At 61.1% G+C, this 56417-nt stretch carries 55 protein-coding genes (1 of these 55 cut by a window edge); 17 read left to right on the forward strand and 38 right to left on the reverse strand.

Annotated elements, in window-relative coordinates; all coding sequences use genetic code 11:
* Positions 1–178: 178 nt before the first annotated feature.
* Positions 179–388, reverse strand: coding sequence for a cold-shock protein (locus tag QRN41_RS18910; protein WP_002554837.1), 210 nt, complete (start codon positions 386–388; stop codon positions 179–181).
* A gap of 389 nt (positions 389–777) precedes the next feature.
* On the opposite strand from QRN41_RS18910, the gene dcd reads away from it, so the two are divergent.
* Complete coding sequence (gene dcd / locus QRN41_RS18915; protein ID WP_034096266.1) at positions 778–1344, forward strand: dCTP deaminase; 567 nt, start codon at positions 778–780, stop codon at positions 1342–1344.
* A 107-nt stretch (positions 1345–1451) separates the two neighbouring features.
* Entirely contained in the window at positions 1452–1649 is a 198-nt protein-coding gene (locus tag QRN41_RS18920) for a hypothetical protein (protein ID WP_034096267.1), read from the forward strand.
* Between the two features lie 21 nt (positions 1650–1670).
* On the opposite strand, the gene pdeM is transcribed toward QRN41_RS18920, so the two are convergent.
* From pdeM to QRN41_RS18990, 14 genes are all read right to left on the reverse strand, one after another.
* Positions 1671–2321 carry a ligase-associated DNA damage response endonuclease PdeM gene (pdeM, locus tag QRN41_RS18925; protein WP_285421985.1) on the reverse strand — a complete coding sequence of 217 codons (651 nt, stop codon included), beginning with the start codon at positions 2319–2321 and terminating at the stop codon, positions 1671–1673.
* Positions 2321–4801 carry a ligase-associated DNA damage response DEXH box helicase gene (locus QRN41_RS18930; protein WP_285421986.1) on the reverse strand — a complete coding sequence of 827 codons (2481 nt, stop codon included), beginning with the start codon at positions 4799–4801 and terminating at the stop codon, positions 2321–2323. Before QRN41_RS18930 ends, pdeM begins: the two co-directional genes overlap by 1 nt.
* 57 nt (positions 4802–4858) lie before the next feature.
* A complete protein-coding gene (locus QRN41_RS18935) occupies positions 4859–5623 on the reverse strand; it encodes an ABC transporter ATP-binding protein (RefSeq protein WP_012722621.1) in 765 nt (254 codons plus the stop codon).
* 13 nt (positions 5624–5636) lie between these two features.
* Complete coding sequence (locus QRN41_RS18940) at positions 5637–6755, reverse strand: succinylglutamate desuccinylase/aspartoacylase family protein (RefSeq protein WP_285421987.1); 1119 nt, start codon at positions 6753–6755, stop codon at positions 5637–5639.
* 9 nt (positions 6756–6764) lie between these two features.
* Positions 6765–7475, reverse strand: coding sequence for an ABC transporter permease (locus QRN41_RS18945; RefSeq protein ID WP_034096271.1), 711 nt, complete (start codon positions 7473–7475; stop codon positions 6765–6767).
* Entirely contained in the window at positions 7472–8200 is a 729-nt protein-coding gene (locus QRN41_RS18950) for an ABC transporter permease (RefSeq protein WP_167416447.1), read from the reverse strand. Before QRN41_RS18950 ends, QRN41_RS18945 begins: the two co-directional genes overlap by 4 nt.
* A 58-nt stretch (positions 8201–8258) precedes the next feature.
* Positions 8259–9038 carry a transporter substrate-binding domain-containing protein gene (locus tag QRN41_RS18955; protein WP_027604451.1) on the reverse strand — a complete coding sequence of 260 codons (780 nt, stop codon included), beginning with the start codon at positions 9036–9038 and terminating at the stop codon, positions 8259–8261.
* A gap of 202 nt (positions 9039–9240) precedes the next feature.
* The gene (locus tag QRN41_RS18960; RefSeq protein WP_167416448.1) at positions 9241–10875 is read right to left on the reverse strand and encodes an ATP-dependent DNA ligase; all 1635 of its coding nucleotides are present in this window, start codon (positions 10873–10875) and stop codon (positions 9241–9243) included.
* Positions 10872–11876: a ligase-associated DNA damage response exonuclease gene (locus QRN41_RS18965; RefSeq protein WP_034137260.1), complete on the reverse strand. Its 1005-nt coding sequence runs from the start codon at positions 11874–11876 to the stop codon at positions 10872–10874. The genes QRN41_RS18960 and QRN41_RS18965 overlap by 4 nt, the downstream gene beginning before the upstream one ends.
* A gap of 146 nt (positions 11877–12022) precedes the next feature.
* Complete coding sequence (locus tag QRN41_RS18970; protein WP_285421988.1) at positions 12023–14464, reverse strand: penicillin acylase family protein; 2442 nt, start codon at positions 14462–14464, stop codon at positions 12023–12025.
* 162 nt (positions 14465–14626) lie between these two features.
* Complete coding sequence (locus tag QRN41_RS18975) at positions 14627–14833, reverse strand: SEC-C metal-binding domain-containing protein (protein ID WP_034137262.1); 207 nt, start codon at positions 14831–14833, stop codon at positions 14627–14629.
* Positions 14830–15312 (reverse strand): LEA/WHy family protein, encoded by a 483-nt coding sequence (locus QRN41_RS18980; RefSeq protein ID WP_034137263.1) that lies wholly within the window; start codon positions 15310–15312, stop codon positions 14830–14832. The genes QRN41_RS18975 and QRN41_RS18980 overlap by 4 nt, the downstream gene beginning before the upstream one ends.
* Positions 15313–15331: 19 nt before the next feature.
* On the reverse strand, positions 15332–15802 hold the full coding sequence (locus tag QRN41_RS18985) for a YchJ family protein (RefSeq protein WP_034096780.1): 471 nt from the start codon (positions 15800–15802) through the stop codon (positions 15332–15334).
* 5 nt (positions 15803–15807) lie between these two features.
* On the reverse strand, positions 15808–16305 hold the full coding sequence (locus tag QRN41_RS18990) for a DUF6231 family protein (RefSeq protein ID WP_285421989.1): 498 nt from the start codon (positions 16303–16305) through the stop codon (positions 15808–15810).
* A 190-nt stretch (positions 16306–16495) separates the two neighbouring features.
* Between QRN41_RS18990 and QRN41_RS18995 the strand changes: the two genes are divergently transcribed.
* Both QRN41_RS18995 and QRN41_RS19000 read left to right on the forward strand, forming a co-directional pair.
* The gene (locus QRN41_RS18995) at positions 16496–17191 is read left to right on the forward strand and encodes a PA1041 family peptidoglycan-binding anchor lipoprotein (protein WP_285421990.1); all 696 of its coding nucleotides are present in this window, start codon (positions 16496–16498) and stop codon (positions 17189–17191) included.
* A gap of 147 nt (positions 17192–17338) precedes the next feature.
* On the forward strand, positions 17339–18097 hold the full coding sequence (locus QRN41_RS19000; protein ID WP_094064731.1) for a hypothetical protein: 759 nt from the start codon (positions 17339–17341) through the stop codon (positions 18095–18097).
* Positions 18098–18135: 38 nt separating this feature from the next.
* Here the strand turns inward: QRN41_RS19000 and QRN41_RS19005 are convergent, their stop codons facing one another.
* Positions 18136–18600: a CopD family protein gene (locus QRN41_RS19005; RefSeq protein WP_285421991.1), complete on the reverse strand. Its 465-nt coding sequence runs from the start codon at positions 18598–18600 to the stop codon at positions 18136–18138.
* A gap of 99 nt (positions 18601–18699) precedes the next feature.
* Between QRN41_RS19005 and dinG the strand changes: the two genes are divergently transcribed.
* The 5 genes from dinG (at position 18700) to pdxH (ending at position 26441) form a co-directional block, all read left to right on the forward strand.
* Entirely contained in the window at positions 18700–20844 is a 2145-nt protein-coding gene (gene dinG, locus QRN41_RS19010) for an ATP-dependent DNA helicase DinG (protein ID WP_285421992.1), read from the forward strand.
* Positions 20845–20934: 90 nt separating this feature from the next.
* The gene (locus tag QRN41_RS19015) at positions 20935–23232 is read left to right on the forward strand and encodes a beta-galactosidase (protein WP_123480524.1); all 2298 of its coding nucleotides are present in this window, start codon (positions 20935–20937) and stop codon (positions 23230–23232) included.
* A gap of 81 nt (positions 23233–23313) precedes the next feature.
* Positions 23314–24459, forward strand: coding sequence for a serine hydrolase domain-containing protein (locus QRN41_RS19020; RefSeq protein ID WP_285421993.1), 1146 nt, complete (start codon positions 23314–23316; stop codon positions 24457–24459).
* A 142-nt stretch (positions 24460–24601) separates the two neighbouring features.
* A complete protein-coding gene (locus QRN41_RS19025) occupies positions 24602–25765 on the forward strand; it encodes an OmpA family protein (protein WP_285421994.1) in 1164 nt (387 codons plus the stop codon).
* A 28-nt stretch (positions 25766–25793) separates the two neighbouring features.
* Positions 25794–26441 (forward strand): pyridoxamine 5'-phosphate oxidase, encoded by a 648-nt coding sequence (gene pdxH, locus QRN41_RS19030; protein ID WP_285421995.1) that lies wholly within the window; start codon positions 25794–25796, stop codon positions 26439–26441.
* A 36-nt stretch (positions 26442–26477) separates the two neighbouring features.
* Here the strand turns inward: pdxH and QRN41_RS19035 are convergent, their stop codons facing one another.
* Positions 26478–26738 (reverse strand): hypothetical protein, encoded by a 261-nt coding sequence (locus QRN41_RS19035; RefSeq protein WP_034137270.1) that lies wholly within the window; start codon positions 26736–26738, stop codon positions 26478–26480.
* A gap of 157 nt (positions 26739–26895) precedes the next feature.
* On the opposite strand from QRN41_RS19035, the gene QRN41_RS19040 reads away from it, so the two are divergent.
* The gene (locus QRN41_RS19040) at positions 26896–27360 is read left to right on the forward strand and encodes an outer membrane lipoprotein (RefSeq protein WP_003189251.1); all 465 of its coding nucleotides are present in this window, start codon (positions 26896–26898) and stop codon (positions 27358–27360) included.
* Positions 27361–27436: 76 nt separating this feature from the next.
* On the opposite strand, the gene nhaA is transcribed toward QRN41_RS19040, so the two are convergent.
* Positions 27437–28612, reverse strand: coding sequence for a Na+/H+ antiporter NhaA (gene nhaA, locus QRN41_RS19045; protein ID WP_034096286.1), 1176 nt, complete (start codon positions 28610–28612; stop codon positions 27437–27439).
* A 218-nt stretch (positions 28613–28830) separates the two neighbouring features.
* On the opposite strand from nhaA, the gene QRN41_RS19050 reads away from it, so the two are divergent.
* Entirely contained in the window at positions 28831–29925 is a 1095-nt protein-coding gene (locus QRN41_RS19050) for a PLP-dependent cysteine synthase family protein (protein WP_285421996.1), read from the forward strand.
* Positions 29926–30054: 129 nt separating this feature from the next.
* Here the strand turns inward: QRN41_RS19050 and QRN41_RS19055 are convergent, their stop codons facing one another.
* The 3 genes from QRN41_RS19055 to QRN41_RS19065 form a co-directional block, all read right to left on the reverse strand.
* Complete coding sequence (locus QRN41_RS19055) at positions 30055–31671, reverse strand: NAD(P)/FAD-dependent oxidoreductase (RefSeq protein WP_094064725.1); 1617 nt, start codon at positions 31669–31671, stop codon at positions 30055–30057.
* 106 nt (positions 31672–31777) lie between these two features.
* A complete protein-coding gene (locus QRN41_RS19060; RefSeq protein ID WP_040267521.1) occupies positions 31778–32449 on the reverse strand; it encodes a COG3650 family protein in 672 nt (223 codons plus the stop codon).
* Positions 32450–32544: 95 nt separating this feature from the next.
* Positions 32545–33144, reverse strand: a complete 600-nt coding sequence (locus QRN41_RS19065; protein ID WP_034112210.1) for a short chain dehydrogenase — start codon at positions 33142–33144, stop codon at positions 32545–32547.
* A gap of 104 nt (positions 33145–33248) precedes the next feature.
* On the opposite strand from QRN41_RS19065, the gene QRN41_RS19070 reads away from it, so the two are divergent.
* Entirely contained in the window at positions 33249–34157 is a 909-nt protein-coding gene (locus QRN41_RS19070; protein ID WP_285421997.1) for a LysR family transcriptional regulator, read from the forward strand.
* On the opposite strand, the gene QRN41_RS19075 is transcribed toward QRN41_RS19070, so the two are convergent.
* The 9 genes from QRN41_RS19075 to QRN41_RS19115 all read right to left on the reverse strand — a co-directional run bounded on the left by QRN41_RS19075 (position 34154) and on the right by QRN41_RS19115 (position 41779).
* Entirely contained in the window at positions 34154–34639 is a 486-nt protein-coding gene (locus QRN41_RS19075; protein WP_285421998.1) for a DoxX family protein, read from the reverse strand. The genes QRN41_RS19070 and QRN41_RS19075 overlap by 4 nt on opposite strands.
* The gene (locus QRN41_RS19080) at positions 34636–35412 is read right to left on the reverse strand and encodes an HvfC/BufC N-terminal domain-containing protein (RefSeq protein WP_285421999.1); all 777 of its coding nucleotides are present in this window, start codon (positions 35410–35412) and stop codon (positions 34636–34638) included. The genes QRN41_RS19075 and QRN41_RS19080 overlap by 4 nt, the downstream gene beginning before the upstream one ends.
* Positions 35409–36284: an MNIO family bufferin maturase gene (gene bufB / locus QRN41_RS19085; RefSeq protein ID WP_285422000.1), complete on the reverse strand. Its 876-nt coding sequence runs from the start codon at positions 36282–36284 to the stop codon at positions 35409–35411. The genes QRN41_RS19080 and bufB overlap by 4 nt, the downstream gene beginning before the upstream one ends.
* A gap of 26 nt (positions 36285–36310) precedes the next feature.
* Positions 36311–36604 carry a BufA1 family periplasmic bufferin-type metallophore gene (gene bufA1, locus QRN41_RS19090; RefSeq protein ID WP_167416457.1) on the reverse strand — a complete coding sequence of 98 codons (294 nt, stop codon included), beginning with the start codon at positions 36602–36604 and terminating at the stop codon, positions 36311–36313.
* A 177-nt stretch (positions 36605–36781) separates the two neighbouring features.
* Positions 36782–37483 carry an ABC transporter ATP-binding protein gene (locus QRN41_RS19095; protein ID WP_034137278.1) on the reverse strand — a complete coding sequence of 234 codons (702 nt, stop codon included), beginning with the start codon at positions 37481–37483 and terminating at the stop codon, positions 36782–36784.
* A gap of 1 nt (position 37484) precedes the next feature.
* Complete coding sequence (livG, locus tag QRN41_RS19100) at positions 37485–38252, reverse strand: high-affinity branched-chain amino acid ABC transporter ATP-binding protein LivG (RefSeq protein ID WP_034096297.1); 768 nt, start codon at positions 38250–38252, stop codon at positions 37485–37487.
* Complete coding sequence (locus QRN41_RS19105) at positions 38249–39502, reverse strand: high-affinity branched-chain amino acid ABC transporter permease LivM (RefSeq protein ID WP_094064719.1); 1254 nt, start codon at positions 39500–39502, stop codon at positions 38249–38251. The genes livG and QRN41_RS19105 overlap by 4 nt, the downstream gene beginning before the upstream one ends.
* Positions 39499–40422, reverse strand: coding sequence for a high-affinity branched-chain amino acid ABC transporter permease LivH (livH, locus tag QRN41_RS19110; RefSeq protein ID WP_034096299.1), 924 nt, complete (start codon positions 40420–40422; stop codon positions 39499–39501). The genes QRN41_RS19105 and livH overlap by 4 nt, the downstream gene beginning before the upstream one ends.
* 229 nt (positions 40423–40651) lie before the next feature.
* A complete protein-coding gene (locus tag QRN41_RS19115; RefSeq protein ID WP_167416460.1) occupies positions 40652–41779 on the reverse strand; it encodes a branched-chain amino acid ABC transporter substrate-binding protein in 1128 nt (375 codons plus the stop codon).
* Positions 41780–42119: 340 nt separating this feature from the next.
* Here QRN41_RS19115 and QRN41_RS19120 point away from each other — a divergent pair, with 340 nt between their 5' ends.
* Positions 42120–42422, forward strand: a complete 303-nt coding sequence (locus tag QRN41_RS19120; RefSeq protein ID WP_167416461.1) for a DUF2288 domain-containing protein — start codon at positions 42120–42122, stop codon at positions 42420–42422.
* Positions 42423–42663: 241 nt separating this feature from the next.
* Here the strand turns inward: QRN41_RS19120 and QRN41_RS19125 are convergent, their stop codons facing one another.
* The 3 genes from QRN41_RS19125 to QRN41_RS19135 form a co-directional block, all read right to left on the reverse strand.
* Positions 42664–44841, reverse strand: coding sequence for a hypothetical protein (locus QRN41_RS19125; RefSeq protein WP_034137281.1), 2178 nt, complete (start codon positions 44839–44841; stop codon positions 42664–42666).
* A 205-nt stretch (positions 44842–45046) separates the two neighbouring features.
* Positions 45047–47311, reverse strand: a complete 2265-nt coding sequence (locus QRN41_RS19130) for a putative bifunctional diguanylate cyclase/phosphodiesterase (RefSeq protein WP_285422001.1) — start codon at positions 47309–47311, stop codon at positions 45047–45049.
* 138 nt (positions 47312–47449) lie between these two features.
* Positions 47450–47815, reverse strand: a complete 366-nt coding sequence (locus QRN41_RS19135; protein WP_034137283.1) for a YkgJ family cysteine cluster protein — start codon at positions 47813–47815, stop codon at positions 47450–47452.
* A gap of 254 nt (positions 47816–48069) precedes the next feature.
* Between QRN41_RS19135 and QRN41_RS19140 the strand changes: the two genes are divergently transcribed.
* Positions 48070–49416: a spinster family MFS transporter gene (locus tag QRN41_RS19140; protein ID WP_034137284.1), complete on the forward strand. Its 1347-nt coding sequence runs from the start codon at positions 48070–48072 to the stop codon at positions 49414–49416.
* Between the two features lie 120 nt (positions 49417–49536).
* Here QRN41_RS19140 and rapA read toward each other — a convergent pair whose 3' ends face one another.
* The gene (gene rapA / locus QRN41_RS19145; RefSeq protein WP_034096306.1) at positions 49537–52383 is read right to left on the reverse strand and encodes an RNA polymerase-associated protein RapA; all 2847 of its coding nucleotides are present in this window, start codon (positions 52381–52383) and stop codon (positions 49537–49539) included.
* Positions 52384–52601: 218 nt separating this feature from the next.
* Here rapA and QRN41_RS19150 point away from each other — a divergent pair, with 218 nt between their 5' ends.
* Positions 52602–52943 carry a hypothetical protein gene (locus QRN41_RS19150; RefSeq protein ID WP_034137285.1) on the forward strand — a complete coding sequence of 114 codons (342 nt, stop codon included), beginning with the start codon at positions 52602–52604 and terminating at the stop codon, positions 52941–52943.
* On the opposite strand, the gene QRN41_RS19155 is transcribed toward QRN41_RS19150, so the two are convergent.
* The 3 genes from QRN41_RS19155 to QRN41_RS19165 all read right to left on the reverse strand — a co-directional run bounded on the left by QRN41_RS19155 (position 52940) and on the right by QRN41_RS19165 (position 55552).
* Positions 52940–54121, reverse strand: coding sequence for an aminotransferase class V-fold PLP-dependent enzyme (locus QRN41_RS19155; protein WP_167416464.1), 1182 nt, complete (start codon positions 54119–54121; stop codon positions 52940–52942). The genes QRN41_RS19150 and QRN41_RS19155 overlap by 4 nt on opposite strands.
* Positions 54118–54588 (reverse strand): RidA family protein, encoded by a 471-nt coding sequence (locus tag QRN41_RS19160; protein ID WP_094064715.1) that lies wholly within the window; start codon positions 54586–54588, stop codon positions 54118–54120. The genes QRN41_RS19155 and QRN41_RS19160 overlap by 4 nt, the downstream gene beginning before the upstream one ends.
* Before the next feature lie 91 nt (positions 54589–54679).
* A complete protein-coding gene (locus QRN41_RS19165; RefSeq protein WP_123480512.1) occupies positions 54680–55552 on the reverse strand; it encodes a LysR substrate-binding domain-containing protein in 873 nt (290 codons plus the stop codon).
* 133 nt (positions 55553–55685) lie between these two features.
* Between QRN41_RS19165 and QRN41_RS19170 the strand changes: the two genes are divergently transcribed.
* Both QRN41_RS19170 and ccoM read left to right on the forward strand, forming a co-directional pair.
* Entirely contained in the window at positions 55686–55847 is a 162-nt protein-coding gene (locus QRN41_RS19170; RefSeq protein WP_094064713.1) for a hypothetical protein, read from the forward strand.
* Between the two features lie 143 nt (positions 55848–55990).
* On the forward strand, positions 55991–56107 hold the full coding sequence (ccoM, locus tag QRN41_RS19175; RefSeq protein ID WP_034137290.1) for a cytochrome c oxidase subunit CcoM: 117 nt from the start codon (positions 55991–55993) through the stop codon (positions 56105–56107).
* Positions 56108–56262: 155 nt separating this feature from the next.
* Here ccoM and QRN41_RS19180 read toward each other — a convergent pair whose 3' ends face one another.
* Positions 56263–56417 carry the end of an inorganic phosphate transporter gene (locus tag QRN41_RS19180; RefSeq protein ID WP_034096310.1) on the reverse strand. It continues 1321 nt past the right edge of the window, so 155 of the gene's 1476 nt are visible here — the last part of the coding sequence; the start codon falls outside the window, past its right edge; its stop codon occupies positions 56263–56265.

Genomic DNA, 56417 nt, shown 5'->3' on the forward strand with positions numbered 1-56417 from the left:
GGGGGCTTGCCCCCGATAGCGGTGTATCAGTCAAAGCAAGTGCCGACTGCTAAGCCGTCATCGGGGGCAAGCCCCCTCCCACATTTTTATCAGGCACCAGTGGGTGCGAATACCAAATCCCGGGCATAAAAAAACCCCGCTTTTAAGGGCGGGGTCTTTTCGACTAAGTCAGTACAAGTTAGATAACTTGAACTTCTTCAGCTTGCATGCCTTTCTGACCGCGGGTAGCGATGAAAGAAACCTGTTGGCCTTCTTTCAGGCTTTTGAAGCCGTCGGATTGGATAGCTTTGAAGTGAACGAACAGGTCGTCACCGGATTGTGGAGTGATGAAGCCGAAGCCTTTTTCATCGTTGAACCACTTAACGGTACCAGTTTGGCGATTAGACATGGTGTATCTCCTTGGACAAAGTTAACTGCGACTCAGGAAAAGCCCTGGCCGAGACTGAGTGCAAAGAGCAGGAAAAATTCTTGGAGATGGTTGGATCGAAATTCAACATATCGTGTAGAGATTCTCAGTGACACAAGCAGCACAGTGGCGCCACCTTAACCCTTTTTCCGGGACGTGCCAATGATATTTCCGAAGGTTTCTCCAATTTCGTGACTGGCGGTGGTATTTCCAGTCACCCGCCCCAGTATCGTGGGGCCCAGCCCCGCTGGCTGGAGTGTATGAAGAGGCCCGCTTTCGTCAAGAAAACCCCCACGCCCTTTGAACCCCAACGCCGGCACCGGTAAGATGCCCCACAGAATTTTTCCACCTCGCTATTCAGGACACCCGCCATGAGCATCAAATCGGACAAGTGGATTCGCCGCATGGCGCAAGAGCACGGCATGATCGAACCCTTCGTCGAGCGCCAGATGCGTGGCGAAGGCGCCGAACGCCTGATCTCCTATGGTGTTTCCAGCTATGGCTACGACGTGCGTTGCGCCGATGAATTCAAGGTGTTCACCAACATCAATTCGGCAACCGTCGATCCGAAAAACTTCGATGAAAAGAGCTTCGTCGATATCAAGAGCGACGTATGCATCATCCCGCCGAACTCTTTCGCCCTGGCGCGCACCGTGGAGTTTTTCCGTATCCCGCGTGACGTGCTGACCATCTGCCTTGGTAAAAGTACCTACGCGCGCTGCGGCATCATCGTCAACGTGACCCCGCTTGAGCCTGAGTGGGAAGGCCACGTGACCCTGGAGTTCTCCAACACCACCACATTGCCGGCAAAAATCTATGCCAACGAAGGCGTGGCACAGATGCTGTTCCTGCAATCCGACGAGGCCTGTGAAGTGTCCTACAAGGACCGTGGCGGTAAGTATCAGGGTCAGCTTGGCGTCACCTTGCCGCGCGCTTGATCGAAAGCTCCTACACGTAAAGGGAATTAGTCTGAAGAAAGTGACTCTATTGGGTGTACTGCCTCGGCACGTGTAAAACGTGTCGGGCCACGCTTGAGGAGTACCTTATGAAGATCGACCCCCGAATCAGCGCAGAACTCGCACGGCTGGAACCCAATCAAATTGGCGTTCTGGCCTGGTCCCTGATGGCAGATCCTGCCTATGCGGGCGGCATCCCCGGCCAACCTGAACCGGATTACCAACAGCCCACCGAGCCCGGTGAGCCTACACTTCCGGACGAGCCACCACCCGCGCCCGTTGCCTGAAGCCTTAAGGGTTGGCCTGCATCATCTGACAGACCATACCTCCTGATCGCCAATCACCAGAATCCGGTGGTTGGCGTCCGGTTCCACCCTATAGCCCCCTGTAAACGCCCCGAACGCCGGTAGCAGGCTGACCCGCGGCCCGAGCTGAAAGCAGGGCAAGCGCAGACTCTGGCGCCCCTTGCCGCGCAAGCGATATACCGGATGCACATGACCTGCCAGTACATGGTGGCTAGGATGAGCGTCCGGTTCGTGTTGCAAGGCAAACGGCCCCATCAGCAACGGTTCTGCTACCACCTCGATGCCGAGGTCGGCTGGCGGATCACCCGCACGCTTATCGTGATTGCCGCGAATCAACGTCATGGGCAGCTCGCGATGCTGGGCGCGCCACGCTCGCAGGGCGCTCAGCGTGCCGCTGGCATGGGAGCCGGGACCGTGCAGGAAGTCGCCGAGGAAGATCACCTGCACGCAGTCGAATGCTTGTAGCAGTCGGTCCAGTCGCGCCAGGTTGTCGGTGGTGGTGCCTTGGGGAACCGGTTGCCCCAGGCTGCGATAGGCCGACGCTTTGCCAAAATGCGCGTCGGCGATCAGCAGGCAGTGGCGCGCTGGCCAGTAGATAGCTTTCTCCGCCAGCAGCCATAACGTTTCGCCTTCAAGCTGCACTTCGCAATACATCAAGTTTTCCCGTTATCCGCGACTTTTTCCAAATCCTTGACCATCCGCGCGATGCGCTCCGAGAGTTTTTCCGAACTCATGCTTTCGCGCATCCGCTCCACCAGTAGCGGAAAAGCCAGGGGTGTGGGCCGTTCGATTACGTGCAGGTCCAGTGTCAGGGTGGAAAGATGTCTCAACGCCGCTTCCAGGCGGCGGATGTCCAACTCGTCTCGCAATACTTCCTCGCCGGCCTGGGCCAGCAATAGATTGTGCGGGTCATACTGCTTGAACACTTCAAAGAACAAGCCGCTGGAAGCCTGCACCTGCCGGGTGCTTTTCGGCGCGCCGGGGTAACCGGCGAACACCAGCCCGGCGATACGGGCGATCTCGCGGAAGCGGCGCAGGGCCAGTTCACCGGCGTTCAAGCTGGCCGCCACATCCTCCAGCAGGTTATCCGGGCTCAGCAGCTCAGAATTCAACAGTGCCGGCCAATCCACGGGTGTAGCGCTGAGCAGTTCCAAGCCATAGTCGTTGACCGCAATGGAAAAGGTGACGGGTTGCCCCTGGCTGACGCGCCAGGCCAGCAAACTGGCCAGGCCCAGATGCACTTGGCGCCCCGCGAACGGGTAGAGGAACAGGTGCCAACCCTCCCGTGACTTCAGCGCTTCGGCCAACAAATGCTCGCGTGTCGGCAGGCCCGACCAGCGCAACTGGGTCTGTAGCAACGGCTGCACGGCGCGCATTTCCGGGCCGTCGAAGTGGCCATGGGCGGCAGCATCGAATCGTTCCACCACGGCCTGGGCCAGTTCGTTGGAAAGCGGCATGCGCCCGCCATTCCAGCGCGGTACGGCGGCCTTTTTGGCGTTGCTGCGGCGTACATAGGCAGTCATGTTTTCCACCCGCACCAGCTCTAGCAATCGCCCGGCAAACAAGAAGCCATCCCCAGGTTTGAGCCGGGCGATAAAGCCTTCCTCGACGCTGCCCAGGTTCTTGCCGCCGCCGCCCTTGCTCCAGAATTTCAACTGAATGCTTGCATCGCTGACGATGGTGCCCACGCTCATGCGATGGCGCCTGGCCAAGCGTGCATCCGGTACACGCCAGATGCCGTGTTCGTCAGGCTCCACGCGGCGGTAGTCCGGATAGGCCGTCAGCGATAAGCCGCCGTGGCGCACAAAGCCCAGGGCCCAGGCCCAGTCGGCGTCAGTAAGGTCGCGATAGGCCCAGGCGCCGCGCACTTCCTCCAGCAACGACGCGGGCATAAAGCCACCGCCCAAGGCCATGCTTACCAGATGCTGTACGAGTACATCCAAGGGTTTGTAGGGCGATTCGCGGGCCTCGATGCGGCGCTCGGCGATCGCGTCCTGGGCCGCCGCCGCTTCAATCAGTTCCAGGCTGTGAGTCGGCACCAGCGTCACTCGGGACGGCCGCCCCGGGGCATGGCCGGACCGCCCGGCACGCTGCATCAGGCGCGCCACGCCTTTAGCCGAGCCGATCTGCAACACCCGCTCGACCGGCAGAAAATCCACCCCCAGGTCCAGGCTGGAGGTGCACACCACCGCTTTGAGCTGCCCGTCTTTGAGCGCCCGTTCGACCCAGTCGCGGGTCTCGCGGGACAGCGAACCGTGGTGCAAAGCAATCAGCCCGGCCCAATCCGGCCGCGCATCGAGCAGGGCCTGGTACCAGATTTCCGACTGTGCGCGGGTGTTGGTGAACACCAGGCAACTGCTGCTGGCATCCACCTCGGCCACCACCTGCGGCAGCATTTTCAATCCGATATGCCCAGCCCAGGGAAAGCGTTCGGACACTGGCGGCAGCAACGTGTCGACGTGCAGCGCCTTGGCCGTTTGCCCCTGCACATTGATCCCGCCGCCTTGTGGCACCAGTACTTCTAAGGCGTGGGATTGATTACCCAGCGTCGCGGAAATCCCCCACACCATTAAGTCAGGATGCCAACGGCGCAAGCGTGCCAAGGCCAGTTGCAACTGCACCCCGCGTTTGTTGCCGATCAGTTCGTGCCATTCATCCACTACCACCATGCGCACATGGGCCATGCTGGCTTCGCTGTCGGCGCGGGCCAGCATCAGGGTCAGGCTTTCCGGGGTGGTGACCAGTGTGGTCGGCTGGCGACGGGTTTGTCGGGCGCGCTCAGCGCTACTGGTGTCGCCGGTGCGCAGGCCGACAGTCCACGGGATTTGCAACGCCGCCAGCGGCGCTTCCAAGGCGCGCGCGGTGTCGGCGGCGAGGGCTCGCATCGGCGTAATCCACAACACCGTCAGCGGCTCGGCCGGTGGCTTGCGTTTGCCGGTGGCCAGCGGTCGCGTAATGGCGAAGCGATTGAGCGCGGCAAACCACAGTGCGTAAGTCTTGCCGGCGCCGGTGCTGGCATGCAGCAAGCCGGAATTTCCCTCCTTGACCGCCGTCCACACGGCTTTTTGGAAGGCGAAAGGTTTCCAGCCTTTGGCGGCGAACCATTGCCTGGCGAAGTCGTGGGGTTTTGCCATGCGGTGGCTGACGCTCTGGAGGGCTTACTCCACAGACCCTCCAGGCGTCACAAAGGTTTACTTCAAATTACCGCTCAAGAACTGTTGCAGACGCTCGCTCTTGGGGTTGCCCAGCACGTCTTCCGGCGCGCCTTGCTCCTCCACCAAGCCTTTGTGCAGAAACAGCACCTGGCTGGACACTTTGCGCGCGAAGCTCATTTCATGGGTGACCATGATCATGGTGCGGCCTTCCTCGGCCAGGCCCTGGATCACCTTCAGCACTTCGCCCACCAGTTCCGGGTCAAGGGCCGAGGTGGGTTCGTCAAACAGCATCACCTCCGGTTCCATCGCCAATGCGCGGGCGATGGCGACACGTTGTTGTTGACCGCCGGAAAGAAACGCCGGGTATTGATCGGCCACGCGGGCCGGCAGGCCGACTTTGTCCAGGTAGCGGCGGGCACGGTCTTCGGCGTCTTTTTTGCTGCAACCCAGCACCCGGCGCGGGGCCATGGTGATGTTCTCCAGCACGCTCATGTGGCTCCACAGGTTGAAGTGCTGGAACACCATCGCCAGCCGGGTGCGCAAGCGTTGCAGTTCGGCGTCGTCGGCCACGCGCATGCCGTGGCGGTCGCTGACCATGCGGATCGGCTGGCCGTCGAGGGTCATGGCGCCGTCGTTGGGGGTCTCCAGAAAGTTGATGCAGCGCAGGAAGGTGCTCTTGCCCGAGCCGCTGGCGCCGATCAGGCTGATCACGTCACCGGTCTTGGCCTTGAGCGAGACACCTTTGAGCACCTCATTGTCGCCATAGCTTTTATGCAGGCCTTCAACGGTCAATTTGTACATGGGGCGTGCATCCTCAAGGCGAAAGTAGATAGCCGCTGCGGTAGGCCTCGGTGCCTGCGACATGGCCGATGACCATCCCGGCAGTGGCCATGCGGCGCAGCGAACGGGCGTAAAGCAGGCCAGCCTTGCGGCAGTGCACGGGCGTTACGCGGTCGGTAATGGGGTCGATGATTTCGGCCAGCAATTGCCCGGCTTCCAGATATTCGCCGGGCAGGGCGGCGAACACCAGCAAGCCGCCCACTGGCGTGGCCACCGGTTCTACGCCTGCCAGTGGCGTGGCCGGGTAAGGCAGGTCGGGCAACGGCGAGGCCTGGCCGTTGATGGCACCGAAGCGGATCAGGTAATCGATGATCGCCTGGGCATCGAGGCTGGCCAGGCCGTGGTTGACGTCGCCCTGGCCGCGCAGTTCGACGGTCACCGCGATGCTGCCCATGGGGATCGGAAACCGCGCGCCGAAGCGCTGCTGCAACTGCCACCACACCAGGGTGAAGCATTCGTCGAACGACTGGCCGCCCGAATCCGTAGCCAGCAGGTTGGCTTCCGAGCCGAGGTAACGTGCCAACGCCTCCACCTGCGGCCAGGCTTGCGGCGTGGTGTACAGGTGCGCCACGGCTTCGAAGTCGCAGTGCAGGTCCAGCACCAGGTCGGCATCGCACGCCAGGCGTTGCAACACCAGGCGCTGGGATTGCAACTGGGTCGCGGCGCCTTGGCCGGCCAGGGCGGAGAGCAGCGCGGCACGGATCACTTGCACGTTGTGCTGCGGATCGTCGCCAAGCAAGGCTTCGACCTGATTGCCCACCTCATCACCGAGGTCGACAAACAGCCGATTGAAGTTCTGCCCGCTCTCCAGCTCGTAGCGGCCCAGCGGGGTGTCCATCAACACCTGTTCCAGGCCCGCTGGGTTGGCGACCGGCACCAACACGATTTCGCTGCGCAGGCGCCCGGCGGCGGCCAGCTCGGCCAGGCGCGCCTTTAAATGCCAGGCCACCAGCATGCCCGGCAACTCGTCGGCATGCAGCGACGCTTGGACGTAGACCTTGCCTTCGGTGTGTTCCGGGCCGAAGTGAAAACTGTGAATCTGCCGCGCCGTGCCGGGCAGCGGCGCGATCAGTTCGTGAATCCGATGACGCATGAAGGCTCCTTAGTGGCTGGGGCCGAGAAAGGCCAGCCAGCGCCGCTCCGCCAGGCGAAACAGACCGACCAGGGCAAAGGTCACGGTCAGGTAGATCAGCGCGGCGATGCCGAATGATTGAAACGTCATAAAGGTCGCCGAGTTGGCGTCCCGGGCCACTTTGAGGATGTCGGGAATCGTCGCAGTGAAAGCCACGGTGGTCGAGTGCAGCATCAGGATCACTTCGTTGCTGTAGTACGGCAGCGAACGACGTAGCGCCGACGGCATGATCACGTACGCGTAGAGCTTCCAACCGCTGAGCCCATAGGCCTTGGCCGCTTCGACCTCGCCGTGGGCCATGCTGCGGATCGCCCCAGCGAAAATTTCCGTGGTGTAGGCGCAAGTGTTGAGGGCGAAGGCCAGGATGGTGCAGTTCATCGCATCGCGGAAAAACGCATCCAGCACTGGCTGCGCGCGCACGGCGGCAATGCTGTAGATGCCGGTGTAGCAGATCAGCAACTGGATATAGAGCGGCGTACCGCGAAACAGGTAGGTGTAGAACTGCACCGGCCAACGTACCAGCGGGTTGCGCGAGACGCGGGCGATGGACAGCGGGATCGACACCAGAAACCCAATCACCAGTGAAGCGCTGAGCAGCCACATGGTCATCGCCAGGCCGGTGATGTGCTGGCCGTCGCTGTAGAGAAACGGGCGCCAGTATTCCTGCAAGAGTTCGATCATCGCACGGCCTCCCGGGCGCCAGCGGAGTAGCGGCGTTCAAGACGGCGCAGGACAAAGTTGGAGGTACTGGTGATCAGCAGGTAGATCAACGCGGCCAGTACCAGGAAGTAGAACAGTTGATAGGTGCTCTTGCCGGCATCCTGCGCGGCCTTGACCAGGTCCGCCAGGCCGATGATCGACACCAGCGCGGTGGCCTTGAGCATCACCATCCAGTTATTGCCGATGCCCGGCAGGGCAAAGCGCATCATCTGCGGGAAGGTCACGTAGCGAAACCGCTGGCCGCGCTTGAGCCCGTAAGCAGTGGCGGCTTCCAGTTGGCCGCGGGGCACGGCGAGGATCGCGCCGCGGAAAGTCTCGGTGAAGTAAGCACCGTAGATAAAGCCCAGGGTGATCACCCCGGCGCTGAATGGGTCGATCTCGATGTATTCCCATTCCATAAAGTCGGTCAGGCCGGTGAGCCAGGTTTGCAGGCTATAGAAAATCAGCAGCATCAGCACCAGGTCGGGGACGCCACGAATCAGGGTGGTATAGAGCTGCGCGGGGATGCGCAAAAAGGGCAGGCTGGACAGTTTGGCGCTGGCGCCGAGCAAACCCAGCAACACGCTGACGGCCAGGGACAGTACCGATAACTTGATGGTCATCCAGGTGCCTTGCAGCAATAGCGGGCCGAAACCCTTCAGGCTGAGTGCGCTCAGCCCGAGGGTTTGCAACAGTTCTTCGAACATAAATCGGGACCTATGGCGATAAAAAAGCGCCCCTGCAAACACAGGGGCGCCCCAGGCATTATTTGCCGCTGTACAGGTTCAGATCGCCAAAGTGTTTCTTCTGGATGGTGGCGTAGGTGCCATCATCGTGTAACGCTTTGATACCTTTATCCAAAAGGGCCTTCAGCTCAGTGTTACCTTTTTTGATACCGATGGCGGTTTTGGACGGCAGCAGAGGGTCGTCGATGGCCGCGCTGACTTCATAGCCGGCGCCGGCTGGCGACTTCAAAAAGCCCAGTTCGGCTTGCAGCATGTCTTGCACCGAAGCGTCGAGACGGCCGGAAGTCAGGTCGGCATACACTTGGTCCTGGTTAGCGTAGGCCTTGGTGGTCACACCGGCTTTATCCAGTACCGCCTTGGCGTAGGCTTCCTGAATGGTGCCTTGTTCATAGCCTACCGATTTGCCCTTGAGGGATTCCGGCGTCGAGTAGCCCGCGCCTTTCTTGAATACCAGTGAGGTTGGGCCGGAGAACAGTTCGCTGGAGAAGTCGATGGCTTTCTCACGCACCGGGGTCACGGTCATGGACGAAATCACGCCGTCGAACTTATTGGCTTTCAGGCCCGGAATCATGCCGTCGAAATCACTTTCGACCCATTTGCACTTGACCTTCAGCTCGGCACAGATGGCATTGCCCAGGTCGATATCGAAGCCCACCAGGCTGCCGTCGGCTGCCTTGGATTCGAACGGTGCGTAGGACGGGTCGACACCAAAACGCAATTCCTTGTATTCCTTGGCCAACGCGGTACCGGCGGCCATGCACAGAGCCAGTGCAGAAAGGGTCAGCAATGCTTTTTTCATTATGTAATCCCTTGAAACCAAGATAAGCGCTTGTGGCGCGATTAGGACTGTTACTGAACGGTGTCAGACGGATCCCAAGTAGCAATTTCTGCACCATAGTTCCGAATGAGCGTTTTAAAAGGCAAGAAGGTGGCGTTGTGAGTGTAGGAGATGCCCAAAAATGGGCATCGATTTTTCAATGCACCATTTTGGGTGGCGGGGCTCAGGTCAGCAGGTCTTGCAAGGTGCCGAGGTTGTCGGCGTCTTCCACGTGTTTATCCTGGCGCCAACGCAGCATCCGCGGAAACCGCACCGCAATTCCGCTTTTGTGGCGTTTGGACAGCGCGATGCCCTCGAAGCCCAGCTCGAACACCATGCTCGGCGTGACGCTGCTGACCGGGCCGAATTTTTCCACGGTGGTCTTGCGCACAATGGCGTCGACTTTGCGCATTTCTTCATCGGTCAGCCCGGAATAGGCTTTGGCAAACGGCACCAGGGTGCGCTCGCTGCCCGGCGGCCCATCCCACACCGCAAAGGTGTAGTCGCTGTAGAGGCTGGCGCGTCGGCCGTGGCCGCGCTGGGCGTAGATCAATACCGCGTCGACGCTGAACGGATCGACCTTCCACTTCCACCACACGCCCATGTCTTTGGTGCGGCCCACGCCGTAGAGGCCGTCGCGCGCCTTGAGCATCATGCCTTCCACCCCCAGTTTGCGGGAGTCTTCACGTTGCCGGGCCAAGTCCTGCCAAGTACTGCCCGTCAACAGCGGCGAGGGCAGTAGCACCGGTTGGTTGCACTGTGCGATTACCTGCTCCAACTGTGCGCGGCGTTCGGCTTGGGAATGGTTGCGCCAATCGTCGCCCTGGTGCTCCAGCAGGTCATAGGCGAGCACTGCCACTGGCGCGTCCTCCAGGACTTTTTTGCTCAAGGTCTTGCGACCGATCCGCTGTTGCAGCAGGGAGAAGGGTTGTACCGCGTCCTTCCACACCACGATCTCACCGTCGATCACCGTGCCATCTGGCAGACCACTGACCAGCGCATGCAGCTCCGGAAAACGCTCGGTCACCAGTTCCTCACCGCGGGACCAGACCCACAGGCGCCCCTCGCGCTTGACCACTTGCGCGCGAATGCCGTCCCACTTCCATTCCACCTGCCAGTCGGCGGGGGAGCCCAGCAAGGCGTCGAACTGCTCCACCGGTTGCGCTAGGCCATGGGCCAGAAAAAACGGATACGGTTGCCCGCCACGCTGCGCATGTTCGTCGGACGATTCGGCGGCGATCAGCTTCAAATAACCCTCGGCTGTAGGACGGTTGGACAAGTCGGTGTAACCCACCAACCGCTGCGCCACCCGTTTGCTGTCCAACTCGGCCATCGCGGCCAGGGCGCGGGTGACCAGCAGTTTCGAAACGCCCACGCGGAAACTGCCGGTGATCAGCTTGATACATACCATCAAACTCGGTTGATCCAGTTGCGCCCACAGCGCCGGCAAGCGTTCGGCCAGTTCCGTCGGGGGCAGGCCGCGCAAGGGCAGCAGTTTTTCTTCCAGCCACACCGCCAGGCCGTCCTCGGAGGTGTAGGTCGATTCTGGCAACAGCAGGGAAATTGTCTCGGCCAGGTCGCCTACCGACTGGTAACTTTCTTCAAACAGCCAGGGTTCGATGCCCGAAGCCTCAGTGGCCATGTCGCGTAGCAGCCGCGTCGGCACCAACTGCCGTGGGCGCCCACCGGAAAGGAAATACACCGCCCACGCGGCGTCGGCTGGCGGCGCCTGGCGGAAATAGCCCTGCAAGGCGGCGAGCTTGGCGTTGCTGGAGGTGGTGGCGTCGAGGTTGGCGTACAACTCGGCGAAGGCCTTCATGCCGTGACCTCTTCTTCGTCGTCCCCGTATTCGGTGGTGAACCCTTGGGCATCCAGGCCTTTTTCGCGCAGGTGACGCACCAACACGCCGACCGAACCGTGGGTGACCATCACCCGTTCGGCCCCGGTTTGCTCGATGGCCCACAACAAGCCGGGCCAGTCGGCATGGTCCGACAGCACAAAACCGCGGTCCACCCCACGCCGCCGACGGGTGCCGCGCAGGCGCATCCAACCGCTGGCAAAGGCATCGCTGTAGTCGCCGAAGCGGCGTATCCAGGTGCTACCGCCGGCGGAGGGCGGCGCGATGATCAGCGCCTGGCGCAGCAACGGGTCGTTTTTCTTGAAATCGCCGGCGTATAGCGTCTCCGGGATATAGATGCCGGCGTCGCGATACACCCGGTTCAATGGCTCGACCGCGCCGTGGCTGAGGATCGGGCCGATGCTGGCGTCGATACCATGCAGGATGCGCTGGGCTTTGCCGAAGGAGTAACAAAACAGCACGCTGGCCTTGCCGTTGGCGATATTCCCACGCCACCACTCATTGATTCCCGCAAAGATCTGCGCCTGGGGCTGCCAGCGGTAGATCGGCAGGCCGAAGGTGGATTCGGTGATAAAGGTATGGCATCGCACCGGTTCGAACGGCGCGCAGGTGCCGTCGGGTTCGACTTTGTAGTCACCAGAGGCTACCCACACTTCACCCTGGTATTCGAGGCGTACCTGGGCGGAACCGAGCACATGTCCGGCGGGATGGAAACTCAGGGTCACGCCGTGGTGCACCAGGCGTTCGCCGTAGGGCAGGGTCTGCAGGTTGATGTCCTGGCCCAGGCGCGAACGCAGGATGCCTTCGCCGGGCGCTGCCGCAAGGTAATGGGTGTTGCCGGTGCGGGCGTGATCGCCGTGGGCGTGGGTGATAACCGACCGTTCCACCGGGCGCCAGGGGTCAATGTAGAAATCTCCGGCGGGGCAATAAAGGCCTTCCGGGCGGGCGATGACAAGGTCCATGGGGTGACCGGGGAGGTGGGCTTGTTACTTATGAGGCAGGGGCGAACGCAGAAGTTCTATCTGAGTGCATGGGACGTTCGACACTGAGCAGGCTTGCTGGGGTGAGCAGCCTCACCACAACAAGCCCCTTTTGCATTTTGCAGCGTTTACTTGCCTGGGGTGAGGGTCAGGCGAGTCTTGCCATACACCTTGTCGAAGTTCTGTGGTTGCATCGGGAAACTCAGGTATTGCGCTTTGAGCGCCGCGTCAATGCCATTGGCGTAGTGTGGGCTGACCGGGTTGCCGGATTGGCCGATGCCGCCTTGGCCCATCATCGGTTCCGCCTGGCCGAAGTCGACGATCATGCGCAGCGCCGGTACCTGGGTGGTGTTGAAATCCTGGCCCCAGCTGTAGGGCGCCGGGTTCAAGGTGTTGTGATCGCCGCCACTGGCCAGCGGCCCACGGATCACTTGGCCCTGGGCGTTTTTCCAGGTGGTGCTGTGCAATTTGCCCCACTGCCAGGCCTTGTGGTCCGCACCCAGTTGGCTGTCGCCGGCGGTGATGGCGGCCGCCAGGCTGCGCGCGAGGATCGCCGGTTTGTCTTCTTTCTGCGCGGTGCGCACATCGTCCCAGAATGGGCTGTCTTCACGGCCCAGCAGGTGGTCGGCCTGGGCGGAGTAGGACAAACGCGCGTTGCTCACAAAGGCTTTCCAGCTGGCGCTGGTTTCCGGGCCGAGTTCGTCGAGGAAGATCTGCCGCGTACTTTCCTGTAGGAACAGTTCATAGAGCGCAGCATCGGCGGAGGTCGATACCAGGCGACCATCGAAGGCCATCAGGCGGGTCAGGGCTTCGCGGGCCTTGGCCTGCTCGGCAGCGGGTAACGCCTCGATCGCCTGCTTGAGCGGCTGAGCCATGCCTGGCGCCTGGAACATGCTCTTGAGTTTGGCGGCGAAGGGGGTGGTTTGGTCGTACTGCATGGCGATCAGGCTGCGACTGTCATGCTTGCCGGCATTGGCCAATTGCGCCAGGCGTTCGCTGCGCTCAGGGGCATCCCAGGTGTTGGACAATTGCATGCCATAGCCGCGCGGTGCAGTGCGCTGGTTGGCGGTGCCGATCCAGCCTTGGGCCGGGTCCTGGTCATAGGGGTGCAGCATGGCATCGGCGTAGCCGTCCCAGTCGAAGCGCCCATCCCAGCCCGGCGACGGCAGTAGCCCTTCACCTTCGCGGCGATTGGGGAAGCGACCGGTGACCTGCCAGCCGATATTGCTGGCGTCGGCGAAGATCATGTTCAAGGCGATTGCGCGGATTTCCCGGGTGGCGTCCGAGGCTTTGCCGGCATTCTGCGCGCGCGACAGGTCGAAGAAGGCGTCCAGGCTCTTGTCGTCTTTGAAGTCGGCGCTTTGCAAGGCCAAGCCCAAACCGCTGGTCAAGGCCTGGCTGCTATTGAGCAGGGCACCGTGGCGGGTTTCGTAGACGACTTCGCGGATCGAGCGTTGGCCCTTGATGAAGAAGGTTTCGTTACGCACGCCGGCAGGTAGCCATTTCCCGTTGTTTTCGTAGTAAAGCGCGCTGCCCTGGCGTTTAACCTTTTCCAGGAACAGGTCCTGGGTGTCGCCCTTGACCGCACTCATGCTCCACGCCACCTTGCCGTTGAACCCGGACAGCAACGTAGGCAGGCCGGCAATCGAGACGCCCACTGCCTGGTACTTAGGTGCGCGAATCTGCACGTAGCTCCATGGCGACGGTGCCTGTGGCTGCGCCGCCAAGTCGTTGGCCAGCAGGCTTTTGCCGGCGCGGCTGCGTTGCGGACCGATGGCCCAGTTGCTTGAAGTGGTGACCGCCAGTGCATTGAGGCTGCTCAACTGCTGACTGACCGCATCCAGCCCCGCCAGACCGGTGATCTGGCCCAGGTTGATGCCCTTGAGTTTGTCGGCTTCGGCCAGCGGGATCGGCTCGTCGGGCGCGCTTGGCGTGAGCCAGGCAAGTTTATCGACGCCGACTTTTTGCCCCAGCACCAAGGAGCCCAGTTCTTCCTGCAGGTTGGCCGATTCACTGAAGTTGAGCAGGCAGAACAGCAGCGCGGAATCTTCCGGTTTCCAGTACTCGGGCTTGTAGCCGGTGTGGGCCAGGTCCGGCGGCAGCTTGTCGCGATAACGGAACAGATAGGCGTTGACGCCGCGGGCGTACACCTCGAAGAAGCGCTTGAGGCGCGGCGATGAGGCGTTATACAACTCGCCGGCGCTTTTTTTCAGGTTGACCGCCCGCATAAAGCGGTCCACGTCCAGCACCTCAGGCCCCGACATTTCCGCCAGACGGCCCTGGGCCAGCAGGCGCAGGGTGACCATCTGCTGGATGCGGTCGCTGGCGTGCACGTAACCGAGGCTGAACAGCGCATCGTGGAAGGTGTTGCTTTCGATCAGCGGCATGCCTTGGGCATTGCGGCGCACCGACACATTCTGCGCCAGGCCCTTGATGGGCTGCACGCCGGCCACCGGCGGCAAGGTGTCTTGGGTGCTTTGGAGCTGGCAACCGGCCAGGCTCAATGCACTGGCAACTGCCGCGGCAACGCCGAACCGGGGAAGAAAATGTGAGAGGGCTGGCGAGGCCATGGCAAAGCTCCTGCGGGGGGTAGCGTCAGTAAAGGCGCTACGTTAGTGAGCGCGGTGAAACGACGCAAGCAGGAGTTGTGTAATTGCGTAAGCCTGGGGCAAAACAGTGTGGGAGGCGCTGGGCGTCCTCCCACGGGGTCAAGCGAATGTCATGCGTCGCGATCAGGCGCCGTGGCACTTCTTGAATTTTTTCTCGCTGCCGCACGGGCAAGGATCGTTGCGACCAACGTCCTTCAGGGCATTGCGCACCGGCTCTTGGTGAGCGTGGCCGCAGTTCGGGCCGTGGACATGGCCGTGGTCGTGATCATGATGATCGTGATCGTGATCGTGGTTGCAGTCAGGACCATGGACATGGGGTTGCTGAGTCATTGATGTCGCTCCGGAATAAAATCGCCGGGGATTATCTCGCCATTGTGGTTCACCTGCACGTCATAACCGATGAATAATCCGGTTTTCAGTTCGCCTTCGAGGCGGTAGGGCACCGGTCTGTCCGGGTTTTTCAGCATCTGCACCACATCGCGGATCTGCGGCCAGAGGTTGGTGCGCACCGTGACTTTGAACACCGCATGGCTGCGCGGCGGGACCGTCAACCATTCATTGGATTCGCCCTCGGTCAACACAAAATCACCCAAGGTCACCTTGTAGATCAGGCCGCGCACGGTCAGGTCATCGTCATCGCGGTTGTCCACGCGAAAGAACAGTTTGAATTTCTGCTCAAGCAGTTTGGCGCGCACCACCTCCACCTTCACCAGGGAAACATGAGGCGCTGGCGAATCGTCTTCGAACCACGATGCGCAACCGCTCAGGCCGAGGGTCAACGCCAGCATCAAGCTGTATATCCGGAGCATGGCGTCAGTCCTGTAAGGGTTAGAGGTAGCTGGAACAACACTTCTTGAATTTCTGCCCGCTGCCGCACAGGCAGGCATCGTTGCGACTGGCTTTGATTTGCACCGTAGGATCGATGAAGTACCAGCGCCCGTCATTCTGTACGAAAGAAGACTGCTCGCGGTGGCTATGTTCGCCGGTGCTGTCGTGCCAGCGTGCGGTAAAGGTCACGAACGCGTGTTCCGGCTGCCCGCCGAACACTTCGGAGCTTTCCACTTCGAGACCCAACCAGGTGCTTTGGGCGCTCCACGCGGCGATGGCTTCGCGGTCCAGGCCGGCCTGTTGCGCAGGCAGAGTGGTGGCCACCAGATAGTCCACCAGGCCCAGGACGTAGGCGCTGTAGCGCGAACGCATCAACGCGCTGGCGCAAGGTGCCGGGTGGCCGGCGTGATAATGGCCGCAGCAGGCATCCAGCAGGTTGCCGCTACCGCAGGGGCAAATGGATGTACTCATCGGGATCACCACCAATACTTTCCGAAATTTTCCGGGTTGGCCCAGAACCGGGCATTGAGCCAGTCGGGCACCTGTTTATAGTCAAGCAGATCGTAGGTGAACAGGGTTAACACCTGCTCGTCGCGCTGGAAACGCTCGCCGGCCTGTAGTGCCAGGGAGAAGAAGTCAGTGTCCTTCCAGTCGCAGGCGGCCAGGTCCACCAGCACGGCGATGCGGCTGGCATTGAGGTTGCGGATGCCGCCGAGCAGGGTCAGCCCTTGCGGTTTTGACAGGTGCTCCAGGCAATCGACCACCAGCGCCAGGTCAAAACGCTGGGCGGCCAGGTCTGCGGGCAGCGCGCCGGGTGCGGCGAAGGACACCTGGCTCTGCGGATGCGCCTTTTCAAAAGCGTCCAGTGCCGGGAACCGGCTGGCGCCCAGCACCAGCAGGCGTGGGGGCGAGTGCAGGTCGAGCAAGGCAGCCAGGGCTTGCTGGGGTGTACGGGCAGAATTACCAGCGGTCATCACAGATCCTCACATCAGAACCCTAGAGACTAGCGCGGCTGAACGTGCGGGCCTAGAGCGGGTGGTGTAGAAAAGTCCCGGCTGAGCCCTCATCCTTAATAAATACGGGGGTGTGACGCAGTGGCGCAGTTGAAAAGAGCGGTCTTAACTGCATCCATCGGCCTTCGCCGATCCCCTCAGGAGAAATCAGATGAGCATCATGCGGACAGCTCTACCCTTGGTTCTGCTAACCGGAGTATTGACAGGTTGCGCAGGCTTGCAAAAAACCGACTGGCCCACCTGTGCCGCCGTAGGCGGTGTGACAGGCGCGGCGTTGGGCGCCACCGAAAGTTCGTCATGGGCCGGCGGCGGTGCGTTGCTGGTCGGTGGTCTGGCCGGCGCCTATTGCTGGGTGCATGGCGATGGCGACGAGGATGGCGACGGCGTGCCGGACAGCCGCGACAAGTGCCCCGGCACCCCTAAAGGCGTGCCGGTCGATGCCAATGGCTGCCCGCCCGCGCCGCAAGCAGCACTGGTCGAGGAAGTGGTGGTGGTCAAGGAAGAAACCATCGTGATTCGCGACGTACACTTCCAATTCGATTCGGCCAAGTTGACGGCAGCGGATAAAACCAAGCTCGACACCATTGCCACGCGCCTTAAACAGGAAGCACCGAACGCCCAGTTGCGTGTCAGCGGGCACACCGACAGTGTCGGTAAAGATGCCTACAACCAGAAACTCTCGGAAAAACGCGCCCATTCGGTCACCGAATACCTGATCAGTGCCGGCGTGCCGCGCAGCAGTTTTGTCTCGGTCACCGGGGCAGGCGAGAGCCATCCAGTCGCCGACAATAAAACGGCCGAAGGTCGTGCGCTGAATCGCCGTACGGAAATCCAAATCAACCGCTGACAGCCCTTGCCCCTGTGGGACCCACAGGGGCATTGCCTATCTGCATCGCTGCGTTCTCAAGTTTTTTGATCCTTCACTGGCAAAGCGCCGGTAGAAGTCGTTACTGTGCGTCCAAAGAAAAATTTGAAAACACTCAGGAGCCCCATGATGCGTAAGGTTTTTCTGTTGGCCCTGTTGGTCAGCCCCATTGCCGTGGCCCAGAGCGTCAGTGTGGAAACCAACTCACTGATGCGCCTGCCCAGCAGCACCAGTGTCTTGCAGTTGGAGCGCCTGGACGTGGCGGACTATGGCACCTTGCTGGTTCCGGCCACCATCAGCCAGGTCAGCGTGGACGAGCTGCACCTGGGCCGCGACGCGCGCATCGCCATTGTGCCCGGCAACACCGCGCTGCAATTGCAGGTGCGCCATGCGCAATTGGATCACGGCAGTCAGATCACCTCGCGCGGCGCTCCCGGCACTCACGAAAAACCTGCTAAGCCCGGACGTGACCTGAATTTGCGCATCAATGCCCTGACAGCTGAAGAACTCTCGGTGGATGCCCGTGGCGGTGCCGGAGCCCAAGGCTACGCCGGTCTGGATGGCGCCAACGGCGAAGACCCCGGCTGCACCTGGGGCGCGGCTGGGCGCGGCGCCAATGGCGATAACGGCGGCGATGGCTTGCCAGGCGCGTCGGGTGCGCAGGTGCGAGTGCAGTTGCCGAAAGACTTTCCGGCCCAGCAGATCAAGGTGTGGGTCGATGGCGGCCCGGGCGGCCTGGCGGGCACGGCAGGCAAACCGGGTAAGGGCGGGCAATCCAAGGGTTGTTTGGTGTACCGCGCCGATGGCGGCGAAAAAGGCCGCCCAGGCTTGGAAGGGCAGCCAGGGCCGGCCGGGCCGGCGGGTGCCGTCACTATTGAACGGCTCTGACGTGCCCCCACCTCAATCGGCAAGCCCAGGCTTGCCGTTTAGAACATCGGTCGCGCCGAAGCAATCGCCACCACCAGCAGCCCCACGATCAAGTTGATCCCCACCAATGTGCGAATCTGCTCCAGGGCCGCGGCGCCCGCCGGCCAGTCCTCGGCCGTCACCGCCGTGCGCAGCGCCGGGAATTTCAACGCCTGGATGCGGATAAACAATGCGGTCATCACCAGATACAGGCCCATCATCACCTGCACATAACGTGGCGCGGTTTCAAACCCATTGAAGCGCAGATGCAACAGGCCGACACCGCTGATCGGCAAAATCAGCACCGCCGCCCAGACCCACACGAAAAAACGTTGAAACACATTCGCCCACAACTTGAGCCGGGCAGGGCCTTCAAGTGCCGCCACAGCGGCGGGGCGCAGGATCATCCAGGCGAAAAACATACCGCCGACCCACACCAGGGCGGCCAAGACATGCAGGGTGTAAGCGAGGCTAAAGACGGTCATTGCGGTACTCCGTTCTGCGCGGGATTAATTAGCGGGGTATGATAGCCGCCGATCCGAACCACTGAAAATTTATCCAGCGTTTTTTGCGCCCGACTATTCATGATCAGCACTGAACTCAAAACCACGATCCAGGGCGCCTATACGCGTTTTCTCGAAGCCAAGAGCTTGAAACCGCGCTACGGCCAACGCCTGATGATCGCCGAAGTGGCAAAAGTCCTCGGGGATATCGACACCGACGACGAAGGCCGCCGCGAAGGCGAGCCAGCGGTCGTGGCCGTCGAGGCCGGCACCGGCACCGGCAAGACCGTGGCCTACAGCTTGGCCGCGATCCCAACTGCCAAGGCCGCCGGTAAACGCCTGGTAATCGCCACCGCCACGGTCGCCCTGCAAGAGCAAATCGTCTACAAGGACTTGCCCGACCTGATGCGCAACAGCGGCCTGAACTTCACGTTCGCCCTGGCCAAAGGGCGTGGCCGCTATATGTGCCTGTCCAAGCTCGACGTGCTGTTGCAGGAAGGTCACGCGCAAACGGCCACCGCGCAGCTGTTCGAAGAAGAAGGCTTCAAGATCGAAGTCGATGAGGCCAGCCAGAAGCTTTTTACCAGCATGATCGAAAAACTGGCCGGCAATAAGTGGGACGGCGACCGCGACAGTTGGCCCACTGCCCTGGAGGATGCCGACTGGGCACGCCTGACCACCGATCATAGCCAGTGCACCAACCGTCATTGCCCGAACTTCGGTCAATGCGCCTTCTATAAGGCTCGCGAAGGCATGGGCAAGGTCGACGTGATCGTCACCAACCACGACATGGTGCTGGCCGACCTGGCATTGGGCGGCGGTGCGGTGTTGCCCGATCCGCGCGACACACTGTACGTCTTCGACGAAGGCCACCACCTGCCCGACAAAGCCATCGGCCACTTCGCCCATTACACGCGGCTGCGTTCCACTGCCGATTGGCTGGAATCCACCGCCAAGAACCTCACCAAGCTGCTGGCCCAACACCCGCTGCCCGGCGACCTGGGCAAGCTGATCGAACAGGTGCCGGAGCTGGCGCGGGAGATCAAGACCCAGCAGCAGTTCATGTTCAGCGCCTGCGAGCAGGTGGCCGACTTCAAGCCCGGCGAAGACGTGGAAGGCCGCGAGCGGCCACGTCACCGCTTCGTCGGCGGTCTGATTCCCGAGCACATGCGCGAAATGGGCATCGAGTTGAAGAAGGGCTTTTCACGCCTGACCGATCTGTTCACCCGCCTCACCGACCTGCTCAAGGAGGGCATGGATGGCGAGGTCAATATCGGCATCGCCAGCAACCAGGCCGAGGAGTGGTACCCGTTGTTCGGCAGCCTGCTGTCCCGTGCCCAGGGCAACTGGGAGTTGTGGACCGCCTTCACCGTAGAAGACCCGGAAGACAACCCGCCCATGGCGCGTTGGCTGACCCTGGCCGAAAGCGGCGCCCTGTTCGATATCGAGGTCAACGCCAGCCCGATCCTGGCCGCCGAGATGCTGCGGCGCAACCTGTGGAATGTGGCCTACGGTGCCTTGGTGACATCGGCCACCCTGACCGCGTTGGGCACGTTCGATCGTTTCCGCATGCGCGCCGGGTTGCCGAAAAAGGCCGTTACTGCCGTGGTGCCGAGCCCGTTCCACCATGCCGATGCCGGCGTGCTGCGGGTGCCGGACCTCAGGGCCGACCCACGGGACGCGGCGGCCCACACCGCGGCGATCATCCGCGACCTGCCGGAGCTGGTCGAAGGCTCCCGGGGCACCCTGGTGCTGTTTTCATCACGCAAGCAGATGCAGGACGTGTTCGACGGCCTGGACCGCGACTGGCGCAAGCAGGTGTTTATCCAGGGCAACCTGTCCAAGCAGGAAACCCTCATCAAACACAAGGCGCGGGTGGACGGTGGTGATTCCAGCGTGTTGTTCGGCCTGGCGAGTTTCGCCGAGGGTGTGGATTTGCCGGGGGCCTATTGCGAGCACGTCGTGATCGCCAAGATCCCGTTCTCGGTGCCGGATGATCCGGTCGAAGCGGCGCTGGCCGAGTGGATCGAAGCGCGGGGCGGCAACCCGTTCATGGAGATCTCGGTGCCGGATGCCTCGCTGAAGCTGGTGCAGGCCTGCGGTCGTCTACTGCGAACCGAACAGGACCGGGGCACCATCACCTTGCTTGACCGGCGTCTGGTCACCCAACGCTATGGCAAGGCTATCCTTAATGCGTTGCCGCCGTTCCGGCGCGAAATTTCTTAAGCCACCGTGGGCGAATTCGCCCACTTTGTGGTCTATCTCGTCACCGTCATCACAGGCCATCCATCGGCCGTCAGGGAGAACCTTGCTCGTATGATTCGCACGCTGCCCGCTCTTTTTGCCTTGCTGTTCGCGGCGCCTTTAATGGCCGCGCCAGATGGGCAACAAACACTGTTCAACTTCGTCCGACCTGCCGATGTGGTCAAGGTGGCGACCCAGGACGCCAGCCTGCCCCAATACAATGCCGAGCAAACGCCCGAAGGCGAGGTGCTGCGCCGCGTCACCTTCAACCCGGCGGCCGAACCGAGCCTGGTGCTCAGCCCGCAAAGCGGAGCGTGGGACTGGTCGCAGTCCGCAGCCGTGAGCCTGCGTATCCAGAGCGCCATGGACTGGGCGTTGACCCTGTACGTCAAGGTGCAAAGCAATGATGGCCGCACGTTGACCAGCCGCATCGACCTGCCGGCCGGCCCTGCCCAGACCTTGCTGATCCCGCTGCAAGCCAATTCCCCACTGAGCCAGGGCATGAAGGCCGGCCCACCGATGCCGATCAGTGTGAACGGCCAACGTGTGCTGCTGGCCAGCAGCGCCGGCGAGATCGACCGCAGCCAGGTGGTCTCGGTGACCGTGTCGATGCACAAGCCCAACGTGGCCCAGAGCATCCTGGTGGAGCGCTTCGGCGTGCAGGATGTGGAGCCGGTGATCAAAGCGGCCTACAGCGAACTGGTGGATGCCTATGGTCAATCCACCCGTGCGCGCTGGCCGGAAAAGGTCAGCAGCGACGAACAGCTCAAGGCTGCCGCCGTCAAGGAGCAGCAACAATTGCAGGGTTGGCTGGCCACCCGGGACAAATCCGCACTGGACCCTTACGGCGGCTGGAACAAAGGCCCGGCTTTCACCGCCAGCGGCTTTTTCCGCACCGAAAAACGCGACGGCCGCTGGTACCTGGTGACGCCCCAGGGGCATCCGTTCTATTCCCTCGGTGTGAACACCGTAGCCCCGGATAACAGCCAGACTTACGTGGCCGGCCGCGAATGGATGTTCGCCGCCTTGCCCAAGGCCGGCGAGCCTTTCGACAAGTATTACGGCAGCGCGGACCACCGCACCGGCAACGGCTCGGGCGAGGGTCGCAGTTTCGGCGCTGGGCGTTGGTACGATTTTTATGGCGCCAACCTGGAACGCGCCTACGGCACGGCAGGGTTCGACCAGAAACGCTGGGTCAGCCATACCCTCGATCGCCTGCAGGCCTGGGGCTTTAACACCGTAGGCAATTGGAGCGACCCGGACCTGGCCACCGCCGACCGTGTGCCGTACACCTTGCCGCTGTCCATCGTCGGCGACTACACCAGTATCAGTACTGGCACCGACTGGTGGGGTGGCATGCCCGATCCGTTTGACCCGCGCTTTGCCATGGCCACCGAACGTGCCGTGGCCATCGCAGCCCGCGACCATCGCGACGACCCCTGGCTGATTGGCTTCTTCGCCGATAACGAACTGGCCTGGGCCGGCCCCGGTGACGATCCGAAGGCCCGCTATGCCCTGGCCTACGGCACCTTGCGCATGACCACCGATGTGCCGGCCAAGCGGGCGTTCCTCAAGCAATTGCGCGACAAATACCGCAACGAGCAAGGCCTATCGAAAGCCTGGGGGATCGAACTGGCCGGTTGGGAGCTGATGGAAGACCCTGGCTTTGAGCCGCCGATGCCCAACCCAGCGCATCCCGAAATCGAGGCCGACTTTAAATATTTCCAGAAAACCTTCGCCGATGCGTACTTCAAGACCATCTCCGACTCGCTGAAATGGCACGCCCCCAATCAACTGCTGCTGGGCGGGCGTTTTGCGGTCAGTACGCCAGAGGCCGTGGCGTCCTGCGCCCAGTATTGCGATGTGTTGAGTTTCAATATGTACACCCTCAAACCCCAGGACGGTTACGACTTCGCCGCCTTGCGTGCGCTGGATAAACCGGTGCTGATCACCGAATTCAACTTCGGCTCGTCCGATCGCGGGCCGTTCTGGGGCGGTGTGACGCAACTTACCAGGGAAGAGGATCGTGGCGCGGCGTATGCCAACTTCCTCAAGCAAGCCATGGCCGAGCCGTCGATTGTCGGCGTGCATTGGTTTCAGTACCTGGACCAACCCGTGACCGGGCGTTTGCTGGACGGTGAAAACGGTCATTTCGGTCTGGTGGGCATCACCGATATGCCGTTCCAGGGCTTTGTCGAGAGCGTGCGCAAGAGCAACCTGGCGGCGGTCGAGCAACTGGGCAAGGAAGCGGAAAAGGCCTCTGCCGCCGCAAACCCTCAGGAGAAGGGGGGCGGGCGCCCAGGGCATGAAGGCAAAGGCCCGGGGCAGGGCGCCGGGCATGCCGGCGGTCATGCTGGAAACGGTCATTGATTCAAGGCTGACGGGTTCACAAACCCCACAAGGGCTGGAACAATGTCGGCCACTTTTTATGGCGCTTACGAGGGGACTTAGGTGCAGATTCAGGGTCATTACGAGCTCCAGTTCGAAGCGGTACGTGAAGCCTTTGCCGCACTGTTCGATGACCCGCAAGAGCGTGGCGCGGCGCTGTGCATTCAGATCGGCGGTGAGAGCGTGGTCGACCTGTGGGCCGGTACCGCCGACAAGGATGGGGCTGAGGCCTGGCACAGCGACACGCTCGTCAACCTGTTCTCTTGCACCAAAACCTTTACCGCCGTCACGGCCCTGCAATTGGTGGCCGAGGGCAAGTTGCAATTGGACGTACCGGTCGCCCGGTACTGGCCGGAGTTCGCGGCGGCCGGCAAAGAAAGCATCACCCTGCGCCAACTGCTCTGCCATCAGGCCGGGCTGCCGGCGATCCGCGACATGCTGCCGGCCGAAGCGCTGTATGACTGGAACCTGATGGTTGACACCCTGACCGCCGAGGCCCCTTGGTGGACACCGGGCCAGGGCCATGGCTATGCGGCAATTACCTACGGCTGGCTGGTGGGCGAACTGCTGCGCCGTGCCGATGGCCGTGGGCCGGGCGAGTCCATTGTGGCGCGGGTCGCGCAGCCGCTGGGGCTGGACTTTCATGTGGGGCTGGCCGATGACCAGTTTCACCGTGTTGCTCATATAGCGCGTAGCAAAGGCAATATGGGCGATGAAGCCGCGCAACGTTTACTGCAAGTAATGATGCGTGAACCTACCTCCATGACCGCGCGGGCATTTGCCAACCCACCGTCTATTCTGACCAGCACTAATAAACCCGAATGGCGGCGAATGCAGCAACCAGCGGCAAATGGTCACGGTAATGCACGTAGCCTGGCTGGTTTTTATAGTGGTTTGTTGGACGGTAGTTTGTTGGAAGCTGACATGCTCGAACAATTGACTCGCGAACACAGTATCGGACCGGATAAAACTTTATTGACCCAAACCCGCTTCGGCCTGGGCTGCATGTTGGATCAACCCCAACTGCCCAATGCTACATTCGGCCTTGGCGCTCATGCTTTTGGCCATCCTGGGGCTGGTGGCTCGGTGGGTTTTGCCGATCCGGAACATGATGTAGCGTTTGGTTTCGTGACTAATACACTCGGCCCTTATGTACTTATGGACCCGCGTGCCCAGAAGTTGGTCAGAATATTGGCCGGTTGTCTGTAAAACCCTTGCCGTTTCACAATTTTTTGTTACAAAGGCAACTATAAAAGGCGCTGAACGAAATCATGTAACTTTAATGTTCTGTAAGCGTCTGTTTAACGGGTCACCCAGACCCCCGTTTCTTTTCTCATTTTGTGGATATCTCATGTTATCGAACAAGTCCTTGGCTCTGGCGCTCTGCCTCACTATTACCGGATGTGCACAAACTCCACAAAATGATGCCGAAGGCGGGCATTGGTGGTCATTTGGATCGGATAAGACGGCTGCCAAGGACGCAGTAAGCCAGACCGATGCCAAACCGGACGCTAAACCCGCCGCCGGCGCCAAGCCTGCCGCTCCAGCTACCGCGGCTGCCCCTGCGCCGGCACCTGCCACTGCGGCACCGGTTGCCAAAGCCGACACCAGTTCCAGCTGGTGGCCATTTTCGTCCAAGAACACTGATGCCAAGGCCGCCGATGCCAAGGCCGACTTGAAAGCCGATCTCAAAGCCGCAGATCCGGCCCCGGCCCCGGCCGTCGCCAAGGCCGACACTGAAACTCACTGGTGGTGGCCGTTTGAAAGTAAACCCAAGCCACTGGCCAAGGTCGATGTGACCAACGTGCAGATGCCCGATCCGAAAATCACCCAGGCTTGGTTGGACGACTATGAGCCGCGCCTGCGTGCCGCCATCAAGGACAGCAACCTGCAACTGGAACGCCGCGACAACGTGCTGGTGGTCATTGCCCCTGTGGATGGTTCCTACAATCCTAAGCGCCCGGCGATGTTGTTGCCGGTGACCCTGGGTCCTTTTACCCGTGTGGCCAAAGCGGTTGAATCCGATCCCAAAACCGCCGTGCTGGTGCTGGGTCACGTTGATGCCACCGGCAGTGCCCCGGCCAGCCAGGCATTGACCAAGGAGCGTGCGCAGTCCATCGCCTCGATCTTCAGCCTCAGCGGCCTCAAGCAGGACCGCCTGATGCTGCGTGGCATGGGCGACCTGATGCCGCGCGCCGCCAACGACAGCACCCAGGGCCGCGCCCTGAACCGTCGCATGGAAATCATGTTTACCCAGCGCACCACCATGCTGGCACTGTTGAGCAAGTACAACTCGGGCAAAACCCCGCCTGTGGCTGAAATGGTCGCAGTGCAGAACGCGCCAGCCCCGGCTGCTCCTGCTGCCAAGGCTCCGGCCAAGAAAGCACCAGCTGCCAAGAAAGCCGCCGCCAAGCCTGCAGCCAAAAAGGCTCCCGCCAAGCCTGCCGCGAAGAAGCCTGCGCCAGCCAAAGCCAAGGCCGCTGCCCCGGCTACCAACGACCAGGCGAAAAACTGATCCGCTGAACCAGAAGGATGAAAGCCGCATGACCCAGGCACTGGCCGATATGCGTCGTGACTACACACGGGACGGTTTGAGCGAGGCCCAGGCCCCGATTGAGCCGTTTGCGCTGTTTCACCAGTGGTTTGCCGATGCGGTGAAGACCGAGCAGCCGCCGGTAGAGGCCAATGCCATGACCCTGGCCACGGTCGATCAGGACGGGCGGCCGCACTGCCGTATCCTGTTGCTCAAGGGCTTGGATACCCAGGGCTTTACCTTCTTTACCAACTACGAAAGCGCCAAGGGTCAGCAGCTCGCGGCGCGGCCGTTTGCGGCCATGACGTTCTTCTGGCCGAGCCTGGAGCGCCAAGTGCGTATCGAAGGGCGGGTGGTCAAGGTCACGCCACAAGAGTCGGACGCGTACTTCCAGGTCCGCCCTCTGGGCAGCCGCTTGGGTGCCTGGGCCTCGCCCCAGAGCCGGGTGATCCGTGACCGTGAAGAACTGCAAGAACTGCTCAAGGTCACCGAGCAGCGCTTCAGCGATACCCAGCCCGATTGCCCCGAGCATTGGGGCGGCTATCGCCTGCTGCCCGAGCGCATCGAGTTCTGGCAGGGCCGCGCCAGCCGCCTGCATGACCGTCTGAACTACCGCCTGCAAGATACTCAGTGGATCCGCGAGCGCCTGGCGCCCTGAGCTTCACCTTTCGTCACTTACGCTGAATGATGCCCTTCACCCCGCAGTCTCTGTTAAAGAGGCTTCGGGCGTGTAGCGCTGGGCGGCGTTCTTCAACCAGTCAGCCAAATCGCGGCGTTTGATCTTCAGCTGGCGGGCGCTTTCCAGCTGCTGCAGCATAAAACTGCGTTTGTGCGGATCGTCACCGGCCATCGACAGTGCCAGGTCGCGGTCAGTCCAGCGCCTGATTCGCACGTAGAGCCAGGCGTGGAAATACAGACCGGCAAGGGTTGTGACTAGAATGATGAAATAGTCCATGGATGTCCTGAGACGGAGGGCAGTGCTACCGTTCGTCGAGTTGTCTGGTGCGGGCTGTCTGTACTCAGGCTGAATGAAAGCAGTTTTTTGCCGGGCTTGCCGTGACAGGCGTCAAGCGGCAGCGTTTAATGAATACCTGTCCTTTGGAGTTGATGCTATGCGTAAGTCTGTTTTACTGGTTGCCTGCTTTACCACCTTGTCTCTGCTGTTGGGTGGCTGCGCCTCGAGTCTGACCGGCGACTCGTACTCCCGTGATGAAGCGCGTCGTGTACAGACCGTTCGCATGGGTACCATCGAATCCCTGCGTCCGGTGAAAATCGAAGGCACCAAAACCCCTATCGGCGGCGCTGCTGGCGCGGTCATCGGCGGCGTGGGTGGCAGCGCCATCGGCGGCGGTCGCGGCAGTATCGTCACGGCGGTGATCGGTGCTGTGGCCGGCGGCCTGTTGGGTTCGGCCACCGAAGAAGGTCTGACCCGTACCCAAGGTGTCGAAATCACCGTGCGCGAAGACGATGGCAGCATGCGCGCCTACGTCCAGGCCGTGCAGGAAAATGAAATCTTCCGCATCGGCGACCGTGTGCGCATCATGACTGTTGACGGTACCAGCCGCGTTACCCGCTAAGGGTTAATCAGGCGGTAAAGAAAAACCCCAACCGGGTCACCGGTTGGGGTTTTTTGTGCGCCGTGTACTTGGGTAATCAGGCTTTCTTGCGGCTCGCCATCGCGGTCACGGCATAGCCGATACAGGCCGCCAGGATCGACCCGGTCAGAATGCCCATGCGGTCTTCACCGGCAAACTCGCTGGCCCCTGGTACGAACGCCAAGGAGCCGACGAACAGGCTCATGGTGAAGCCGATACCGCACAGGATCGCCACACCGAATACCTGGCCCCAGTTGGCCCCTTCCGGCAGCGCGGCCAGGCCGGTTTTGATGGCCAGCCAGGTCAAGCCGAACACGCCGACGGTCTTACCGATCAACAGCCCGGTGGCGATGCCCATCGGCACATGGTGGGTAAAGCTTTCCAGGCTGACACCTGTGAGGGAGACGCCGGCGTTGGCAAAGGCGAACAGCGGCAGAATGCCGTAGGCCACCCACGGGTGCAGGGCGTGTTCCAGGGTCAGCAACGGCGAAGGCTCGGCGTTCTTGGTGCGCATCGGAATGCAGAATGCCAGGGTCACACCGGCCAGCGTGGCGTGCACGCCGCTCTTGAGTACGCATACCCATAGGATCAGCCCGACGATCAGGTAAGGCGCGAGCTTGATCACCCCCAGACGGTTCATCGCAATCAACGCCAACAGGCATGCGCCCGCACCGGCCAGGGCGGCACCGGACAGGTCGGTGGAATAGAACACGGCGATCACAATGATCGCACCCAGGTCATCAATGATGGCCAAGGTCATCAAAAACAGTTTCAACGACACCGGTACACGCTTGCCGAGCAGGGCCAGTACGCCGAGGGCGAAGGCAATGTCGGTGGCCATCGGGATCGCCCAGCCAGAAAGTGCCGCGGGGTAGTCCTTGTTAATGGCCCAGTAAATCAGCGCCGGCACCACCATGCCACCAATCGCCGCGGCGCCCGGCAGCACCACTTGGGAGGGCTTGGACAGGTGGCCGTCGAGCAGCTCGCGCTTGACCTCAAGGCCGATCAGCAGGAAGAACAGGGCCATCAGGCCGTCGTTGATCCACAGCAGGGCCGGCTTGGCGATTTGCAAGGCGCCGACCTGCGCCACCACGGGCACGTCGAGAAACGCGGCGTAAAGGTGCGACAACGGCGAGTTGTTGACGATCAGCGCCAACGCCGCAGCGGCGATCAGCAGCAGGCCACTGGCGGCTTCAAGCTGAAAGAAACGGGTAAACGTGCTACGCAGAGCCAAGGGATGCTCTCCAATCCAAGTTCAATAGGTGGCTACCCTAACCCGTACCGATAGTTGTTAAAACAAAAGTTATATTCTTATTTGTTATAAGCAGCGGTCGACAAAGGTATTGCGCCAAACACTAGCAATTGTGTGTCTGATTGAGTCCCCACTGTATCTGTGTGGAGTGTAGGAAACATCCTAAGATTGCGTTCAAAATCCTTGAGAGATCACCCCCGATGAGTGACCACCGCCCCTGGGCCCGCGAAGCCATTCGCATCATTGAAGCGGATTTCCAGCGCAGCGCCGACACCCACCTGATTCCCCTGCCGTTACCGGGCCTGCCGGGGATCGAGTTGTACTTCAAGGATGAGTCCAGCCACCCCACCGGCAGCCTGAAACATCGTTTGGCGCGCTCGTTGTTTCTGTATGCGTTGTGTAACGGCTGGCTCAAACCGGGCGCGCCGGTGATCGAAGCGTCCAGCGGCTCCACGGCGATTTCGGAGGCGTACTTTGCGCGGCTGCTCGGCTTGCCGTTCATTGCGGTCATGCCCGCCACCACCTCCCAGGAAAAAATCGCGCAGATCGCGTTCTACGGTGGCAAGAGCCATTTGGTGCAGGATCCGACCCAGATTTACGCCGAGTCCGAACGCCTGGCGCAGGAAAGCGGCGGTCACTTCATGGACCAGTTCACCTATGCCGAACGTGCCACAGACTGGCGCGCGAACAACAATATTGCCGAGTCGATCTTCCAGCAGATGCGCTTCGAGCAGCACCCCGAGCCGAGCTGGCTGATTTCCAGCCCCGGCACCGGCGGCACCACCGCCACCCTGGGGCGTTATGTGCGCTATCGCCAGCATTGCACCCGCGTGTTATGCGCCGATGCCGAACGCTCGGTGTTCTTCGACTTCTATCAGAGCGGCGACGCCAGCCTGCGCCTGGATTGCGGTTCGCGCATCGAAGGCATCGGCCGGCCACGAGTGGAGGCGTCGTTTCTACCGAAAGTCATCGACGCGATGGTCAAGGTGCCGGATGCGCTGTCCTTGGCCGCCATGCATTACCTGGCCGAGCGCCTGGGACGACGCGTCGGCGGGTCCAGCGGGACCAATCTGATCGGCGCGCTGATGGCCGCGCAGCAGATGAAAGCGGCGGGGGAGTCGGGCTCGATCGTAGCGATCCTATGTGACGGTGGCGAGCGCTATGCCACCACCTATTACGATCAGGCGTGGCTCGCGGCGCAGGGGTATGAACTGGGTGCTTTGATATCGGCCGTTGCCGCCAGTGTGGAGCGCGGCGAACCGCTGCCCGCCAGCGTACTGCGGGCGAATATTTAAGAGAGCAGCGGCAAGTCAGAGCAGACGCACTTGCCGCTTGCCGCTTGCCGCTTGCCGCTTGCCGCTTGCCGCTTGTTGCTTGCCGCTTGCCGCTTGCCGCTTACCGCTTGTTGCTTGCCGCTTGCCGCTTCAGCCCCATCTGGCCAACATATCCCGCGCCAATGCCTCGGCAATCCGGATCCCGTCCACGCCCGCCGACAGAATCCCACCGGCATAACCCGCGCCTTCGCCGGCCGGAAACAGACCTTTTACGTTCAAGCTCTGCATCGATTCGTTACGAGTAATCCGCAGCGGCGATGAGGTGCGGGTCTCGATACCGGTCAACACGGCATCGTGCAGCGAGTACCCCTTGATCTGCTTCTCGAACGCCGGCAACGCTTCCCGAATCGCTTCGATGGCGAAGTCCGGCAGTGCCAAGGCCAGATCGCCCAGGGACACCCCCGGTTTGTAGGACGGTTCCACGCTGCCCAGGGCGGTGGACGGCTTGCCCGCAATGAAGTCGCCGACCAGTTGCGCCGGTGCCTCGTAGTTGCTGCCACCGAGAACATAAGCGTGGGATTCCAGGCGCTCCTGCAGCTCGATACCGGCCAGCGGGCCGCCGGGGTAATCCACTTCCGGCGTGATGCCGACCACGATGCCGGAGTTGGCATTGCGTTCGTTACGCGAGTACTGGCTCATGCCGTTGGTCACCACGCGGTGCGGCTCGGACGTAGCGGCGACCACCGTACCGCCCGGGCACATGCAGAAGCTGTAGACCGAACGGCCGTTCTTGGCGTGGTGCACCAATTTGTAGTCGGCGGCGCCGAGTTTCGGGTGACCGGCGTACTTACCCAGGCGTGCGGCGTCGATCAACGACTGCGGGTGTTCGATACGAAAGCCCACCGAAAACGGCTTGGCTTCCATGTACACACCACGGCTGTGCAGCATGCGGAACGTATCGCGGGCGCTGTGGCCGAGGGCGAGGATCACATGCTTGGACAAAATCTGCTCGCCGCCATCGAGCACCACGCCGTTCAGTTGGCCGTCTTCGATCAGCACGTCGGTCACCCGTTGCTCGAAGCGCACTTCACCGCCGAGGGCGATGATCTGCTGACGCATATTTTCCACCACGCCGGTCAGGCGGAAGGTGCCGATATGGGGCTTGCTGACGTAGAGGATCTCTTCCGGCGCACCGGCCTTGACGAACTCGTGCAGCACTTTGCGGCCGTGGAACTGCGGGTCTTTGATCTGGCTGTACAGCTTGCCGTCGGAAAACGTCCCGGCACCGCCTTCACCGAACTGCACGTTGGACTCGGGGTTGAGCACGCTTTTGCGCCATAGGCCCCAGGTGTCCTTGGTGCGTTGGCGCACTTCCTTGCCGCGTTCGAGGATGATCGGCTTGAAGCCCATCTGCGCCAGCAATAGCCCGGCAAAGATGCCGCATGGGCCGAACCCGACCACCACTGGCCGCTCCACCAGATCGGCTGGGGCATGGCCGACCACTTTGTAGCTGACGTCCGGCGCCGGGTTGACGTTGCGGTCATCGGCAAACTTGCGCAGTAGCGCGGTTTCGTCACCTTTGACGGTCAGGTCGATGGTGTAAATAAAGCACAGTTCCGACGATTTCTTGCGCGCATCGTAGCTGCGTTTGAAGAGGGTGAAATCGAGCAGGTCATCACTGGCGATGCCCAGGCGCTGCACGATGGCAGGCCGCAGGTCTTCTTCGGGATGGTCGATGGGCAGCTTGAGTTCGGTGATTCGTAACATGACGGGATCCGGTGTGCGGCGTCTGGTAAGGCCGGCGGTTTTGCAAACCGGCGATTATAAGCCCCAACCTGGGTATCCCGTCATGCTAAAACAGCGCGGGCGCCGATCAATCGTCCCGCGAACCGCCGAAAGCCGCGCAGCCACGCTGGACTTTACCGTTGATCCGCAATTCGGCGCTCATGTGCTGCAGGCTGCCGCTGACGCTGTCCACGCAGCGTTGCGGGGCCACCCACAGTTCGATGTGTTCGTTATTGGCTTCGGTCATCAGGTTGAAACGGCCGTCGCCCAACTGTTCTTCCACATAGGGCACCGCCAGCGGTGGTTGGCCTTCGCGTTCGAGCACCATGCCCTTGGCCGCCACGTTCAGGGCCCAGGCCGGCTTGTGGCCGTTGGCGCGCAGGATCATGCGTTTAAAGTCCGGGTCGTTGCAGGCGTCGGTGGAACGTTCCACGCGGTACAGCTGCTGCAGCTCCACTTCGCCCTGGGCGCCGGCCGCCACGCCGGAAAACTTGCCACGCAAGTCGGCAAACAACGCCCCTTGCTGCCCGGCCAGCGCTGCCGCTTCCTGCAGGATACTGGTACCGCCGGTGTCCTTGACCACGTAGTTGCGCTTGTCGTTGCACGGCTGGAACAGCAGTTTGCCGCCATCGGCCGTGAGTTCGCCCTGCATGCGGGTCAACCCGGCGAGGGAGGGTTTGGCTGGCTCGCTTTCAAACATCTGGCAAGCGGCGAACAAAGGAAGCAAGGCGAACAGGGCAAAGGTACGGGCGGCACGCATAAAGGGTCTCCAGGCAAGTGCCGCCACGTTACGCAGGCTGGCGTTGCATCACAAGCCCACTCGCCAGCTTCAGGCAGTTCTGACAGACACTACAGTCAACCCACGATAAAGGTCTGGCCGGTCTGCAAGCCTTCGACACTTTTTGCGTAGGCCAATGCCACGTCGGCACCGGTGACCGGCTTGTAGCCACGGAAGTACGGCGCATAGCTGCCCATGGCTTCCACCAGCACCGTCGGGCTCACGGAGTTGACGCGCAGACCGCGCGGCAATTCGATCGCGGCGGCTTTGACAAACCCATCGATTGCGCCGTTGACCAAGGCCGCCGAAGCGCCGGTACGAATCGGGTCGCGGTTGAGAATGCCGCTAGTGAACGTAAAGGAGGCGCCATCGTTGGCGTACTCGCGACCGATCAGCAGCAGATTGACCTGGCCCATGAGCTTGTCACGCAGGCCCAGTTCGAAGTCGCTGTCCTGCATCTCGCCCAGCGCCACGAAGTTCACGCTGCCGGCGGCGCAGATCAGGGCGTCGAAGTTGCCGGTCTGTTCGAACAACTTGCGGATGGAAGCGCTGTCGCTGATGTCCACCTGGAAATCGCCGCTGTTGCGGCCGATGCTGATCACCTCGTGACGCTGAGCCAGCTCCGCCTTGACGGCTGAACCGACGGTGCCGTTGGCGCCAATCAATAGGATTTTCATGTTGCTATTCCTTCAAGGGCTGATTGAAGGGCCAGTCTAGGCTGGCTTTTGCATGGGATAAACGCGCTAATAGGCAACCTTTGGTTTTCAAATGGAAACAATCCATGAGCGAAATGGATGACCTGGCGGCCTTCGCCGTGTTGATCGAAGCGGGCAGTTTTACGTTGGCTGCCGAACAACTGGGTTGCAGTAAGGGGCAACTGTCCAAGCGCATCAGCCAGCTGGAAGGGCAGTTCAGCGTGGTGTTGCTGCACCGCACCACCCGCCGGCTCAGCCTGACTGCCGCCGGCGCGGCGTTGCTACCCCAGGCCCAAGCCTTGGTGGTGCAGGTGGAGCGGGCGCGTCAGGCCCTGGCGCGACTCAAGGACGACCTGGCGGGGCCGGTGCGCATGACGGTGCCGGTTTCCCTGGGGGAAACCTTTTTCGATGGCGTGCTGCTGGAGTTCACTGAGCGCTATCCGCAGGTCCAGATTGAGCTGGAGCTGAACAACCGCTACCGGGACCTGGCCCGGGACGGTTTCGATCTGGGGGTGCGCTCGGGGGCGATTGAAGATGAGCGCCTTGTCGCCAAACCGTTGCTGGCCTGGCACGAAGTGACCTGCGCCAGCCCGGCCTACCTGGAACGGCACGGCGAACCGCGAACTCCGGCGGACTTGGCCACGCACCGTTGCCTGCTCAACAGCCACTACAGCGGCCGCGAAGAGTGGCTGTACCACCAGCAACACGAATTGCTGCGAGTGCGGGTCAGTGGCACCTTCGCCTCCAATCACTACAACCTGCTGAAAAAAGCCGCGCTGGTGGGGGCGGGGATCGCCCGTCTGCCGTCCTACGTGCTGCCGGCAGAGCTGGCTGACGGACGTTTACGCTGGCTGTTGCGCGATTATCAAACGCGAAGCCAGCCGATGTACCTGGTCCACCCTTACCAGGGCGGCCTGCCGCGCCGCACCCAGGTGTTGGCCGATTACCTGGTGGAGTGGTTCAAGCGCAGCGGCGAGGCTCTGGACCGGCTTTAACGGTAGCGCCGTGCGATCAGGTGATCGATGGACAGACGCCCCGGCCCCTTGGCAACCAGCAGCAAAAGTACGGTGAGCCAGGTGCCGTGGGTTGGATAAGCGTCCGGGTAGACGAATAGTTGAATCACCAGGGTCATACCGATCAGAGCCAGTGCGGAGAATCGCGTGGCCAATCCCAGCAGGATCAGCAGTGGGAAAAAATGCTCGGCGAAGGCGGCCAGGTGCGCGGCCACTTCCGGCGACAGCAATGGCACCTTGTATTCGCTGCGAAACAGCGGCAGCGTCGAAGCCGCCAGGCGCGGCTCTCCCAGCTCGAAGGTGCCGTTGATCAGGTCAATGGCAAAACCCTGGACCTTGGTCTGCCCGGATTTCCAGAACACGGCGGCGATGGAAAAACGCGCGAGGAAGGCGATCAGGCTGTAAGGGATTTGTTCAAAAAGCTGGATGGCCCGTTTGATCAGGCACTGTGTGCGAGTGTTCATGGCGATACCTTTGAGTCCAGGTGTAAATGAGTGATGGCGTGATGGCTGATCAACAGCGTCAGGCATTGGTGCAGGTCGAAGTCATTGCTGGCCTCCAGGGCCCGTTCTACGGCGGTCTGCAAGGCTTCGCCCTGGGCAAGGTGCTGGATAAAGGCCACTGAACCTGCGTCGATGGCGAACACTTTGACTTCCAGGCCCTGGCGCAGGACCAGTGCGCTTTGGGCATGCCCGGGATCAAGGGCGGCCAGGCCGCCTTCGGTCTGATGCGCCGCCCACACCGCGACCACGGCATACGCCGAAGCCAGGGTGGCGACGCTGGGGTGCAGCCGCAGGCGCACCGTGCCGAGGTCGGCGCGGGCCTGCAGGGCAGCAAGTACGGTGTGCGGCTCCAGCGGGCGGTCATCGGCGGCGTGGTACGCGCGGACCCGCAGGCGTTCCAAGCGTGCGATATCCGCCAGGTAAGGCACGCTCGCCGCCGGTTCGAAGCCCTGGATAAAGTCGGCGAATGTGCTGCCGTATTCGCTGATCAGCGGGCTGGTGGGCGGGTACGCCTGCACGTAGAGACCGGCCATGGCTCGAAAGAACGCTTCGCCCACCAGTAGCTGCGTCACCGGGTACGCCACTGCCAGCGCGTTGATCAACCCGTTGTGCACTGTGTTGCGATGCACCGCGAAACGGCTGGCCGGGTCGGCGCCGTTGCCACTGAACAGGCCGTCTGGGCAGGTTTGGTCGGGCGCGAGCAAGGCCTTGGCGAAGGTGTCTTGATGGCTCATGGGCGCACCTGCGTTAACAGCCAATCGGCATGCCGGGCTTCAGCCAGCAGCACCGACAATGCGGGCACCTGATTGTCGCGTTCGATCAGTGTCGGTATCGGGCCGATGCGCGCCAGCACCTGTTCATACAACTGCCACACGGCGTTATCGACGGGCGCGCCGTGATCGTCGATCAGCAGGCGATCGCCGAGGCTGTCGGTGTCTTCGGCAAACCCGGCCAGATGAATCTCGCCCACGGCCTGTAATGGCAGTGCATCGATGTAGGCAGACGGATCACGTTGGTGGTTGATGCATGAGACGTAGACATTGTTGACGTCCAACAGCAGCCCACAACCGGTGCGACGGATGACCTCGGTGATGAAGTCGGTTTCTTCCAGGGTGGAACGCTCGAATTGTAGATAAGTCGACGGGTTCTCCAGCAGCATGGGCCGCTTGAGTGTGCTTTGTAGCTGGTCGATATGTTCACAGACGCGGTGCAGGGTGGCGCTGTCGTAAGCCAGTGGCAGCAGGTCATTGAGAAACACCGGGCCATGGCTGGACCAAGCCAGGTGTTCGGAAAAGGCTTGAGGTTGATAGCGCTCGATCAGCGCGGCCAAGCGCGCCAGGTGCGCGCGATTGAGCGAACCTTCGCCGCCGATGGACAGGCCCACGCCGTGCAAGGACAGCGGGTACCGGTCACGGATCAGCCCTAAATAGTGATGAAACGGGCCGCCGGCCATCATGTAGTTCTCGGCGTGTACTTCAAAAAAACCGAGGTCGGGGGAGGTTTCGAGCACTTCGATGAAGTGCTCGTGTTTCAGCCCCAGCCCGGCTCGGTCAGGCAGGCCGGGCGCCTGAGCCGGTGAGGACGTGTGCGCGAATATAGGTGTCATCGTCAGTACTCAGGCGCGGCCGGGTTTCAGGACTTGGCGGCGAACGCGGCTTCCTGGCCGAAACCGGTCGGCGAGGTGGTGCTAGGGGTTTGGGTACAGGTGCCGGCAGGTACCAGTTTCCAGGCATTTGCCTGATCCTTGGTTTTCGAAGTGCCGGCGCAGGAAGTGCCGGGGCCTGCGGCGCAATCGTTCTTGCCGGCTTCCGCGATGCCATAGCATTTCACGTCGTCGGCGGCGTGGGCGGTGGTGGTCAGGGCGGACAGGCTCAGGGACGAGCCCAGGGCGAGGATCAGCGCGGTGGCGGACAGTTTGGTGGTCATTGAATTATCTCCAGCAGTGGGTTGAGGAGCGGGCTTGAATGCCTGCTTGCACCACTAGAGGCGGGAGGACGCAGTTCGTTACAGGGGCGGGAGAATTAACTTCAAATAATGCAAAAAAAATGTGGGAGGGGTTGCCCCCTCCCACATTGATAGCTCGGTTCATGTAGCAACCGGGTGTTAACCGCCCAGGTACGCCTCGCGTACTTTCGGATCGGTCAACAACTGCTCGCCCGAGCCCTCCATCACCACCCGGCCGTTTTCCAGCACATAGGCACGGTCGGCGATTTTCAGTGCCTGGTTGGCGTTCTGTTCCACCAGGAACACGGTCACACCGTCCTTGCGCAGTTGTTCGATGATGTCGAAGATCTGCTGGATGATAATCGGTGCCAGGCCCAGGGACGGTTCGTCCAACAGCAGCAACTTGGGCTTGCTCATCAGCGCCCGACCGATGGCGAGCATTTGTTGCTCGCCGCCGGACATGGTGCCGCCGCGCTGGCTGAAGCGCTCCTTGAGCCGGGGGAACAGGTGCAGCACCTTGTCCATCTGCTCTTGGTAGTCGCCCTTGTCGGTGAAGAACCCGCCCATGGCCAGGTTTTCTTCCACGGTCAGGCGCGAAAACACCCGGCGGCCTTCCGGCACCACGGCAATGCTCTTGCGCATTATCTGCGACGACGGCTGGCCCACCAGTTCCTCACCCATGTAGCGGATGCTGCCGCTGTAGGCCTGTGGCGAACCGCACAAGGTCATCAACAGGGTAGATTTGCCGGCACCGTTGGCGCCGATCAGGGTGACGATCTCGCCCTGGCGTACTTCCACATTGACGCCGTGCAGGGCCTGGATCTTGCCGTAGAAAGTGGAAACGTTTTCGAATTGCAGCATTTTACGCTTCCCCCAAATAGGCTTTGATCACTTCGGGATTGTCGCGGATCTGCTCCGGGGTCCCGTCGGCCAGCGGCGTACCCTGGTTGATCACCACGATATGGTCGGAAATGCTCATGACCAGTTTCATGTCGTGCTCGATCAGCAGCACCGTCACGTTGTTTTCCTCGCGCAGCACGCTGATCAGCGCCTTGAGGTCTTCGGTCTCCTTGGGGTTCAGGCCGGCGGCTGGTTCATCGAGCATGAGAATCCGCGGGCGGGTCATCATGCAGCGGGCGATTTCCAGGCGACGTTGCTGACCGTAGGCCAGGGTGCCGGCGGGACGGTTGGCAAACTCGGTGAGGTTGACCTTGTCCAGCCAGTACGCGGCGTATTCCATGGCCTCGCGTTCGCTTTTGCGGAACCCCGGGGTCTTGAACAGGCCGGCAAAGAAGTTGGTGTTCAGGTGACGGTGCTGGGCAATCAACAGGTTCTCGACGGCGGTCATGTCCTTGAACAGCCGCACGTTCTGGAACGTGCGCACCACGCCTTTGCGGGCGATCTCGTGGCCGGCCAGGCCCTGGATCGGTTGGCCGTCCAGCAGGATGCTGCCGCCGCTCGGTTTGTAGAAACCGGTAAGGCAGTTGAACACCGTGGTCTTGCCGGCGCCGTTGGGGCCGATCAATGCCACGACCTGTTTCTCTTTTACGGTCAGGGCTACGCCGTTGACCGCCAGCAAGCCGCCGAAGCGCATGCTCAAGTTTTCGACTTTCAGGATCTCGCGGCTCATTTGCGCAGCTCCATGTGTGGACGTTGCATGGGCAGCAGGCCTTGAGGTCGCCAGATCATCATCAGCACCATCAGGGCGCCGAACATCAACATGCGGTATTCGCTGAACTCACGCATCATTTCCGGCAGCAGGATCATCACGATCGCCGCCAGTATCACGCCCAACTGCGAGCCCATGCCACCCAGTACCACAATGGCGAGAATGATCGCCGACTCGATAAAGGTGAACGACTCCGGCGTCACCAAGCCTTGGCGCGCGGCGAAGAAGCTGCCGGCGAAACCGGCGAACGCAGCACCCAGAGTAAACGCGGAGAGCTTGATGATGGTCGGGTTCAGGCCGAGGGCACGGCAGGCGATTTCATCTTCGCGCAGCGCTTCCCAGGCACGACCGATCGGCATGCGCAACAGGCGGTTGATCACGAACAGCGCGGCCAGAGCCAGCAGCAGGGCGACCAGGTAGAGGAACACCACTTTGCTCACCGGGTTGTAGTCGATCCCGAAGTATTCGTGGAACGTCTGCAGGCCTTCGGCGGCGTTACGGTCGAACGACAGCCCGAAGAACGTCGGCTTGGGGATGCTGCTGATGCCGTTGGGGCCGCCGGTGATGTCGGTGAGGTTACGCAGGAACAAGCGGATGATTTCACCGAAGCCCAGGGTCACGATGGCCAGGTAGTCACCGCGCAGGCGCAGCACCGGGAAGCCCAGCAGGAAGCCGAACGTCGCCGCCGCCATGCCCGCCAACGGCAGGCAGATCCAGAAGCTCCAGCCCAGATAGTGCGACAGCAGCGCATAGGTGTAGGCACCCACCGCGTAGAAGCCCACATAACCCAGGTCGAGCAGGCCAGCCAGGCCCACCACGATGTTCAGGCCCAGGCCCAGCAACACGTAGATCAGGATCAGGGTGGCGATGTCCACCGCGCCGCGCGAGCCGAAGAATGGCCAGATCAATGCGGCCACGATCAGGCCGACGATGATGTAGCGCTGGGTACGCGGCAAGGTCAGGAATTGGCTGACCTTGGGCGATACCAGTGGGCCACGGTTGCCTTTGAACAAGGCGCCGACCTGCTGGGTGAACAGCACGCGCAGGAACATCAGCACCGAGCACAGGGCAATGATGGTCAAGGTCACGGGACCGGTGCCATGCACTTCCAGGTTGATGCCGACAATGCTCAGCTTGAGGCCGAGGACCGGGAATGCCACGGCCCATACCAACAGGGCGCTGAAAAACGCCGATTTAAGATATCTGCTCATACTTTCTCAACCTCCGGACGGCCCAGGATGCCGGTCGGACGGAACAACAACACCAGGACCAACAGGCCGAACGCCACGACGTCCTTGTACTGGTCGCCGAAGATATCGGCGCCAAACGCTTCGGCCACACCCAGCACCAACCCGCCGAGCATCGCGCCCGGGATACTGCCGATGCCGCCCAATACCGCCGCAGTGAAGGCCTTGAGGCCCACCAGGAATCCGGCGTTGGGGTTGATCACGCCGTACTGCATGCTCAGCAGCACCGCCGCGACGGCAGCCAGCGCGGCACCGATCACGAAGGTCAGGGCGATGATGTTGTTGGTATTGATGCCCAACAGGTTGGCCATCTTGATGTCTTCGGCGCAGGCCCGGCAGGCGCGCCCCAGACGGGAGCGAGAGATAAACACGGTCAAGCCCAGCATGGCCACCAGCGTGACCACGAAGACCAGAATCTGCATGTAGGAAATCAGGACTTCTTCCGCGCCGCCCGGGCCGAAGGAGATGCTCCCCGGGATCAGGTTGGGGATGGATTTATCCTTGGAGTCCTGGGACAGCAATACAGTGTTCTGCAGGAAAATCGACATGCCGATGGCGGAAATCAGCGGGATCAAACGGTTGCTGCCGCGCAAGGGGCGGTACGCGACGCGTTCGATACTGTAGCCATAGGCACTGGTTACGACGATCGATGCAATAAAGGCAGCGGTCATCAACAGCGGCAGGGAGTGGATACCCATCATGGCCAGCCCGGCAAGGGCGATGAAGGCCACGTAGGAACCAATCATGTAAACCTCGCCATGGGCGAAGTTGATCATTCCAATGATGCCGTAAACCATTGTGTAGCCAATGGCTATCAAGGCATAGGTGCTGCCAATGGTCAGGCCATTAACCAGCTGTTGGAAAAAATGATAGATCTCAGGCATTACAGCGCTCCTAAAAACCCGATACGCATTTCACTGGTGGAGTCATGTTCCGGCCCCGTGCTGTGTTCTGTGAGCACATTTGCACGTAGCGTTTGCCAGCGAACCGCTGGTGACGGTTTTAAGATTTTCAGGTGAGCCAGCGCCCGGATCGCGGGTGACATGGCCCATAAACCTCGTAAAACAAAGCCCACTGCTTTCACAGTGGGCTTGTTGACCAGTAACGCCTGGCTTACTGAGGGGAAACTTCGGTTTTAGGCTTGCCGAAGTGCCACTGGTAGACCACGAACTTGAAGTCTTTCAGGTCGCCCTTTTCGTCAAAGCTCAGGTCGCCGGTAGGCGTCTTGAAAGTGCCCGCGTGGATGGCTGCAGCCACTTTGGCGGTGTCTTCGCTCTTGGCGGCTTTGATGCCACCCGCGATGACTTCGATGGCCGAGTAGGCTGGGAACACGAACGGACCGGTTGGATCCTGCTTGTTCTTGGTGAACTCTTCCACGATGGCTTTGTTGGCAGGGTCGGTGTCGAAGGACTTCGGCAGGGTCACCAGCAGGCCTTCGGAAGCGTCCTGGGCGATTTGCGAAATGGAGTCGTTGCCGACGCCTTCCGGACCCATGAACTTGGCGTTCAGGCCTTTTTCTTTGGACTGGCGCAGGATCAGGCCCAGCTCTGGGTGGTAGCCGCCGTAGTAGACGAAGTCGACGTTGGCTTGCTTGAGCTTCTGGATGATCGAGGAGAAGTCTTTATCGCCAGCGTTCAGGCCTTCGAAGACGGCTACTTTTACGCCTTTCTTCTCGAGGGTCTGCTTGACGGCGGTGGCGATGCCTTCACCGTATTGCTGTTTGTCGTGCAGTACCGCAACGACTTTCGGTTTCACGTGGTCGGCGATGTAGTTACCGGCCGCAGGGCCCTGGGCGCTGTCCAGACCGATGGTACGGAAGATCATCTTGTAGCCACGGGTGGTGATTTCCGGGCTGGTGGCTGCCGGGGTAATCATGATGACGCCTTCGTCTTCATAAATATCCGAGGCGGGTTGGGTGGAGCTGGAGCACAGGTGGCCGACTACGAATTTGACGCCGTCGTTGACCACTTTGTTGGCTACGGCCACGGCTTGCTTGGGATCGCAGGCGTCGTCGTATTCCTTGGCTTCGAGCATCTTGCCGTCCACACCGCCTTTGGCGTTGATATCGGCGATGGCCTGCTTGGCACCCATGAACTGCATGTCGCCGTACTGGGTCACAGGGCCGGTTTTAGGGCCGGCGATGCCGATCTTGATGGTGTCGGCTGCGAACGAATGGCCGGCAACCCCAGCCAGGACCATAGCGGCAAACAGTTTGGAAATCTGCTTAGTAGCCTTATTCATAGTGCTCCACTCTTACTGTTGTATTTTTTATAGTTCTGGCGGCCTTGTGAGCTGCTGAACCGGATCGGATATCTCGGATATCCCCCCGGCAACCGCCTGGCAACTGTACCGGTACAGTGTAGAGCGCCGGTTGATCGCTTGAAAAGCTGGCTGCCAGGGGCAAATCCGGGGGTGTCGCTTAAATGAAAGAAAAAGACAGAATTGCGGCGGGGTAATGCCTGTATCTCGCGCATTCCTTGGCTTTCCTAACACTTTCAATCGATGAAGCATTTGCAACCGGGTTTTTCTGCCTGAAGCGTGACGCTATGATTGCGCCGATTTTTTCTTCAGGTGAACTCCCATGACGCAAGAACCTAGCACCCTCTATGCCAAGCTGCTCGGTGAAACCGCCGAAATCTCCTGGAAGGAGCTTGAACCGTTCTTTGCCAAGGGTGCCCTATTGTGGGTCGACTCCTGCCTGGATTTGATCGAGGCCGCTGAGGGAATGGCCGAGGACAATCGCGACAAAGTCGCTGCCTGGCTGGCCGCGGGCAGCCTCGGCGAAGTGTCTGCGCCGCGGGCATTGGACTTGGTGGAGCGTGATCCAAGCCTATGGGCGGTGGTGGTTTCGCCGTGGATTCTGATCCAGGAAAGGGCGTCGTAAGAAAACTCTGCACGAGAATGGTGCGTACTTTCGGCTCGCAGAAGTGTGTAGCGGAGTAACCGCTGGCGGCGTGATGGCATCTTGCCGTAGAGAAAGGTCACAGCCGAGGGTGACGTGCACGTCACGGGAACAGTTTCAGAGGGCTAGGAAGGCCTGGGCAATTGTTTCCAAGTATGCCAATGAAATGAAGGCCTTCATTCAAAGCGCCATCGCGGACCCGCCGCGATGGCATCGCCTCACGTCAGCCGGTCTTGCCGGTATGGTTGTTCAACGAGATCACCTTGGTCTTTCCGATCCGGTGACGGTAAATCTCACGCAGGTACTTGATCGCCTTTTTCACGCAATCCCGTGACAGGCGAATGTCATTGATCGACACGAACTTCTCTTTGTCGTTGATCAGCTCGCGGTACTTCTTCTCGTACATCGGTTTGATCGCGTACCAGTTGGTATCGAGGATCTTCGCCGGGTTTTCAAACTCATTGAGCAACTCGTCGATACGGTCTTCGTCGAAATCCTCGTGGATGATGAAGTCCAGGATCGAGTTGTCCAGGGTGTCGTCGAAACGATACGGATTGCGCGCAAAGCAGCGTTTGATAAACGCCACGATCAAAGTGAGGAAGTCGTCCGACAGGCACGGGCTCTTGGCGATCAGGGTGGTCAGCGACAGGTTGGCCGACGCGCCGATCACCAGGGCATAGCGCTTGAGCGTGGTGTTGGGGAACAGGCTGTTGAGGTGAGTCTTGAGCCGATTCAGGTCCATATAGGACAGCTTGTAGTCCTTGGGCAGCGAGACGATCGACACCACCGACGAGCAGTTCTTGAAGAAGTGCAGGTCGTGCAGCGCCGCCGCGTCATAGCCGGAGTTCTTGTATTGCTCCAGCGACGCCTTGTAACGCTTGGATTCGATAGGCAACAGGCTGATGCCTTCGATGGCCTGGGTGACTTTATTGAAGTGCGGCAAATCGATGGAGCGGAAGAACAGGTCGTCGATGTTCAGGCGCTGGGGTTCTTTTTCAAACACCTTGAACTTGTCATTCGACGGCGCCGGGGTTTCCGGGACCACGGATTCGGCGTAGGCAATCGCCACCGGGCCGGCCAGGCTCATAAACAGGTCGTTGGCATCCAGGCGAATGGTTTCGCCGATGTCGATACCGGCGCGGCGGAAGTAGTTCTGGTCGTAGTCGGTGGTCACCGCCTGGGCCGTGAGGATGTTGAAGATCTGCTGGGAGATGTACTGGTTGGCGTGTTTCTCCATGGCATTGACATCAATGTTCTGGATATTGCCGTCGTCGCTCTCTTCGGCGTAACGCATGATGTCGTTGGAGATCAGCATCATGGCGTTCCACGGCCGGATGCGGCCCTTCACGCTGGCTTCGCTGCTGTCTTCATTGGCGAAGTTGTACGAGAAGTCCCATTCTTCGGAAAGGTATTTGCACAGCAGGCGCCCGGCGTTGATGTGCAAGGCTTCGGACATTTCGCTGCGGTGGTCGGAAATATTCGGCAGTACGCAAATGCCGCTGGTGAAGATCGGCTCGAATACAAAGGCATGTCCGCTCTTGCTGTCGTGCTCGTCGGCGGGTTTGGTGTCGAACGTTTTGTTCATGTACGAGTGTTGTTGGGCCAGGCCGAATTCGGACGCCATCCCCGAGCCGGTGCCGCCGCCGGCGCTGAAAATCGAAAAATACAGGCGCGACTGGTTGGCTTTGATGCCGCAGGAGTCGATGAGGTACGAGTGGATCATCTTCCAGTCGGGGCTGGAGAAACGCTGGGTATCTTTGTTGAGGATGATCTTGGCCAGGTACTGGCCGAGGATCGGGGCGTTACCGGCGCCGCCGGCATGCACTTCCGACAGGTCCATGATTTTCATTTTGCTGTAGTCGCGCAGGAAGCCGCTCTTTTCGTTCTTGCGCGAGAAGCGAATGCGCCCGGCGATGTCCTTGTCCAGATCGCCCAGCATTACCAGCGGTTCCACCAGGAATACCGGTTTGCTGGCCTTGCCGTTGCCCAGGCGCAGGTTATTGCGAATCCATTGGGCTGGGCTGTAACCCTTATCGATCGACTTGTCTTCGGTGCTGAATTCGTTCAGGTAAAACTTGCGCGCGTTGTATACCAGCTCTGCCACATCCAATGCGATGTTCGAACCGCAGCGGCCCAGACCGATCAGGCACACCGAGGGGAATTCCTGCTCGCTGTGCTGCTCGCCATCGCCTTCGGCGTGGGGCGGGCGCGGGAACACCATGTCGCGCAGGCCGTCGAGGTTATCGAGGATGCGGTCGGTGTTGGTTTCGGTGAAGTACAAATACTGCTGAGTGGCCAGCGCGGAGGGGGTGCTCAATGACTTTGAACCTGAGGTTTTTTCCGCAGGAGCTGTGAGCAACACGTCGGATACCACGTTGGCAGAGTTATTTTTAGAAGTCATTGTGCGCCATGTGCCTGGGCGGATGGCTGAGGTGAATCAAAAGGCCATCACGGAATGGGAGTTCGCGACTTTACAGTGCGTCCTTGTCCTGCGCCGTTGAACTTGAGGCTGAAGCACTCAAGAAAACGCTACTGCGGACTCTGATGAATCGGCCGTTCGTCGGCGATCTTTAGGGAAATGATGGCGAACTGCCAAAGATCGATAGTCAGCGGATGGGCCTTACGATCGAACTCGCGCCGCTGCGGCTGGGCGAAGGCTCCTTCACATGCGCTGACTCCTTGCTGGCGACCGGACGCATCCCGTGGAGGGGATTGCGCCGCTCGATGCCCTGAACCACACCAATGATGTCACTGACGGCCACCGCCGGGCTTAACAGGTAGCCCTGGATAAAGTCGCAGCCCAGGCCATGCAGCAGTTCGAATTGGCTCTGGGTTTCTACGCCCTCGGTCACCACGTGAAGGTGAAGGGTATGGGCCATGCCGATGATCGCCTGGACGATCTCCAGATCGGCGGTGGACTTGGGAATGTCTTGGATAAACGAGCGATCGATCTTCAATGTGTTGAGCGGCAAGCGTTTGAGATAAGCAAGGGAAGAGTAGCCGGTGCCGAAATCGTCAATGGCCAGTGACACGCCCAGTGAGCGAATTTGTCGCAGTAGCGCCAAGGTGCTGCTGATATTGCCCATCAGCGCGTTCTCGGTCACTTCCAGCTCCAGGCGATTGGCGGCCAGGCCGCTGAAGCGCAGGGCATCTTCGATTTCATCCGCCAGTTCATCCCGCGCCAGGTTCAGGGCCGAGCAGTTCACCGAGAGGGTCAGGTCGGTGTAGCCCCGGTCCGTGAGCAGGCTCAGGTCATGACAGGCCTGGCGCAACACCCAATGGTCCAGCTCGGCGATCAGGCCGTTGTTTTCGGCAATCTCGATAAACCGATCGGGCGCCAGCAGCCCATGCTGTGGATGCTGCCAGCGCACCAGGGCTTCCAGGCGACTGACTTTGCCCAGTTTCATGTCGAAGATCGGTTGGTAGAACAGTACCAATTGGGTTCCCGTGCGCAGGGCGTTGCGCAGTTCTTCTTCCAATTGCAGTTCGAGAGTGGCGCGGGTCTTCAGGTTGGAACTGAAGAAATTCAGGCTGTTGCGCCCCGCATCTTTGGACTGATATAGCGCCAGGTCGGCAGTTTTGAGCAGTTCCTCGCATGTCTGGCCGTCATCGGGAAACAGGCTGATGCCGATGCTGGTGGTCATCACCATCCGACGGCCAGCCAGTTCCACCGGTTCTTTCATTTTTTGCATGATGCGCTGGGCCAGATGCCGCGCTTCGTCGCGGTGGTGAATGCTGATAAGGATGCAGAACTCGTCGCCGCCGAACCGGGCGACCACGTCGGCATGGCTGCGCACCGAGCTTTTGATATGGCTGGCCAGCACTGTCAGGAGCTGGTCGCCGGCGTCATGGCCAAGGCTATCGTTAATGCGTTTGAAATGGTCGATATCGAGGAAGATCACCGCCATCATGCCGTGGGTGACCGTTTTTTCCGCGACTTTCTCCGCAAAGATCTGGTTGAACCCGCGACGATTGAGCAGGCTGGTCAGCGCGTCGTAATGGGCCACCTGCTGCAACGAGGCGCGGGCCTGATCCAGTTCGCTGAGCAATGCGTTGACCCGGCGCAGGTCGCGTTCCTTGTGCTGCAGCTTCTTATCCGCCAGGGCCGCGCTTATGCTGCTGCCGATCACCAACAGCGTGATGACGGCCACGGAAAGGCCCAGTTGGATAGGGTTGTTGTCCAGTCGCAGCGAAAGGTCCGCACCCGTTGGCACCATCAATTGCAAGGCCGCCATGCCGGTGAAGTGCATGCTGATAATGCCCGCCCCCAGCATCAGGCTGGCCGCGTATTTGAGCAATTGATGGAAGATCCCGGCGCCGGTGCGCAGATAACTCGACAACAACAACGCCGCCAGGCTGGCGCCGATGGCGATCCCGATGGAGCCCAGTAGCAGCCATGAGTCGAAATACATTTGGGCTTGGGAGCGCATGGCCGACATGCCGACGTAATGCATCAAGGCAATGCCGAGGCCCATCCACACGGCTGCCAGCAGGTACTGATGCAATCGCACCGTCGTGTGACTGAGGGTTTTCATGGCGAACAGCGAAGCGACGAGGGCGATCAGCAGGGATGCGAAGGTCGTCAGCAGTTCATAGTGGATCGCGATGGGGGCCTGGAAGGCCAGCATGCTGATGAAGTGAGTCGACCAGATGCCGCCAGCCAGACAACCGGCGCCGAGCCAGCGCCAGTGGCGGCGGGCAGTGGGGTCTTCGACATGGCCGACCCGTTCGGCCATGTCCAGCGTGCCGAACCCGGCCGCGCAGGCGACCAGATAAGCCAGCAGCACCAGGAATGGGTTATGACTGCAGTTGAGTAATAAGTGCCCGTTCGCTGGAAGGTCGGTAAAAAAGTGCAGACCTAGCCATTCCATAGCATGTCCCGTCATAGCGTCACGTCACTGCCTTCGGCGATGACCTATGAGGTCGAGTATAGAAGCCTCGCGGGATTTTCCATGGCTAATGGCACTTTGCTCTGAACCGTTTCGGCATGCTGCCCATAGCGTTTGATGCTAAGCGCTGATGGGCAGGTCCAATTCGAACGGTGCTGGCAGCGGCGCCAGGCCGAACGCAGCGCGCGCAGCATCGCAGTCGACGTTCTGCACGCCCTGGCTCCAGGACGATTCGAACTCGCGGCACACACTGGAGCGTTGTTCATAGATGGTGCACCGGGTGCCTTCTCCTACCTGGCCTACAAGGCTGCAGCAACGCGCGGGTTTTTGATCGGTGCCGATCATCGCCACGCGGGTGGGGTTGATCTGTACCACCAGATCATCGGGCACCGTGCCCCCCGACGAGGCGCACTCGCCCCAGAAGAACGACACGCGAAAATAGGAACAGCAGGCACCGCAACTCAGACACGGACTGGCTTCGGACATGGGCGTCATCGATACGAAAAGTGGGATAGGGGCACTACGGGAAGGCTCGCCATTCTATCCACGCCATCGCCGTTGGGAAGAGGGGGGCGCATATATATTTTGCGTGGGTTAAGTCCCGCAGCGCCGGGTGAAATTACGTCCTATCAGCTTTACGAATCATTACAGACAACCATCGCCAGCGTGACTATGTTGCAGGAACCTGAGCAGGATGCAGCGGGCATCGCAGCTCTCATAACAATAAAAGAGACGGACCCATGCAGAACTCGACCCAAGCGGCGAATGCCTGGCGCATTCTGTTCCTGCTGTTCCTCGCCAACCTATTCAACTTCTTTGATCGCACCATCCCGGCGATCATCATCGAACCCATTCGCATGGAATGGCACCTGAGCGACTTCCAGCTCGGCATCATCGGCACCGCCTTCACCATCGTCTATGCCATCGCCGGCCTACCCCTCGGGCGTCTGGCCGATACCGGTTCGCGCAGCAAATTGATGGGCTGGGGCCTGTTTGCCTGGAGCGGGCTGACGGCGGTCAACGGCCTGGTGGGCAGTTTCTGGAGTTTTCTGCTGGTGCGCATGGGCATCGGCATCGGCGAAGCCAGCTACGCACCGGCCGCTAACTCGCTGATAGGCGACCTGTTCCCGGCGCACCGCCGCGCCCGTGCCATGGGGATCTTTATGCTCGGGCTGCCACTGGGGCTGTTGCTGGCGTTCTTTACCATCGGGGCGATGGTCAAGGCGTTCGACAGCTGGCGCGCGCCGTTCTTTATTGCCGCAGTGCCGGGGCTGATCCTGGCGGTGTTCATGTTCTACATCAAAGAGCCCAAGCGTGGCGCGGCCGAGGCCGTGCAGGTGTCCCAGACGCGTGTCGACCGCCCGATCCGCCGTGTGCTGGCGGTGCCGACGTTCCTGTGGCTGGTGTTGGCCGGGCTGTGCTTCAACTTCGCGACCTACGCGTGCAATTCGTTTCTGGTGCCGATGTTACAGCGCTATTTCCTGCTGCCGTTGCAAGACGCGGCGGTAGCCACTGGGGTTATTGTCGGTGTGACCGGCCTGGTCGGCCTGACCTTGGGCGGTTGGGTGGCCGACAAGATTCACCAGCGGATTGCCAATGGCCGGCTGTTGTTCGCCGCCTGCAGCCTGATTATTTCCACCGTCACCACCGCTTGGGCGCTGCACGCCGGGCGCATTGAAATCGGCGTATTTGTCGCGTTGTTCAGCGTTGGCTGGTTGTTTGCGTACAACTTCTACACCTGTGTCTACACCGCGATTCAAGACGTGGTGGAGCCGCGCCTGCGGGCGACGGCGATGGCGCTGTTTTTTGCTGGGTTGTACCTGCTGGGCGGCGGCATGGGGCCGATTGTGGTGGGCGGCTTGTCCGACTACTTTGCCCATTCGGCGATGTACGCGGACGGGGCGCAACAGATGACGGAAGCCTACAAGGCCGTGGGGTTGCACGACGCCATGTACCTGATTCCGGTGGCGCTGTTGTTGACGATGCTGTTTCTGTTCCAGGCCTCGCGCAGTTTTGTGCGGGATGCCAAGCGGATGAAGGAAGGTTTGAGTGCGGTTGAAGTGCCGGCTGTTGCCGCGACCGCTTGAGACTGAGGTGATGCCATCGGGGGCAAGCCCCCTCCCACAGTTGACCGAGTTGTCATGTCGATCACAGATCAATGTGGGAGGGGGCTTGCCCCCGATAAGGTCACCAGGGCAGGAGAGTCATCAACCCGCCACCAGCACCCGAATTGCTTCCAGGCGCAGCGCGGCTTTGTCGAGCATGGCCAGGCCTTGCTCGCGTTGCTGGCGCAGGGCAACCAGTTCGCTGTCGCGCACGGTCGGGTTGACCGCTTGCAAGGCGGTCAGGCGCGCCAGTTCTTCATCGGTATCCGCCGCCAGGCGACGTTTGGCTTCGGCCACGCGTTCGGCGTGGCGCGGGGTGATCTTCTCTTCACCGGCGTTGATGCGCGGGGTGAGTTGATCGCGCTGGGCCTGTACGAACTTGTTGGCGCTGGCCCGTGGCACGCTTTCCAACTGATCGTTAAGGGTTTCGAACGACACGCGACCGGCCAGGTCGTTGCCATTGGTGTCCAGCAGGCAGCGCAGGGCGGCCGGTGGCAGGTAGCGACCCAGTTGCAGCGAGCGCGGTGCCACCACCTCACTGACGTACAGCAGTTCAAGCAGCACAGTGCCGGGTTTGAGCGCCTTGTTCTTGATCAGCGCCACGGCGGTATTGCCCATGGAACCGGACAGCACCAGGTCCATGCCGCCTTGCACCATCGGGTGTTCCCAGGTGATGAACTGCATGTCTTCGCGCGACAGCGCCTGGTCGCGATCGTAGGTGATGGTCACGCCTTCGTCGTCGCCCAAAGGGAAACTGGCGTCGAGCATCTTTTCGCTGGGCTTGAGGATCAGTGCATTTTCCGAATGATCTTCGCTGTCGATACCGAACGCATCGAACAGGGTTTCCATATAGATCGGCAGTGCGAACTGATCGTCCTGCTCCAGGATGGCTTCCACCAGCGCATCGCCTTCACCCGCGCCGCCGGAGTTGAGTTCCAGCAGGCGGTCGCGACCGGTGTGCAGTTCCTCTTCCAGACGCTCGCGCTCGGCACGGGCCTCGTCGATCAGCGCTTGCCACTCGCCATCGTCAGCGTTTTCCAGCAGCGGCAGCAGGCGCGGGCCGAACTGATGCTGCAAGGCGTTGCCGGTCGGGCAGGTGTTGAGGAAGGCGTTCAGCGCTTCGTGGTACCACTGGAACAGACGCTCCTGCGGGCTGGTTTCCAGGTACGGCACATGCAGTTCGATCACATGTTTCTGGCCGATCCGGTCCAGACGGCCGATCCGCTGCTCCAGCAGGTCCGGGTGGGACGGCAGATCGAACAGCACCAGGTGGTGGGCGAACTGGAAGTTGCGGCCTTCACTGCCGATTTCCGAACAAATCAACACCTGGGCGCCGAATTCCTCATCGGCGAAGTAGGCGGCGGCGCGGTCACGCTCAAGAATGTTCATGCCTTCATGGAACACCGTGGCCGGAATACCGGAACGCACGCGCAGCGCGTCCTCCAGGTCCATGGCGGTTTCGGCGTGGGCGCAGATCACCAGGACCTTGGTGCGCTTGAGCATTTTCAGCTGGTCGATCAGCCACTCGACCCGTGGGTCGAAACGCCACCAACGGTTTTCTTCGTCGATATCCGGCTGCGACTGGAAGCTGACTTCCGGGTACAACTCGGCGTGCTCGCCCAGCGGCAATTCGAGGTATTCGTCCGGGTTCGGCAGCGGGTAGGCGTGCAGCTTGCGCTCCGGGAACCCCTGCACCGCGGCGCGGGTGTTGCGGAACAGCACACGGCCGGTGCCGTGGCGGTCCAGCAGCTCACGCACCAGACGGGCGCTGGCATCGGTGTCGCCATCGTTGACGGCAGTGAGCAGCGCTTCGCCTTCGTTGCCGAGGAAGCCGTGGATGGTCTGGTGTGCGGCCGGCGACAGACGACCCTTGTCCAGCAGTTCCTGCACGGCTTCGGCCACCGGGCGATAGTTTTCGCTCTCGGCACGGAAAGCTTGCAGGTCATGGAAGCGGTTCGGATCAAGCAGGCGCAGGCGCGCGAAGTGGCTGTCCTGGCCCAGTTGCTCCGGGGTTGCGGTCAGCAGCAGCACGCCGGGAATGACCTCGGCCAGTTGCTCGACCAGCGCGTATTCCGGGCTGACCTTGTCTTCATGCCACACCAGGTGATGGGCTTCGTCGACCACCAGCAGGTCCCAGCCGGCGGCGAACAGCGCGTCCTGGGCTTTCTCGTCGTCCACCAGCCATTCCAGGGCCACCAGTGCGAGCTGGGTGTCTTCGAAGGGGTTGGTGGCATCGCTTTCGATAAAGCGTTCTTCGTCGAACAGCGCAACCTGCAGGTTGAAGCGGCGGCGCATTTCCACCAGCCATTGGTGCTGCAGGTTTTCCGGGACCAGGATCAGCACGCGATTGGCGCGGCCCGACAGCAGCTGGCGATGGATCACCAGGCCGGCTTCGATGGTTTTGCCCAGGCCCACTTCGTCGGCCAGCAATACCCGCGGCGCGATACGGTCAGCGACTTCACGGGCGATATGCAGTTGGTGCGCGATAGGCTGCGCACGCACGCCGCCCAGGCCCCACAGCGAAGATTGCAGTTGGCGGCTGGTGTGTTCCAGGGTGTGGTAGCGCAGCGAGAACCAGGCCAGCGGGTCGATCTGCCCGGCGAACAACCGGTCGCTGGCCAGGCGGAACTGGATGAAATTGGAGAGTTGGGTTTCCGGCAGGGTGACCTGCTCGTTCTGCCCATTGAGGCCGTGATACACCAGCAGACCGTCGACGTCGTCGACTTCCTGCACGGTCATTTTCCAGCCTTCGAAATGGGTGATGGAGTCGCCCGGCGAAAACCGCACGCGGGTCAGAGGCGCATTCCGTAGCGCATACTGGCGGGTGTCGCCAGTGGCCGGATAGAGCACGGTCAACAAGCGGCCGTCCTGTGCCAGAACGGTGCCTAACCCCAGCTCTGCTTCGCTGTCACTAATCCAGCGTTGCCCCGGTTGATACTGCTGCGCCATGCTGCCTGACTCCCGCCGTGAAAAAGCCGACTATCTTAACGGAACAAGGTCCACCGCCCAAGGACTCTGACAAAAACTACGCCGTTTGCATGCCGCCTTGGGTGCTGAATCGACGGGTGGCGGGCACTTGCGAGTGTCGACTGGGTCACAGCTTCGAACCGTGGCGCTCAAGTCGCTCCGCACTACGCCGACAGCCTGAGATCAGGAGATGAAAACTTATGCTGCCACCCATGTTGCCCGTCAGTGTTGTGCCGGTCACGTCACAACTCGATCCGGTGCGCCAGAAGCCGGATATCCCGCCCGTGGTGCCCGTGCAACAAGGCTCCAACGAAAGCACGATCGACCTGAAAAAGGGCGATGCCGAACAATCCACTTTTCTGCTGCGCGAAGAACAACGTCGTCAGCAGGAACAGCAGAAGCGTCGGCGCGAGGCGGATGAAGATCCCGAGCAGCACCTGGCCATTCCCGGCGATGTGCTCAACGCTGACAACACCGTGCCGGTAGTGCCACTGATTGAAGACGCGCCGCGCCAGGGCCTTTGGGTGGACGTCGAAGTCTAGCGGCGCAGCGCCCGCAGGGCGTTTAGCAGGACCTCGATATCGCCATCGTCGTTGAGCGGGCTGACGGAGATGCGTGCAATGCTGGACAGGCCCCGTGCCTGCATGTCCAACGGAGTGTAGGCCACACCGTTGGCGCCAATGTTGATGCCCTGCAAGCCCAACCGCCGTTTGAGTTCGAACCCATCCCAGTCGTCGAGCGTGAAGGCGATCAAGCCCGATTGATGCTCGCCCAAGTCATGCAAAGAAATACCCGGAACCTCACGCAATGCCTGGCGGATTCTGGCACTTAGCTGCGTAACCCTTTCCCACACGCGCTGAACCCCAAGCCGGTTCATCTCCTGCAACGCATTGCCCAATCCGGCCAATAAGGCATAGGACACTTCGCTGGTTTCAAACCGCCGGGCGTCGTCGCGCAGCTCGAAACCTTCGGCACCCCACGGCGCGGAAAACACGTCGCGCTGAGCCGGGTTCAGGCGCGGCAGGAATGCCGGTCGCACATACAACAGTGCCGTACCCCGTGGTCCGCGCAGGTGCTTGCGCCCGGCGGACTTGAGTACATCGCAGTGCAGTGTCTGCACATCCACCGGCAGTTGGCCGACGGCTTGGCCGGCATCGATAAAGTAGGCAATGCCATGGCGCCTCGCCACGTCGCCGATGGCCTGGGCAGGGTTGATCAGGCCACTGTTGGCGGGCAGCCAGGTCAAGTCGATAAGCTTGACCCGTTCATCGATCATCGCCGCCAGCGCCAGCGGGCACACGGCGCCGCTGGCATCGCAGGGGATCACCTCAATGCGGGCGCCCGCTTGCACGGCCACTTGCATGCTTGCCAGGTTGCCGCCCCATTCATGCCGCCCCACCAGAATCCTGTCCCCCGGTTGCCATGGGCCGAGGGCCTGGAATGCCAGGTTCCAGGCACTCGAGCCGCTGCTGGCGAAGGCGATGGAGGAGGGTGGGGCGTTGAGCAACTGCGCGGCGGCGCGCCGGGCATTGTCCGCCAGCGCGGCACCCTGCTCGCCGGCTTCCATCGGACCGTCGTGGGCCTCGCGCTGCAGTTGCTCGATGATGGCGTCCAGGGTTGCCTGGCTGGGTAGGGACGCGCCTGCATGATTGAAGTGCACCAGGCCCGCTTGGCAGCCCGGTGTGGCCTCGCGCAATTGGCGGATCTCCTGCGGACTCATGGCCGCACCTCGAAGATCGCGTCAACCTCCACCGCCACGCCGGCGGGCAGGCTGGCCACGCCCACCGCAGTGCGCACATGCCGGCCCTTTTCGCCAAGAACGTTGACCAACAGGTCCGACGCGCCATTGGCCACTGCGCCTTGGCGTTGAAAATCGCTGCTGCTGGCAATGAACACCCCCAGGCGCAGGATCCGCACCAGCCGCGACAAGTCATCGCCCAGGGCATCGCTCAGTTGCGCGAGCAGTCCCAGGGCTGCCAGTTCGGCCGCCTGAATGCCTTCCTCATCGCTGAGGGACTCGCCCAACCGGCCCACATAAGTAGGCTTGCCGTCCACCAATGGGATTTGCCCGGAGATAAACAGGTGCTGGTGGCTGACAACGTGATTGATGTAGTTGGCAATCGGCTGGCTGGGGGAGGGCAGCGTCAGGCCCAGAGCATTTGCGCGGGCGCGGAGGGAGTTGCTCATGATCAAGCCTCTTATGAGTGGGAGGCGTGAGCATGTTGGTCTTGATCGACAGCGACAAACGGATAGATCTCACCCGACGTATCGAAATAACTCACGCGTCGGTGCAGGCGTCCTTCAGCCACGCGACGAAGGATTCAGCCGCTGGGCTGATGCCGCCTTGCGGGGCGATCAGCCAATAGCCGATGTCGCTGTGATAGGGCGGCCAATCGAATGCCGGCACCAGGCTGCCGTCCTGCAAACGGCGTTCGATCAAGCGGTGACGACCCATGGCAATGCCTTGCCCGGCCACAGCGGCTTCGACCACGATGTTGTAGTCGTGCAACAACACGCGGGGGTGTGGCTCAAGGTCCACATGGTAATGCGCGGACCAATCGGTCCATTCGAACGGTCGGTGCGAAGTGGCCATCAGCAATGGACCATTGGGCACCTGGCTGGCCTTGAACGCGGGGCTGCACACCGGGGAGATCACCTCGGTCATCAGCCGGCTGGCCTGGACGTCGGCCCAGTCGCCTTTGCCGTAGCGGATGGCCAGGTCGACTTCGGCGGCGGCGACGTTGGCCAGTTGAATGGCCGGCAGCAACTCAACCTGAATAAGCGGGTAGCGGTTGAGAAAACCGGCCAGACGCGGGGCCAGCCACAGAGTGGCGAATGAGGCCAGCAGGCCTATGCGCAATACCGTCGTGTGCGGCGCAACCCGTTGCGCGCGGGTGGCGGTGGCGATTGCATCGAGGGCCGGGCGGATAGTGTCGTAGTACTGTTGGCCATCAGCGGTCAGATCAATCGCACGGGTGCGTCGGATAAACAGCGCTTTACCCAAGTGTTGTTCGAGTTTCTGCACTTGATGACTCAGCGCGCTTTGGGTCACCGACAATTCGGACGCTGCCTTGATAAAGCTCAAGTGCCGTGCCACGGCTTCGAACGCGCGCAGCGCCAGCAACGGCGGAAGGTCTTTGTGCAGTGCCACCTGAATGCACCTCGAACGGTTGGGCAGAAGCGCCGATTTTGGTCGATGGCCTGCCTTTTGTCGTCCGCTGATTTGCCGTGGGGCGGGGTTGGCCGCATTATTGGGGCATTCCCGCAACCACAAAAGCCAAGCCATGAGTGATGAACCCAAGCTGATCGACCTGAATGCCGAACGCGCCAAGCGGGTGCATGACCTTAACGAGAAACGTCTGAATGAAGTTCGCCAGGCATTCGAACAGGCCATGCCCCTTGGAAAAGCCAAGAAGAAACCGAAAAACAAACCTAAAAAGCGTTGAAATGGCCTGCATCTATTGATGCAGGTCAGTTATTTCCCTCCTTTACGCCCCGTCGCGGGCGACATTGATCCCCGTCAATTTTCCAATGTGCCTTCTCCATTAACTTAGCCCCATCGCAACAGGGCAAGCACAGGAGGCCGGTCATGTTTATCGATAATGTGGTGTTTGCCGGAGTGCTGACGGTCAGCCTCATGGTGTTGTTCTTTGTAGGGTTTGGAATTTTTATCTGGAAAGACTCGCATAAGCGTAAAAAACCTTAAGTCTTTCCGGATTACATGAGCACGCAAGGCATTTTGGGCGACTTCGGTCGCCCTTTTTTTTTGCCTGTTATTTAAGCCTGGCATTAATGCGCAGCCATAAAAAAAGGTGCGGTCCTCCTGCGAGGCCGCACCTTTCTTTATTCAGCGCAGGGTGATCAGCTACCCAGCGCCTTGGACGCCAGCCAGAACAACCCGGCCGACAACGCCACCGTCGCCGGCAAGGTCAGCACCCAGGCCATCAGGATGGTCTTGACCGTGCCGCCTTGCAGGCCGCTTTTGTTGGCAACCATGGTGCCGGCAACGCCCGACG

Source organism: Pseudomonas sp. efr-133-TYG-23 (assembly GCF_030209215.1).
Taxonomy (GTDB): Bacteria; Pseudomonadota; Gammaproteobacteria; order Pseudomonadales; family Pseudomonadaceae; genus Aquipseudomonas; species Aquipseudomonas rhodesiae.

Coding starts and splice junctions, on each gene's coding strand:
- QRN41_RS19035 (WP_034137270.1), bottom strand. CDS start 26,738: ATGGACTATTTCATCATTCTAGTCACAACCCTTGCCGGTCTGTATTTC.
- QRN41_RS19015 (WP_123480524.1), top strand. CDS start 20,935: ATGATTCGCACGCTGCCCGCTCTTTTTGCCTTGCTGTTCGCGGCGCCT.
- pdxH (WP_285421995.1), top strand. CDS start 25,794: ATGACCCAGGCACTGGCCGATATGCGTCGTGACTACACACGGGACGGT.
- QRN41_RS18995 (WP_285421990.1), top strand. CDS start 16,496: ATGAGCATCATGCGGACAGCTCTACCCTTGGTTCTGCTAACCGGAGTA.
- QRN41_RS19120 (WP_167416461.1), top strand. CDS start 42,120: ATGACGCAAGAACCTAGCACCCTCTATGCCAAGCTGCTCGGTGAAACC.
- QRN41_RS19080 (WP_285421999.1), bottom strand. CDS start 35,412: ATGAGCCATCAAGACACCTTCGCCAAGGCCTTGCTCGCGCCCGACCAA.
- QRN41_RS18945 (WP_034096271.1), bottom strand. CDS start 7,475: ATGATCGAACTCTTGCAGGAATACTGGCGCCCGTTTCTCTACAGCGAC.
- QRN41_RS18960 (WP_167416448.1), bottom strand. CDS start 10,875: ATGAAGGCCTTCGCCGAGTTGTACGCCAACCTCGACGCCACCACCTCC.
- QRN41_RS18955 (WP_027604451.1), bottom strand. CDS start 9,038: ATGAAAAAAGCATTGCTGACCCTTTCTGCACTGGCTCTGTGCATGGCC.
- livG (WP_034096297.1), bottom strand. CDS start 38,252: ATGAGCCGCGAGATCCTGAAAGTCGAAAACTTGAGCATGCGCTTCGGC.
- QRN41_RS18970 (WP_285421988.1), bottom strand. CDS start 14,464: ATGGCCTCGCCAGCCCTCTCACATTTTCTTCCCCGGTTCGGCGTTGCC.
- QRN41_RS18935 (WP_012722621.1), bottom strand. CDS start 5,623: ATGTACAAATTGACCGTTGAAGGCCTGCATAAAAGCTATGGCGACAAT.
- QRN41_RS19140 (WP_034137284.1), top strand. CDS start 48,070: ATGCAGAACTCGACCCAAGCGGCGAATGCCTGGCGCATTCTGTTCCTG.
- QRN41_RS19050 (WP_285421996.1), top strand. CDS start 28,831: ATGAGTGACCACCGCCCCTGGGCCCGCGAAGCCATTCGCATCATTGAA.
- QRN41_RS18965 (WP_034137260.1), bottom strand. CDS start 11,876: ATGGACCTTGTCATCGCCCGCCCGGAAGGCCTTTATTGCCCCGCCGGA.
- pdeM (WP_285421985.1), bottom strand. CDS start 2,321: ATGTATTGCGAAGTGCAGCTTGAAGGCGAAACGTTATGGCTGCTGGCG.
- QRN41_RS19105 (WP_094064719.1), bottom strand. CDS start 39,502: ATGAGCAGATATCTTAAATCGGCGTTTTTCAGCGCCCTGTTGGTATGG.
- bufA1 (WP_167416457.1), bottom strand. CDS start 36,604: ATGACCACCAAACTGTCCGCCACCGCGCTGATCCTCGCCCTGGGCTCG.
- QRN41_RS19025 (WP_285421994.1), top strand. CDS start 24,602: ATGTTATCGAACAAGTCCTTGGCTCTGGCGCTCTGCCTCACTATTACC.
- livH (WP_034096299.1), bottom strand. CDS start 40,422: ATGCCTGAGATCTATCATTTTTTCCAACAGCTGGTTAATGGCCTGACC.
- QRN41_RS19160 (WP_094064715.1), bottom strand. CDS start 54,588: ATGAGCAACTCCCTCCGCGCCCGCGCAAATGCTCTGGGCCTGACGCTG.
- QRN41_RS19115 (WP_167416460.1), bottom strand. CDS start 41,779: ATGAATAAGGCTACTAAGCAGATTTCCAAACTGTTTGCCGCTATGGTC.
- bufB (WP_285422000.1), bottom strand. CDS start 36,284: ATGACACCTATATTCGCGCACACGTCCTCACCGGCTCAGGCGCCCGGC.
- QRN41_RS18910 (WP_002554837.1), bottom strand. CDS start 388: ATGTCTAATCGCCAAACTGGTACCGTTAAGTGGTTCAACGATGAAAAA.
- QRN41_RS19000 (WP_094064731.1), top strand. CDS start 17,339: ATGCGTAAGGTTTTTCTGTTGGCCCTGTTGGTCAGCCCCATTGCCGTG.
- rapA (WP_034096306.1), bottom strand. CDS start 52,383: ATGGCGCAGCAGTATCAACCGGGGCAACGCTGGATTAGTGACAGCGAA.
- QRN41_RS19130 (WP_285422001.1), bottom strand. CDS start 47,311: ATGGAATGGCTAGGTCTGCACTTTTTTACCGACCTTCCAGCGAACGGG.
- QRN41_RS18920 (WP_034096267.1), top strand. CDS start 1,452: ATGAAGATCGACCCCCGAATCAGCGCAGAACTCGCACGGCTGGAACCC.
- QRN41_RS18940 (WP_285421987.1), bottom strand. CDS start 6,755: ATGCGTCATCGGATTCACGAACTGATCGCGCCGCTGCCCGGCACGGCG.
- QRN41_RS19055 (WP_094064725.1), bottom strand. CDS start 31,671: ATGTTACGAATCACCGAACTCAAGCTGCCCATCGACCATCCCGAAGAA.
- QRN41_RS19065 (WP_034112210.1), bottom strand. CDS start 33,144: ATGAAAATCCTATTGATTGGCGCCAACGGCACCGTCGGTTCAGCCGTC.
- dinG (WP_285421992.1), top strand. CDS start 18,700: ATGATCAGCACTGAACTCAAAACCACGATCCAGGGCGCCTATACGCGT.
- QRN41_RS18990 (WP_285421989.1), bottom strand. CDS start 16,305: ATGACCGCTGGTAATTCTGCCCGTACACCCCAGCAAGCCCTGGCTGCC.
- QRN41_RS19070 (WP_285421997.1), top strand. CDS start 33,249: ATGAGCGAAATGGATGACCTGGCGGCCTTCGCCGTGTTGATCGAAGCG.
- QRN41_RS18985 (WP_034096780.1), bottom strand. CDS start 15,802: ATGAGTACATCCATTTGCCCCTGCGGTAGCGGCAACCTGCTGGATGCC.
- dcd (WP_034096266.1), top strand. CDS start 778: ATGAGCATCAAATCGGACAAGTGGATTCGCCGCATGGCGCAAGAGCAC.
- QRN41_RS19170 (WP_094064713.1), top strand. CDS start 55,686: ATGAGTGATGAACCCAAGCTGATCGACCTGAATGCCGAACGCGCCAAG.
- QRN41_RS19095 (WP_034137278.1), bottom strand. CDS start 37,483: ATGCTGCAATTCGAAAACGTTTCCACTTTCTACGGCAAGATCCAGGCC.
- QRN41_RS18950 (WP_167416447.1), bottom strand. CDS start 8,200: ATGTTCGAAGAACTGTTGCAAACCCTCGGGCTGAGCGCACTCAGCCTG.
- QRN41_RS19005 (WP_285421991.1), bottom strand. CDS start 18,600: ATGACCGTCTTTAGCCTCGCTTACACCCTGCATGTCTTGGCCGCCCTG.
- QRN41_RS19075 (WP_285421998.1), bottom strand. CDS start 34,639: ATGAACACTCGCACACAGTGCCTGATCAAACGGGCCATCCAGCTTTTT.
- QRN41_RS19125 (WP_034137281.1), bottom strand. CDS start 44,841: ATGACTTCTAAAAATAACTCTGCCAACGTGGTATCCGACGTGTTGCTC.
- ccoM (WP_034137290.1), top strand. CDS start 55,991: ATGTTTATCGATAATGTGGTGTTTGCCGGAGTGCTGACGGTCAGCCTC.
- QRN41_RS19060 (WP_040267521.1), bottom strand. CDS start 32,449: ATGCGTGCCGCCCGTACCTTTGCCCTGTTCGCCTTGCTTCCTTTGTTC.
- QRN41_RS19040 (WP_003189251.1), top strand. CDS start 26,896: ATGCGTAAGTCTGTTTTACTGGTTGCCTGCTTTACCACCTTGTCTCTG.
- QRN41_RS18975 (WP_034137262.1), bottom strand. CDS start 14,833: ATGACTCAGCAACCCCATGTCCATGGTCCTGACTGCAACCACGATCAC.
- QRN41_RS19155 (WP_167416464.1), bottom strand. CDS start 54,121: ATGAGTCCGCAGGAGATCCGCCAATTGCGCGAGGCCACACCGGGCTGC.
- QRN41_RS19150 (WP_034137285.1), top strand. CDS start 52,602: ATGCTGCCACCCATGTTGCCCGTCAGTGTTGTGCCGGTCACGTCACAA.
- QRN41_RS18930 (WP_285421986.1), bottom strand. CDS start 4,801: ATGGCAAAACCCCACGACTTCGCCAGGCAATGGTTCGCCGCCAAAGGC.
- QRN41_RS18980 (WP_034137263.1), bottom strand. CDS start 15,312: ATGCTCCGGATATACAGCTTGATGCTGGCGTTGACCCTCGGCCTGAGC.
- QRN41_RS19135 (WP_034137283.1), bottom strand. CDS start 47,815: ATGTCCGAAGCCAGTCCGTGTCTGAGTTGCGGTGCCTGCTGTTCCTAT.